Origin of the sequence: Nostoc linckia z4, from assembly GCF_002608075.1 — a bacterium.
Classification (GTDB): domain Bacteria; phylum Cyanobacteriota; class Cyanobacteriia; order Cyanobacteriales; family Nostocaceae; genus Nostoc; species Nostoc linckia.
Window position 1 is genome coordinate 1 of the sequence record NZ_LAHA01000001.1, and the last position, 57671, is coordinate 57671.

The 57671-nt window shown below is 41.3% G+C and carries 50 protein-coding genes and 1 pseudogene; 20 read left to right on the forward strand and 31 right to left on the reverse strand.

Features of this window, described 5'->3' with window-relative positions:
* Positions 1–75: 75 nt before the first annotated feature.
* Entirely contained in the window at positions 76–1302 is a 1227-nt protein-coding gene (gene ispG, locus VF06_RS00005) for a (E)-4-hydroxy-3-methylbut-2-enyl-diphosphate synthase (RefSeq protein WP_099072941.1), read from the reverse strand.
* Between the two features lie 228 nt (positions 1303–1530).
* Between ispG and VF06_RS00010 the strand changes: the two genes are divergently transcribed.
* The gene (locus VF06_RS00010; protein ID WP_099072940.1) at positions 1531–2568 is read left to right on the forward strand and encodes a cysteine hydrolase family protein; all 1038 of its coding nucleotides are present in this window, start codon (positions 1531–1533) and stop codon (positions 2566–2568) included.
* A gap of 73 nt (positions 2569–2641) precedes the next feature.
* On the opposite strand, the gene VF06_RS00015 is transcribed toward VF06_RS00010, so the two are convergent.
* Both VF06_RS00015 and VF06_RS40045 read right to left on the reverse strand, forming a co-directional pair.
* On the reverse strand, positions 2642–3538 hold the full coding sequence (locus VF06_RS00015) for a LysM peptidoglycan-binding domain-containing M23 family metallopeptidase (protein ID WP_099072939.1): 897 nt from the start codon (positions 3536–3538) through the stop codon (positions 2642–2644).
* A 185-nt stretch (positions 3539–3723) separates the two neighbouring features.
* Positions 3724–3864 (reverse strand): hypothetical protein, encoded by a 141-nt coding sequence (locus tag VF06_RS40045; protein ID WP_180267415.1) that lies wholly within the window; start codon positions 3862–3864, stop codon positions 3724–3726.
* A 23-nt stretch (positions 3865–3887) separates the two neighbouring features.
* Here VF06_RS40045 and VF06_RS00020 point away from each other — a divergent pair, with 23 nt between their 5' ends.
* On the forward strand, positions 3888–5093 hold the full coding sequence (locus VF06_RS00020; RefSeq protein ID WP_099070876.1) for an HhoA/HhoB/HtrA family serine endopeptidase: 1206 nt from the start codon (positions 3888–3890) through the stop codon (positions 5091–5093).
* Between the two features lie 144 nt (positions 5094–5237).
* On the opposite strand, the gene VF06_RS00025 is transcribed toward VF06_RS00020, so the two are convergent.
* From VF06_RS00025 to ispD, 3 genes are all read right to left on the reverse strand, one after another.
* Positions 5238–5576: a DUF760 domain-containing protein gene (locus tag VF06_RS00025; protein WP_099070875.1), complete on the reverse strand. Its 339-nt coding sequence runs from the start codon at positions 5574–5576 to the stop codon at positions 5238–5240.
* Positions 5577–6003: 427 nt separating this feature from the next.
* Complete coding sequence (gene scpB, locus VF06_RS00030; RefSeq protein ID WP_099070874.1) at positions 6004–6540, reverse strand: SMC-Scp complex subunit ScpB; 537 nt, start codon at positions 6538–6540, stop codon at positions 6004–6006.
* A gap of 286 nt (positions 6541–6826) precedes the next feature.
* Positions 6827–7510, reverse strand: a complete 684-nt coding sequence (ispD, locus tag VF06_RS00035) for a 2-C-methyl-D-erythritol 4-phosphate cytidylyltransferase (protein ID WP_099070873.1) — start codon at positions 7508–7510, stop codon at positions 6827–6829.
* A gap of 69 nt (positions 7511–7579) precedes the next feature.
* On the opposite strand from ispD, the gene VF06_RS00040 reads away from it, so the two are divergent.
* Positions 7580–8521 (forward strand): glycosyltransferase family 9 protein, encoded by a 942-nt coding sequence (locus VF06_RS00040; protein ID WP_099070872.1) that lies wholly within the window; start codon positions 7580–7582, stop codon positions 8519–8521.
* A gap of 145 nt (positions 8522–8666) precedes the next feature.
* Here the strand turns inward: VF06_RS00040 and VF06_RS00045 are convergent, their stop codons facing one another.
* The 4 genes from VF06_RS00045 to VF06_RS00060 all read right to left on the reverse strand — a co-directional run bounded on the left by VF06_RS00045 (position 8667) and on the right by VF06_RS00060 (position 12254).
* The gene (locus tag VF06_RS00045; protein ID WP_099070871.1) at positions 8667–9041 is read right to left on the reverse strand and encodes a NirD/YgiW/YdeI family stress tolerance protein; all 375 of its coding nucleotides are present in this window, start codon (positions 9039–9041) and stop codon (positions 8667–8669) included.
* Between the two features lie 229 nt (positions 9042–9270).
* Positions 9271–10743, reverse strand: coding sequence for a sensor histidine kinase (locus VF06_RS42265; RefSeq protein WP_099070870.1), 1473 nt, complete (start codon positions 10741–10743; stop codon positions 9271–9273).
* 193 nt (positions 10744–10936) lie between these two features.
* Positions 10937–11614 carry a two-component system response regulator RppA gene (rppA, locus tag VF06_RS00055; protein WP_099070869.1) on the reverse strand — a complete coding sequence of 226 codons (678 nt, stop codon included), beginning with the start codon at positions 11612–11614 and terminating at the stop codon, positions 10937–10939.
* A 154-nt stretch (positions 11615–11768) separates the two neighbouring features.
* Positions 11769–12254 (reverse strand): CRR6 family NdhI maturation factor, encoded by a 486-nt coding sequence (locus tag VF06_RS00060; protein WP_180267416.1) that lies wholly within the window; start codon positions 12252–12254, stop codon positions 11769–11771.
* Positions 12255–12738: 484 nt separating this feature from the next.
* Here VF06_RS00060 and VF06_RS00065 point away from each other — a divergent pair, with 484 nt between their 5' ends.
* On the forward strand, positions 12739–13185 hold the full coding sequence (locus VF06_RS00065; RefSeq protein ID WP_099070868.1) for a Fur family transcriptional regulator: 447 nt from the start codon (positions 12739–12741) through the stop codon (positions 13183–13185).
* A gap of 109 nt (positions 13186–13294) precedes the next feature.
* On the opposite strand, the gene VF06_RS00070 is transcribed toward VF06_RS00065, so the two are convergent.
* Positions 13295–16270: a pentapeptide repeat-containing protein gene (locus VF06_RS00070; RefSeq protein ID WP_099070867.1), complete on the reverse strand. Its 2976-nt coding sequence runs from the start codon at positions 16268–16270 to the stop codon at positions 13295–13297.
* Between the two features lie 144 nt (positions 16271–16414).
* Between VF06_RS00070 and VF06_RS00075 the strand changes: the two genes are divergently transcribed.
* Positions 16415–18160 carry a DUF3685 domain-containing protein gene (locus tag VF06_RS00075; protein WP_099070866.1) on the forward strand — a complete coding sequence of 582 codons (1746 nt, stop codon included), beginning with the start codon at positions 16415–16417 and terminating at the stop codon, positions 18158–18160.
* Between the two features lie 97 nt (positions 18161–18257).
* Complete coding sequence (locus VF06_RS00080) at positions 18258–18974, forward strand: diacylglycerol/polyprenol kinase family protein (RefSeq protein ID WP_099070865.1); 717 nt, start codon at positions 18258–18260, stop codon at positions 18972–18974.
* Positions 18975–19290: 316 nt separating this feature from the next.
* Here the strand turns inward: VF06_RS00080 and VF06_RS00085 are convergent, their stop codons facing one another.
* From VF06_RS00085 to hbs, 3 genes are all read right to left on the reverse strand, one after another.
* Positions 19291–20745 (reverse strand): dihydrolipoyl dehydrogenase family protein, encoded by a 1455-nt coding sequence (locus tag VF06_RS00085; protein ID WP_099070864.1) that lies wholly within the window; start codon positions 20743–20745, stop codon positions 19291–19293.
* Positions 20746–20910: 165 nt separating this feature from the next.
* Positions 20911–22008 carry a threonine-phosphate decarboxylase CobD gene (gene cobD, locus VF06_RS00090; protein ID WP_099070863.1) on the reverse strand — a complete coding sequence of 366 codons (1098 nt, stop codon included), beginning with the start codon at positions 22006–22008 and terminating at the stop codon, positions 20911–20913.
* Positions 22009–22034: 26 nt separating this feature from the next.
* Positions 22035–22319 (reverse strand): non-specific DNA-binding protein Hbs, encoded by a 285-nt coding sequence (gene hbs, locus VF06_RS00095; RefSeq protein ID WP_015111786.1) that lies wholly within the window; start codon positions 22317–22319, stop codon positions 22035–22037.
* A gap of 295 nt (positions 22320–22614) precedes the next feature.
* Between hbs and VF06_RS42270 the strand changes: the two genes are divergently transcribed.
* Positions 22615–22740 (forward strand): hypothetical protein, encoded by a 126-nt coding sequence (locus tag VF06_RS42270; protein WP_257208105.1) that lies wholly within the window; start codon positions 22615–22617, stop codon positions 22738–22740.
* A 54-nt stretch (positions 22741–22794) separates the two neighbouring features.
* On the opposite strand, the gene VF06_RS40050 is transcribed toward VF06_RS42270, so the two are convergent.
* Positions 22795–22944, reverse strand: coding sequence for a hypothetical protein (locus VF06_RS40050; RefSeq protein WP_180267414.1), 150 nt, complete (start codon positions 22942–22944; stop codon positions 22795–22797).
* A gap of 27 nt (positions 22945–22971) precedes the next feature.
* Entirely contained in the window at positions 22972–23976 is a 1005-nt protein-coding gene (bioU, locus tag VF06_RS00100) for a (S)-8-amino-7-oxononanoate synthase BioU (RefSeq protein ID WP_099070862.1), read from the reverse strand.
* An 883-nt stretch (positions 23977–24859) separates the two neighbouring features.
* On the opposite strand from bioU, the gene VF06_RS00105 reads away from it, so the two are divergent.
* On the forward strand, positions 24860–25063 hold the full coding sequence (locus VF06_RS00105; protein ID WP_099070861.1) for a type II toxin-antitoxin system HicB family antitoxin: 204 nt from the start codon (positions 24860–24862) through the stop codon (positions 25061–25063).
* A 79-nt stretch (positions 25064–25142) separates the two neighbouring features.
* Here VF06_RS00105 and tnpA read toward each other — a convergent pair whose 3' ends face one another.
* Positions 25143–25550 (reverse strand): IS200/IS605 family transposase, encoded by a 408-nt coding sequence (gene tnpA / locus VF06_RS00110; RefSeq protein WP_099070878.1) that lies wholly within the window; start codon positions 25548–25550, stop codon positions 25143–25145.
* A 152-nt stretch (positions 25551–25702) separates the two neighbouring features.
* On the opposite strand from tnpA, the gene VF06_RS00115 reads away from it, so the two are divergent.
* Both VF06_RS00115 and VF06_RS00120 read left to right on the forward strand, forming a co-directional pair.
* Positions 25703–26914: an RNA-guided endonuclease InsQ/TnpB family protein gene (locus VF06_RS00115; RefSeq protein WP_099076541.1), complete on the forward strand. Its 1212-nt coding sequence runs from the start codon at positions 25703–25705 to the stop codon at positions 26912–26914.
* Positions 26915–26956: 42 nt separating this feature from the next.
* Positions 26957–27130 (forward strand): annotated as a pseudogene (locus VF06_RS00120) (type II toxin-antitoxin system HicA family toxin); the annotation flags it as partial.
* Between the two features lie 99 nt (positions 27131–27229).
* On the opposite strand, the gene VF06_RS00125 reads toward VF06_RS00120, so the two are convergent.
* Positions 27230–29278, reverse strand: a complete 2049-nt coding sequence (locus VF06_RS00125) for an elongation factor G (RefSeq protein ID WP_099071428.1) — start codon at positions 29276–29278, stop codon at positions 27230–27232.
* A gap of 478 nt (positions 29279–29756) precedes the next feature.
* Here VF06_RS00125 and VF06_RS00135 point away from each other — a divergent pair, with 478 nt between their 5' ends.
* Complete coding sequence (locus VF06_RS00135) at positions 29757–30764, forward strand: tetratricopeptide repeat protein (RefSeq protein ID WP_244917983.1); 1008 nt, start codon at positions 29757–29759, stop codon at positions 30762–30764.
* A 278-nt stretch (positions 30765–31042) separates the two neighbouring features.
* Positions 31043–31591 (forward strand): phosphate-starvation-inducible PsiE family protein, encoded by a 549-nt coding sequence (locus VF06_RS00140; RefSeq protein WP_099071413.1) that lies wholly within the window; start codon positions 31043–31045, stop codon positions 31589–31591.
* 149 nt (positions 31592–31740) lie between these two features.
* Here the strand turns inward: VF06_RS00140 and VF06_RS00145 are convergent, their stop codons facing one another.
* Entirely contained in the window at positions 31741–32286 is a 546-nt protein-coding gene (locus VF06_RS00145) for a cysteine hydrolase family protein (protein ID WP_099071414.1), read from the reverse strand.
* A gap of 171 nt (positions 32287–32457) precedes the next feature.
* Between VF06_RS00145 and VF06_RS00150 the strand changes: the two genes are divergently transcribed.
* Entirely contained in the window at positions 32458–32703 is a 246-nt protein-coding gene (locus VF06_RS00150) for a hypothetical protein (RefSeq protein ID WP_099071429.1), read from the forward strand.
* 329 nt (positions 32704–33032) lie between these two features.
* Here the strand turns inward: VF06_RS00150 and VF06_RS00155 are convergent, their stop codons facing one another.
* The 3 genes from VF06_RS00155 to trpS all read right to left on the reverse strand — a co-directional run bounded on the left by VF06_RS00155 (position 33033) and on the right by trpS (position 36146).
* Positions 33033–33845: an Rpn family recombination-promoting nuclease/putative transposase gene (locus VF06_RS00155; RefSeq protein WP_099071415.1), complete on the reverse strand. Its 813-nt coding sequence runs from the start codon at positions 33843–33845 to the stop codon at positions 33033–33035.
* A 255-nt stretch (positions 33846–34100) separates the two neighbouring features.
* Positions 34101–35021, reverse strand: coding sequence for a methylenetetrahydrofolate reductase (locus tag VF06_RS00160; protein ID WP_099071416.1), 921 nt, complete (start codon positions 35019–35021; stop codon positions 34101–34103).
* Between the two features lie 114 nt (positions 35022–35135).
* Entirely contained in the window at positions 35136–36146 is a 1011-nt protein-coding gene (gene trpS / locus VF06_RS00165) for a tryptophan--tRNA ligase (RefSeq protein WP_099071417.1), read from the reverse strand.
* 50 nt (positions 36147–36196) lie between these two features.
* Between trpS and VF06_RS40055 the strand changes: the two genes are divergently transcribed.
* Entirely contained in the window at positions 36197–36334 is a 138-nt protein-coding gene (locus VF06_RS40055; RefSeq protein ID WP_180267413.1) for a hypothetical protein, read from the forward strand.
* A gap of 75 nt (positions 36335–36409) precedes the next feature.
* Here VF06_RS40055 and VF06_RS00170 read toward each other — a convergent pair whose 3' ends face one another.
* The 3 genes from VF06_RS00170 to VF06_RS00180 form a co-directional block, all read right to left on the reverse strand.
* Entirely contained in the window at positions 36410–37267 is an 858-nt protein-coding gene (locus tag VF06_RS00170) for an Rpn family recombination-promoting nuclease/putative transposase (protein ID WP_099071418.1), read from the reverse strand.
* 66 nt (positions 37268–37333) lie between these two features.
* A complete protein-coding gene (locus VF06_RS00175) occupies positions 37334–38200 on the reverse strand; it encodes a hypothetical protein (protein WP_099071419.1) in 867 nt (288 codons plus the stop codon).
* A 120-nt stretch (positions 38201–38320) separates the two neighbouring features.
* Positions 38321–39586 (reverse strand): glycosyltransferase family 4 protein, encoded by a 1266-nt coding sequence (locus VF06_RS00180; protein WP_099071420.1) that lies wholly within the window; start codon positions 39584–39586, stop codon positions 38321–38323.
* A gap of 678 nt (positions 39587–40264) precedes the next feature.
* Here VF06_RS00180 and VF06_RS00185 point away from each other — a divergent pair.
* Positions 40265–40996, forward strand: coding sequence for a DUF429 domain-containing protein (locus VF06_RS00185; RefSeq protein ID WP_099071430.1), 732 nt, complete (start codon positions 40265–40267; stop codon positions 40994–40996).
* Positions 40997–41078: 82 nt separating this feature from the next.
* Here the strand turns inward: VF06_RS00185 and glgP are convergent, their stop codons facing one another.
* On the reverse strand, positions 41079–43643 hold the full coding sequence (gene glgP, locus VF06_RS00190) for an alpha-glucan family phosphorylase (RefSeq protein ID WP_099071421.1): 2565 nt from the start codon (positions 43641–43643) through the stop codon (positions 41079–41081).
* 562 nt (positions 43644–44205) lie between these two features.
* The gene (locus VF06_RS00195) at positions 44206–44529 is read right to left on the reverse strand and encodes a hypothetical protein (protein ID WP_099071422.1); all 324 of its coding nucleotides are present in this window, start codon (positions 44527–44529) and stop codon (positions 44206–44208) included.
* A 566-nt stretch (positions 44530–45095) separates the two neighbouring features.
* Here VF06_RS00195 and VF06_RS41915 point away from each other — a divergent pair.
* From VF06_RS41915 to VF06_RS00210, 4 genes are all read left to right on the forward strand, one after another.
* Positions 45096–45266, forward strand: coding sequence for a hypothetical protein (locus tag VF06_RS41915; RefSeq protein WP_180267411.1), 171 nt, complete (start codon positions 45096–45098; stop codon positions 45264–45266).
* A gap of 625 nt (positions 45267–45891) precedes the next feature.
* Positions 45892–46599 (forward strand): acyltransferase, encoded by a 708-nt coding sequence (locus VF06_RS43325; RefSeq protein WP_099071423.1) that lies wholly within the window; start codon positions 45892–45894, stop codon positions 46597–46599.
* Between the two features lie 370 nt (positions 46600–46969).
* Complete coding sequence (locus tag VF06_RS00205) at positions 46970–47086, forward strand: photosystem II reaction center protein I (protein WP_099071431.1); 117 nt, start codon at positions 46970–46972, stop codon at positions 47084–47086.
* 181 nt (positions 47087–47267) lie between these two features.
* Positions 47268–49877 carry a DUF3769 domain-containing protein gene (locus VF06_RS00210; protein ID WP_099071424.1) on the forward strand — a complete coding sequence of 870 codons (2610 nt, stop codon included), beginning with the start codon at positions 47268–47270 and terminating at the stop codon, positions 49875–49877.
* 143 nt (positions 49878–50020) lie between these two features.
* On the opposite strand, the gene VF06_RS00215 is transcribed toward VF06_RS00210, so the two are convergent.
* The 4 genes from VF06_RS00215 to VF06_RS40065 all read right to left on the reverse strand — a co-directional run bounded on the left by VF06_RS00215 (position 50021) and on the right by VF06_RS40065 (position 56533).
* The gene (locus VF06_RS00215) at positions 50021–51520 is read right to left on the reverse strand and encodes a hybrid sensor histidine kinase/response regulator (protein WP_099071425.1); all 1500 of its coding nucleotides are present in this window, start codon (positions 51518–51520) and stop codon (positions 50021–50023) included.
* 10 nt (positions 51521–51530) lie between these two features.
* A complete protein-coding gene (locus VF06_RS00220) occupies positions 51531–54326 on the reverse strand; it encodes a PAS domain S-box protein (RefSeq protein WP_099071426.1) in 2796 nt (931 codons plus the stop codon).
* 461 nt (positions 54327–54787) lie between these two features.
* Complete coding sequence (locus VF06_RS00225; protein ID WP_099067574.1) at positions 54788–56320, reverse strand: SagB/ThcOx family dehydrogenase; 1533 nt, start codon at positions 56318–56320, stop codon at positions 54788–54790.
* Positions 56321–56389: 69 nt separating this feature from the next.
* On the reverse strand, positions 56390–56533 hold the full coding sequence (locus tag VF06_RS40065) for a hypothetical protein (protein ID WP_180267412.1): 144 nt from the start codon (positions 56531–56533) through the stop codon (positions 56390–56392).
* Positions 56534–56601: 68 nt separating this feature from the next.
* On the opposite strand from VF06_RS40065, the gene VF06_RS00230 reads away from it, so the two are divergent.
* Positions 56602–57450: an alpha/beta fold hydrolase gene (locus tag VF06_RS00230; protein ID WP_099067575.1), complete on the forward strand. Its 849-nt coding sequence runs from the start codon at positions 56602–56604 to the stop codon at positions 57448–57450.
* The last annotated feature ends 221 nt before the right edge of the window (positions 57451–57671 follow it).

Here is a 57671-nt window from a genome sequence, read left to right on the forward strand (position 1 = left end):
CCCTTTTCCCTTTCCCCTTTCCCCTTTCCCCTTTTCCCTTTCCCCTTTCCCCTTTCCCCAAGGCGTTGCCACCTCCTACGGCTCTACCCAGCGTCCATCTGCTTTAATCAGATTGATTAATTCTTCTACGCCTTTGTCTTCTGGGACTTTTTTAATTTCTTCTCTGCCACGATATAAAGAAATATAACCGGGTGTTTTGCCGACATAACCATAGTCGGCATCTGCCATTTCTCCGGGGCCATTGACAATGCAGCCCATAACTGCTATGTCGAGACCAGTTAAGTGTTTGGTGGCTTCTCGGACTTTGTGTAACACTTCTTCTAAGTTAAACAAAGTTCTTCCACAAGAAGGACAAGCGACGTATTCCACCATTGTTTTCCGCAATCCCAAGGCTTGGAGAATGCTGTAACAAACGGGGATTTCTTTTTCTGGTGGTTCTGTCAGGGACACACGAATTGTATCGCCGATGCCATCAGCGAGTAATGTCGCAATCCCAGCGGTGGATTTGATTCGTCCGTATTCGCCATCACCGGCTTCGGTAACACCTAAATGTAGGGGATAATCCATACCTAATTCATCCATACGCTTGGCGATGAGGCGATAGGCGGCTACCATCACTGGTACTCGCGAAGCTTTCATGGAAATTACCAAATTCCGGAAATCTAAAGATTCACAAATGCGAATAAATTCTATGGCTGATTCCACCATTCCTTCGGGGGTGTCACCGTAGGTAAATAGCATTCTTTCGGCGAGGGAACCATGATTAACGCCAATTCGCATAGCTTTACCTTGGTCGCGCAAAGAGACCACCAGAGGTTCTAGAGTTTCGCGGATTTTTTCGCCAATTTCGTCAAATTCGACTTTACTGTATTCGGTTCTGTTAAAGTTTGGCTTTTCAAATACGTACAACCCTGGATTAATCCGCACCTTCTCTATGTGTTTGGAGACTTCCAGAGCGATTTTCATGCCGTTGTGATGGACATCAGCCACAATTGGCACGTCTTGGTAAGTTTTAATTAATTTTTGTTTAATTTCTGCTAACGCTTTAGCATGAGCCATACTTGGCACTGTGACGCGGACAATTTCGCAGCCAATTTCGTGCAAACGACGAATAGCAGCCACGGAACCATCAATATCAAGGGTGTCTTCGTTAATCATTGACTGCACCACAACGGGGTAGCCACCCCCAATGGTGACATTACCTACCTTTACGGGACGGGTTTGACGCCGCTTGATGGTTGTATCAAAGGTAGGTTGGGTTGATGTAGTCTTTGCAGTATCCGGTGTGGGCAGAGTTTGCATAACCTGTAAGGGCAAATTTGCTGTAGTTAAAATATCAGATTTGATAAATCCCTGTTTCCCAGATTGCCACAGTAGGGGTATTTTTGGGTAATGGGATGGCAAAAAAGAAAATAAAGAAAATTCAAGCGATCGCCAGCTAAATTAGAGGTTGTTTGAAAAGTGTTTTGCTGTGACTTCTAGGTACGAGAGTGTCAATGATGTTATTACAGAATAAATCAAACTGTAATTATGAATACACACACAATAACCCAACTACCAATTCCCTCGCACTTTAACGCCGATAAAGTCGGCGAAGTTTGGCGCGTACCTTACCAAGAGATTGCAGCCGCAGCCGAAACATGGGCAAAACAACACAAAATTCAACCTGCATCTTTAGACACAACTCGTATTGCCCTATTATTAATTGATGTCCAAAACACCTTTTGTATTCCGGGATTTGAATTATTTGTAGGGGGAAGAAGTGGTACTGCGGCAGTGGATGATAATCGGCGCTTGACTGAATTTATTTATCGCAATTTGGGAATAATTACAAAAATTATCCCCACCTTAGATACTCACACAGCAACCCAAATTTTCCATCCTATCTTTTGGGTGAACCCCGCGGGAGAACATCCCATACCAGCCGCTACTAGCATCACTCCTAGAGATATCGAACAAGGTATTTGGAAAGTAAACCCAGCAGTTGCTAATAGTGTGACTAATGGGAATTACGAATTATTAGAAAAACACGCTTACCATTACGTTAAGCAACTTAGTCAAGACGGTAAATATCCCCTCACTGTTTGGCCTTATCATTCCATGTTGGGCGGCATTGGTCATGCTTTAGTTTCATCAGTAGAAGAAGCAATCTTTTTTCACGGCATCGCTCGTCAAAATCAAACACAATTTGAAATTAAAGGGGAAAATCCTTTAACAGAAAATTATTCTATTTTACGTCCAGAAGTATTGGAAGATTTTGAAAAACGTCCACTTGGTCAAAAAAACACGCGCCTAATTAAGCAACTTTTAGAATTTGATATTGTAATTATTGGTGGTCAAGCTAAAAGCCATTGTGTCGCCTGGACAATTGATGATTTATTAACAGAAATTAAACAGGTAGATGCCACCCTAGCCCAAAAAATCTATTTGCTAGAAGATTGTACTTCTCCTGTGGTTGTTCCTGGTGTTGTGGACTACACAGAACAAGCAGATGCGATATTTACAAGATTTGCAGAAGCAGGAATGCACATCATAAAATCTAGCGAAAATATAGCATCATTTTTTTAACGCAAAGGAACGCAAAGGTTTCGCAGAGAAACACAGAGGTTTCCTTTGGTTCCTCTGTGTTTCCAAACAAACCTCATTTCCTCAAATAACCCTTGGGATCTTGGGCTACCCAACCCAGAGATGAGCTAGAACGAACTTCAAAATGGAGATGGGGCTGACTGGCGCTTGGTGTACCACTGGTGCCTACAGTTCCTAATAAGTCGCCTTTGTTCACTTTTTGACCAACAGAGACATTGATACTGTCAAGTTGAGCGTAGCGGCTTTGTAGTCCACCACTGTGGTTGATGATAACCAACTTGCCATAACTACCTTGGTCATCGGCAAAGGCTACGGTTCCAGGGGCAATAGCTAGCACTTCTGTACCAACTGGTGCTAACAAATCAACGCCGCTATGGAAGAAAACTTGACCTGTACTAGGATTTATCTGCCAGCCGTAAGCTAATGCCACATTTGTCATTTCTGCCAACGGGTATCCCGACAGAGATACCCGATTTTGCGTTCCTGTATCAGTGGGTACAGGAGCCTTGGTGACAACACCATCAGGCGACCAATTTACCCCTGGAACAAAAACGATTCTGGGGTTTTGTTGGCAACCATTCACCTCAAAAAGGCTATCAGGACGAACTTTGTATTTTGCTGCCACTTGCCGCCAAGTTTGACCCCTGGGCACTTCCACTACAATCCCATTGTACGGAGGAATTTGCAGGACAGTACCAACGGTAGCGATCGCCCCATTGTTCTGTAAAGCTGGATTCATACCAATAATAGTTGTGGGAATCAAATTGTAGCGCTGCGCTATAGTCTCCAAAGTTTCGCCACGAACTACTTTATGACGTTGGAAGCGAGATAGGGCTGGAGTTGGGCAACCATCCACAGCAGCATTGGCACTGTTCAAGTTTGGCAGTATGGATACTAGACCCAAGACGCTAACTAAGCTACAGAGAAATAGTTGACGAACAGGTAAAGTCATGTATACAAGTCAAGAGCGCATTATTAGATTTTAGATGGAGATTTGGGGATTGGGGCATGGGGCATGGGGCATTGGGTATGGGGTATGGGGCATGGGGCATGGGGAAGGGGAAAGGGAAAGGGGTAAGGGGAAAAGGGGAAAGATTTAATTTATTCCTTTTCCCTTTTCCCTTTTCCCTTTAACCTTTAACCTTTTCCCCCATCTCCCCATCTCCCCATCTCCCCATCTCCCCATCTCCCCATGCCCCATCCTCCATGCCCAATTCTCCTAAATAGATCTGTCCACTTGCCGTTGGCTTGACTACACTTAGAAATTAGCAACTGCATTGCTGTCCTTGAGCAGAATGATTATGAAGTTATCCTTAAAGCAACTGGCCGTTTATCTGTTTTTACTGGTGATCGGCGGTGGTGCAGGTTTGTTTGGCAGTCGTTTTCTACTGCCACAAAATTCCTCGTTTCAACAGTTAAAAAATGTCACAATAGCTTTGCCCCCAGAACCAGTAGTTCCTAGTTCTCCCAACGGAACCATCGGTGGTACTGGAGGCGATAATGTAAATTTTATTGCAACGGCAGTGCAAAAAGTTGGGCCGGCTGTGGTGCGAATTAATGCCACTCGCAAAGTAGCCAATCCCATTTCTGATGCTTTGAAGAATCCCCTCTTACGGCGATTCTTTGGAGAGGACGAACAACCAATTCCCCAGGAACGCATTGAACGCGGTACGGGTTCGGGATTTATTTTGAGCGAAGATGGACAACTACTTACCAACGCTCATGTGGTAGCCGATACAGATACAGTATTAGTTACCCTCAAGGATGGTCGGACTTTTGAGGGTAAGGTGGTGGGAGTCGATTCCATGACTGATGTGGCGGTAGTGAAAATCAAAGCAAATCATCTACCGACGGTGAAGTTGGGAAATTCACAAAATTTGATACCAGGACAATGGGCGATCGCTATTGGCAATCCTCTGGGTTTAGATAACACTGTCACCATTGGCATCATCAGCGCTACAGACCGCACTAGCACTCAGGTTGGCGTCCCAGATAAGCGGGTTAGTTTTATCCAAACTGATGCAGCAATTAATCCTGGTAATTCTGGCGGGCCGTTGTTGAATGCCCAAGGGGAAGTGATTGGTGTGAACACCGCCATCCGCGCTGATGCCCAAGGACTAGGCTTTGCCATCCCCATTGAAACCGCCGCCCGCATCGCTAATGAGCTATTTACCAAAGGGCGTGTAGAACATCCCTTCTTGGGCATTGAAATGGCAGATCTATCTCCAAGCAGAAAACAGCAGATTAATCAAGAAAATCAGCTGAATATTCAGCAGGAAGTAGGGGTTGTCATTAAAGGAATAACAGAGGACTCTCCAGCCAAGCAGGGGGGACTTCTTGCTGGGGACGTGATTCAAAAAGTCAACGGCCAGCCAGTTAAAACTTCAGCCCAAGTACAAAAGCTAGTAGAGTCCAGTAAAGTTGGAGATATTTTAGCGATGGAAGTCAATCGTAGCGGTAAAGTTCAAACCTTCAAAGTGCAATCAGGAACTTACCCCAAAAAATAGCTGGGAGTTAGAAGTTATGAGTGAGGAGTGAGAAGTTAAGAGTTAGAAATTATGAGTCAGGAGTGAGGAGTTAGGAGTTAGAAGTTAAAAACTTTCCACAATTCTTAACTCATAACTCAGAACTCCTAACTTTCACCTCATCACTCATAACTTTTGTTCTAAATGCATCCTCTGTTCCATCTGACGCAGAAAATAACCCGTCATCATCGCAGATGCTAGAAGCCCAGCTAGGTTCTCCCGATCTGTTGTAATTTGTACATTGAAATTTTCTGCCGGGAGCATTCCTACTAACCCTTGGACATTTTGCGAAATGATTTGTTTAATTTCAGGGCTAACAGACTGGGCTACCCTGGCTAAAACATCAGGAGACTGATGTTGTAAGTATTTGAGTAATTGATTGGGGTATTCTTCAGAGTGATCCGAAAGAAGTTGATTAGGGTGTTCCTCAGGGTTGTCGTTCAAAAAGTCAGGATTAAACACCATTGGCAGTTTTATTTAGCTTAATTGCTAACTCTACTCTAAACCATAGTACAAGGGTAGCGCATTCACCACGGGTATAAGTCATTAAGAGGACGGGGTAAACTCGGCATGGGGAAAGGGGTATGGTTCGATAAGCTCACCAACCGGGGAAAAGGGGAAAGATGAAATTTATTCCTTTTCCCGTGCCCAAGGACAAGGGGAAAGGGAAAGGGGTATGGTTCGACAAGCTCACCAACCGGGGAAAAGGGGAAAGATGAAATTTATTCCTTTTCCCTTTAACCTTTAACCTTTTGGCCTGCCCAAGGACAAGGGGAAAGGGTAAGGGGTATGGTTCGACAAGCTCACCAACCGGGGTAAGGGGGAAAGATTGAATTTATTCCTTTTCCCTTTAACCTTTAACCTTTTCCCCATGCCGAGTTTGCCCCATTCCCTAATCCCCACTCCCCACTCCCTTGAGTTCTAGTTCTAGTTGTTGTTCTTTTTGGTTATTGGAAATTATTTGCGGAAGTTCTTCGATTTGGAAATATTGATGAAATTTTGGGGTGACTTGCAGTGAGTAAGAGCGAGAATCGCTGTCTCGCCGCTTGCGGACGAAACCAAGTTCAACTAATTCTGGAACGTGCTGATATACGCCTGAACCTCGTAAATTAATTAAGTCGCTCTGGAGTATGGGATTATTGAGAGCGATCGCCGCCAATGTTCGCAATGCACCTACACCCAATTCTACTGGTATCATTGTTTGCACTAAATCGTGAAAATCAGACCTGAGTTGCAAACTGTAACCATCTGGGGTTTCTACTACCTCTAAGGCACTATCTCGGTGGGCATAATTATCCATTAATTCAATGATGCCTTCCTTAACAGTGGCGCGATCGCAAGCGGCATACTCGGCGATTTCGCCGAGCGACAAGGGTTTACCCTTTAAATAGAGAATCGCTTCTATCTTAGTCGCTGTGGCTGTAATCATTTAGTCAATAGTCATTGGTCATTGGTTATTAGTCATCAGTCATTGGTCATTGGTCATTAGTTGTTTACAAAAGACGAATGACAAATCACAACTAACAATCAACAAGTCTCTGGGATTTTATACTAAAATGTCAAAAATATTTTAACAATTTCAAAATTAGGGAGTAGGGGAGTAGAGGAGACAAGGGGAAAGGGAAAGGGGTAAGGGGAAGGATTAAATTTATTCCTTTTCCCTTTTCCCTTTAACCTTTTCCCTGCCCAATGCCCAATGCCCAATGCCCAGTCCTTTAAAAACCCCTACTTGTGAGGATAAATTCGGCGATCGCTAAATCTTGCGGGGTGGTCACTTTTAAATTTGTCTCTTCGCCTTCCACAATTCTGACTTCAATGCCACATTTTTCAAATAAAGCTGCATCGTCTGTTACTTGCCAACCTTGGCGCAGGCCTTCGGTATGACACTGTTTCAACAATTTGACATCAAATCCTTGGGGAGTTTGTGCTGCCCACAGTTTTTGTCTGTCTGGCGTGCTTTCAATTATTCCTTGTCCATTGACAATTTTGATGGTGTCTTTGACGGGTACGGCAGCAATTAAACCGCGACATTCGCCAATGGCTTGGGCACAGGAATTAAATAAATCTGGTGTAATCAGACATCTGGCTCCGTCATGAATTAAAACTTGTTGTGCATTGGCTGGAAGCGCCTGTAAGCCATTGTAAACAGACTCTTGGCGGGTGGAGCCACCGAGAATGAATTCCACTGGTTTGGTGAGCTTGAGGTCGGCGACAATTGCTTTCAAATCAGGCCAGTCAGTTGGTTGAGAAATTATTCCGATCCAATTGATTTTACTGGCGGCTTGGGCAGCTAACAAAGTCCAAGCAATAATTGGTTGCGATCGCACTTTCAGCAGGAGCTTATTGCGGTTACTCCCCATTCTTTTTCCGATCCCCGCAGCTGGAATTAGTAAATACACAGAATTCCTCAATCTTTAAGCTATATATTTTCCCCTAAAATAAGGAGCGAGTAAGCGTCAATAAATATTATGCGAGTAGTAGCCCTTGTACCTGGCGGGATTGGCGACCAAATTCTCTTCTTTCCGACTCTAGATGACCTGAAGCGCTATTACCCAAACGCTCAGATAGATGTCGTTGTTGAACCCCAAGCAAAGGCCGCCTACCAGGTCAGCAAGTCAGTTCATGAGGTGCTGGCTTTTGATTTCAAAGACCGTAATAGTTTGGCAGATTGGGGCAACTTGGTGGGCAACATTCGCGATCGCGAGTACGATGTTGCCATTGCTGTTGGGCAAAGTTGGTCGATTGGTCTTTTACTTTGGTTGACCGGAATTCCCATACGCATTGGCTACCAAGGCAAGGGTTCGATTTATCTAACCCAGACTGTGCCTTTCAAACCATCTCAGTATGGCGCGGCGGCATATCACGAGCTGCTGCAACCATTGGGTATCAATACTCCTGTACCAGAGTTAGCAGTAAATGTGCCAAAACCAGATATTGAGTGGGCACAAAAAGAACAAAAACGCTTAGGGGTACATGAAACAGGCTATGTCTTAATTCATGGTCAAGCTCAAGAACAGGATCGAATTTATCCTGTGGAGAGTTGGCGGCAAATTATCCAAGATTTCCAATATAAGCAGCCGGATCTGCCTGTGGTGGTAATTAAGGGGGCTGAGGATGACCAGTTTGTGCGATCGCTTCTGGAGTCTTCTCCAGGTATCAAGGTGACTGCCCCAAGCGATATTGGCAAGTTAACTGCCATGATTGCTGGGGCAAATTTGATGTTGTCTACTGATAGTGCCGCACTACAACTGAGTGTTGCAGTACAAACTTATACGATTGCTCTATTGGGCCCCACGGAACCAGCTAAGTTGTTGCCGAAAAACGATAAATTCCTTGCCATTAAATCCCCTACGGGCAAAACGGCAGATATTTCACCAAATGCTGTTTTGGAGAAAGTTTGGGGTGGCTAAATGGGCAGTTTTTCCTCAGTCGCGATCTCACGTTGTCTCGATCTGCGATGGGTAATTGACAGATGAAGTTAGCCAATGGGTAATGGGCAATAATCAAAAGCTATTGCCCATTACCCATTGTCTTTGTTTAAATAATTTTGCTTGGTTATTTGCGATTGTGGCGTGCCCGTCCGCCTGCCCAGGGGGGTGGCCCTCCAGCATTACGAATGCGAATCACTTCGCCGTTACTGCGAGTGATGCTGAAGGCATCAAAATCATAGTCGTCGTATTCTCCCACAACGGTGACTTTTTCACCTTGGCGCAAATTTAGCTGATGATACCACCGGGGGCCAGCATCTACAATGATTTGTCCAGTGCTGTCCTCTAAGATAAATTCATTGCCAACAACGCTGCGAATTTCACCAGAAACGCTGACTCCCGGATCGCGCTGCAAATCACGAATTGGGGTTTGTGCCTGGGCGGTGGGAATAACTACCGCTAACAGTGCTGATGTAAAGGTCATAGCGACAGTGGATTTCATAGGAATTTATTGCTTTGAACTACACTGCGTAAACTATAAAAAGGAAGTATGACCAGAAAATGACCAGAAATTGGGCTGTTAATTGTTGACGGTTAAGAGTCAACCAATTTTGGATTTTAGATTTGTGATTTTAGATTTGTTCCGCCCACAAGGGGGGGCTTGTACCAAAGAAATAATCCAAAATCCAAAATTTAAAATCTAAAATTGGCACGATCAACCTAATTCGTAATTACAATTTGTTCGGGTGAATGGTTCGGCTAAGGGGCAGGGCTATTTGAAAGGTTGAGCCTTGACCAACGGTACTAGTAAGATTAATTTGTCCCCTGTGAACTTGGACAATTTGTTGAGCGATCGCCAATCCTAGTCCAAATCCACCTGATGCTCTAGAACGTTTGGCATCGACTCGGTAAAATCGTTCAAATACATGAGGTAATGCATGGCTGGGAATGCCAATGCCGGTATCTGTAACTTCAATTAAGGCTTGTTCTGTCTGTCTAATCAGGCACAATTCGATGCTTCCACCAGCGGTTGTGTAGCGACAGGCATTGCTGAGGAGATTGGCGATCGCCTGTTGTAACAAATTTGCATCACCATGAACTACAACTGCGCCATCGGGTAATCGATTTGTGAGTTCTAAGGAATGAATTTTGGCCTGTGGTAACCATTCTGCGGACAGATTGCGTAAAAGCTCTGTTAAATCGACAGATTTCATTGATTCGGGAGCCAATAAGCCTTCGTGTCGCGCCAAAAATAACAAATCACCCACCAATGTACTCATCTGTTTGGTAAGAGTGATAATCTTCTCAATGCGCTTTCGCAGTGGTATTGGTGAGGAATCTAGCTCATCTATATCCATTAGCCCAACTTGGGCGTTACTCATGATTGCTGCTAAAGGTGCCCTGAGTTCGTGAGAAGCATTAGCAGTAAATCGCTGGAGTTGTTCGCATACTTTTTCTAAACGCTGATTGGTTTCTCGCAAATTGATTTCTCGGTTGGCTAATTCTCGCTCTAGTTGATAGAAAAGATGAACTGCAAACAAAGCTGCCATCGTCCCGAACACCACAGAAATACACAATACAATCCAAGTAATTTGCCGATAAAAATCTTGATGTTGTCTGCGCTGTATTAACAATTCTTCTTCAGTTTGAGCAAAGCGATCGATTTGTTCTCGCACCCGATCCATTGTTAACTTCCCTTCCTCCAACCACTCGTAAAGGGAAGCCACGGGAACCAAGGTATCGGTTTGACCGCGAATTCGTTTTAGTTCTCGCTGTAAAGTTAATTTTTGCTGAAATATTTCTAAATTATCATCAACCAGTGTGCGAATTTTTTGCATTTGCTGGGTTTGCTGAGCATTGTCTTGTACCAGCTGTTCTAATCGATTCAAGGATGGAGGAATAATTGTCTGAGCTTGCTTATAAGGAGCTAAAAATTCCTCGCGTTGAGTTAGCCCATAACCTCGAACTCCGGTTTCGGCATCAATCAAGGCGTTGAGAAGCTGTTTTGTTTCTAGGCGTACTGTTTGAGTATGCTGTACCCAGGTTTCATCTTCTACCAGACTTGCTTTTAACCACGCAAAGGCTGATAAAGCCATAAACAAGCAGGTGATGGGAATGGCAACGATCGCTGTTCCCCGTACTCGAATTGGTAGAGTTTGCCAGCTTTGATACAGCCGTTGAACCCAATAATACCAAGTTGGCATAGTAATATCAGTTCTCCAAAAGACGGCTAGAGATGGGGACGGGGGGACGCGGGGACGCGGGGATTGATTTGTTGCGAAATTTTAGAGAATTGGTGTAAGTATTGTTTGAAATTCTTGGAACAGCTTTGCACTAAAGACTTCTAATCCAAAATCCAAAATCCAAAATCCAAAATCCAAAATCCAAAATTGATAATCACCCAGAAGTCGGTTCTAAACGATAGCCGGTGCCATAAACGGTTTCAATCCAGGTTTCTAGATTGATTTCGCGGAGTCGTTGGCGTAAGCGTTTGACGCGAGCAACTACGGCATTGCTTTCAGGTTCTTGTCCCCATTCCCAGAGTGCCTGTTCAATCCGATCGTGGGTGAGTATTTGGTGAGGATGCCGCATCATGTATTCTAGTAGTTGAAAGTCGCGGCTTTTGAGTTTCAAGCTGGCGCTTCCCCATTCCAAGCGCATGGTGTCCAGATGCAGGCATAGCCCGTTGACTTGTAATGTATCACCACACCACAATGGCGATCGCCGCCGCAATGCTCGCACCCGTGCCAGTAATTCTTCTATATCTACAGGTTTAACAAGGTAATCGTCGGCTCCAGCATCTAGCCCCATGACTTTATCGGCAGTGGTATCTTTTGCCGTCAACATCAAAATAGGAGCCGCTTTCTTTGCTTGACGATACTGTTTACACAGAAAAATACCGTCTTCATCGGGCAACATCCAGTCAAAAATCAGCAGATCGTAATCTTTTTCACCCATCAACCATTGGGCTGTTGCTCCATCTTCCACGGCGTCTACAATATGCCCTGAGCGAGCCAAGGCTTCATGAAGGGGTTCAATTTGCTCCGGATCGTCTTCTACTAGCAAAATTCGCATTGTTAGCTGGGGAGTGGGTAGAGACGCGATTAATCGCGTCTGGGGAGTGGGTAGAGACGCGATTAATCACGTCTGTACAAGAGTGGGGAGTGGAGGAAGAGATTCTGACGTGATTTTGTATAATTTACTACCTTAATGTTCGCTGTTGAGAAATTTAAAATATCTCGAAAAAAGCATCGTCTAATTCGTAACCGAGCATTTGTGCCATAGATTTCAGCCGCGATAAGCTGGGAATGTTTTGCTGTTTGAGCCAATCACCCAAGACAAAAATTTTGTGCATCAAAAATATCTCTAAAGCTTCGGGATTATACTGAATTCCTTCTTGGGAACTGAACTGATGTGGTACTAGCATGGCGGCGTAACGAGCAAATTCTCCAGATTTCCAATCTAGTAAAAATGGTAACCAAGGGTATTTGGCATCTAGACGCACAAACCACAGCCGAATCTCTGGAATTTCTGAAAGTTCCCTTGGATCGCCTGGTTCTTGTTCGTAATTAATATCAAATCTTAGCTGCTGTTCGTGGGAAGCGACCCCATCTTGCAGCAATTGTTCAATTACCACGAGAGCAGGCGACAGATCTAAATTGTTAATCAATTCATTATTAAGTGCGATCGCAATTGGTTTTGACTCAGCAGCCACTTTGTTTATGCTCAACTCTAGGATCGAGAATACACAGTAGCAGTTTTGAGCCATCGATGCTACATTCTGCCAAAAACTCCTCAGTCATAAAACTTGTAATGTCTAGCGATCGCAGCTCACATCATAATGTTGCTCAATTGAAATATTACTTTTACACCTGCTATAATTACACACCTTTAACTCAAAAATTACTACATCATTAATATGGCATCCCACCAGAATAAGTGTCTTTTGTCAAGGCAATGCCTACTTTCAGGTAGACATTTACCTCATTTTTAAGCTAAAGTTGTAATGAGTTTGTTTTAGATTAAGGTCGGCAAATTAGGCATCAAAAGCAAAAAATCATTATTGCAACCTGTGACTTACGCAGCATTGAAAGGCAAAACACAAGTACAGGTACAAAAATTTTGTGTAATAGCCTTGCATATTTGAATAATAAATAAACATTGAGATGGGAAAATTCCCCGAACAGTTAATAAGCTGTATGCAAAAACAAACAATTTCTACAAGACCAATTCGTTCCTTAGAAGATGCGCTAGAACGGTGTCAAGTACTGGGTATGCGCGTCAGCCGTCAGCGTCGCTTTATTCTAGAACTGCTTTGGCAAGCTAACGAACATCTTTCTGCTAGAGAAATTTACGATCGCTTGAACCAACAAGGTAAAGAAATCGGTCATACTTCGGTGTATCAAAATTTAGAAGCATTATCAAGTCAAGGAATCATCGAGTGTATCGAACGTTGCGACGGGCGTTTGTACGGCAATATTAGTGATTCTCATAGTCACGTCAATTGTATAGATACAAATCAAATTCTAGATGTTCACGTCCAACTACCAGAAGATTTTCTACGCCAAATTGAAGAACAAACAGGAGTGCGAATTACGGACTATAGTATTAACTTTTATGGTTACCGTAATTCAGAAGAAAGTTAGGGATTGGTGACTGATGACTGCGGAGTTACTATTCTCCCATGCCCACTTGCCCTGAGCGAAGCCGTTCGCGTAGCGTCTCGCAGAGAAGGGATGCCCAATGCCCAATGCCCTATTCCCCAATAGAATTATTGCCAAAAACAGTTTCATCAACTGCCTCATTTTCATATAAATCTACTGGTAAAATTGTGCCTTCGCAGCTTTCAATTAGTCCGATTGTTGCGGGATGATGCCAATTAATATCTGTGTTGGATGTGATTTTTTTGGGGTTCAATGAGGGTTGCTGCCATCGCAAATTTTTTAATTTTTGAAATGCTTCTTTAGCAAACAAAGCACCATTGTCAGCAGCTATTTTTTTGTTGCTTTCACTCAGAATTGCCTGAAATAAGCAAGCATTGGTGAGATTGGCAAAATTCAGATTTACACCCGTTAAATTAGCCTGTTGAAGATTTGCACCCGTTAAATTAGCCTGTTGAAGATTTGCACCTGTTAAATTAGCCTGTTGAAGATGTGCGCCTGTTAAATTAGCCTGTTGAAGATTGGCATTTGTGAGATTCGCTCCCATTAATTCGGCATTGGATAAGTTTGTTTGTTCAAGATTTATTTGAGTCAACGTCACTTGCAATAAAGAAGCACCTGATAGATTGATTCCAGCTAGAGATTTGATTCTGGTTATGAAAGCAGTTTTGTGTAAAACAGTTGTCCTAGCAATTAACATACTCAAGGCCTCTGGATTGAATTCTGTGAAATTTACTGGATTTCCACAAGGCCAAAAAGGAATTTTTGTTTCTCGATAACAAGCACAAAGCAATAAAAACACATTTAGTCCCACCGCAGCGTTTACCTGTTCGACATTCACAGGATTTTGTAATGCGTGAAAATCAATCAAAGCTTTGTGTGCTATTCCTTCATCTAACCAACGTCCTTCACAGTAACCACGCCAGAAAGATAATAGACGTTGAAATAAAACTTCAAAAGAAAATCGATTTTTTTGCTCCTTGCGTAATCCCTCAATAGTTAGTTCTTCAATTTCCTGACTCAGAATGCCATAACCCAGTAAATTATAAATATGCTGGGCTACACTATCGGGAGAATCAAGCACAAAACTCAGCGCCCCGTAATCCTCATTTCGGTATTGAGTCAACAGTTTTAATTCATCAGCAACAGCTTTCGCACAAAGATATTCTCCCAACTTCACATGGGAAAATTCCACTAAATTACTTTGCGCCTTTGCGCCTACCCTGCGGGAACGCCAGAGGCGAAGGCGTGAGCTTTCCAAATCGCTAATCTTAAAATAAAATCCCGCTAAATTATGACATTCCTGATTAATTTGGTAACGCTGCGAGTGTAGAATTTTTAGAGAAACCGCTTGCATCTGTTGAAGTAAATCTTCCCCATGAACATCGCCCAATAAATTCGCGATGGCTTCTGGAGTCCGGTGAATATGAGCAAATCCCCATCGCAAAAGCATAGTTTTCATACCACCACTTAGCGGATAGCCCAACAACCAACAATTCAAGCGATGATGAATTTCCCATAACAAAGTAGCTTTGCTAGTTAATTGCAATACCTCATCATCTAACAGCCCTTCACGGTGCAAAATAGCTAATAAATGTAACATTAAAGGTTGACGCACAAAAACAGACAACTCTAGAAATTTTGATTTTCCAAATAATCCCGCCTGTTTTAAAAACGTAAATAAATTTTGGGCAATGGGCAAGGATTGTAATTTTGTCCACTGCTGAAACCATTGTTTGAGTTCTTCGACATCAAAGGGCTGGATATGAATTCGCTTCAAAAAAAATAATACTTCTGGGTCGATTTCCTGCAATGCATTTGACTGAGTTGTTAACACAACTTTGTGGCGATTTTGAGCTTGAAAATTGAGCAATTGCTGGATAAAAATTGCTTTTGATTTAATAAAGCCAACAGAAGGTGGTAGCTCGTCCAGACCATCTAGCAACAACAAACAGCGAAGATTTTCTTGTTCTAACCAAGTTGAAAGATTAACAGAAAAAGCGGAATTCAAAGTTTCAATTAAAGTTTTGCCGTATGTTATATCTCGCAATCTAATTACTATCGGCATCCAATCAGGATAAAGTTTTTCTGCCACTTCTGCTGCCCAAAGTTGGCAAAAACTAGTTTTTCCATAACCTGGTTCTGATTCAATAACAGCGATGGTTTCTAAATCAGTTAGCTGTTGTTGTATCCATGTTTTTAAATCAACTGGCGTCAGAGTTTTTTTATCTTGTTCGGCAATACTTTCTTCTATTATTAAGCCTTTTTGGGCTACATAAATATCTTTAAGAGTAAAGCATTCTGCGAGCAATGGTGTACTGAGATTTTTAATCAAACTTGCTCGGTAAATTTCTCGCTGCCAGTCAATTTTATCGCTGGCTGTAGAATTAACAGATGAAATTCCCAATCGGACAAATTTTTGCAGTTGGGCTAAAGCAGCAGCATTTTCAGTAACCACTACTAGCAAATGACCGGGAAATGAGTTGAGCAAACGCTGTGTTATCAGTTTAGCTTCAGCTTCCTCTGCACCATTGACCATGAACCAAGCTATGGCAGCATTATTTATTTGTTGTACCAGTAATGAGTCAGCAAGCAAAAATAGTGCTTGTTCAGCTTGGGTGTCAGTTAATTTACCAGGAGTGAGAGTTTTCAGGAGTCCTTGCAGTTGAGGATCTTCAAGGAGGTTTGCTTGGCTAAGTATTTTTGCTCGGTTTAGCCAGGGTCTTTGCAAGCTTGATTCTTGCTTTAAAATTGTTTGCAAAGCTTGGAGATAGGCAATTTGAAAGGCTAGCCATGTACCTTCGTTGCGTTTTAAAGGTTTTTTTTGGCTGAGGCTACGCAACAAGCTTGCTGTCAACTCAGAAATAACGCTGATTTCTTGGTAAACAACAGTTAAAGGTAGTTCTAAAATTTCTACTAAAGTACAGATATCAAAAGGTATCAGACTTTTGACTTCCATATCCCGAACAATACGGTAGGCCATTCCCGCCAATTGTCCCGCAGAAAATCCACTGATGCCATTGATTGCGATGTTATGTTCTGCCAACCAGTGCCTAAGACTCAGGTTCATTTAATTACAAACTGAAGGCTGCTATGGCAATTATGATCGATTTATTCAGTTTGCGAAAACAAGTCACAATGGGTAAGGCAAAGTTTTGTATCAAAACTGTTTTTTAATTTAGTAAAAAACAGTACTTGTATAAATGAGCAGATTATGAGCGATCGCCCTTTAAAATTACTGCTAATAGACCAAGACCCGATTTTTCGTTTGGGATTACGGGTAGCTCTAGAAGCAATTCCTGACCTGCAAATTACAGCAGTGGTAGAAAGTTATACGGCTGCTTTGCAGATTTTGACAGAAATTGCCGAACAAGACCCCAACCAAGTGAATTTGGTAGTTTTGGAATTAGGCAACGGTCGCTCTAACACCAGTCAACAGCTAGGATTGCAATTCTGTAGGCAATTGAGAGCCTTGTACCCCAACTTGCCTATTTTCCTCCTCAGTTCTATTCCAGAGCCAGGATTACTATTAGCTGCCAAATCTATCGGTGTAAATGGCTACTCTCCCAAGGGTACGCCTGTTTCAGAACTAGTCATTACCATGCAACAAGTTGCAGCTGGTGGCTTTTACTGGTTTGACCAAACCCAAACTCCGAATTCTTCTACAGACGCGATTAATCGCGTCTCTACACATTCACCACTTCCTCTTTTCAAACTACGAAATAATTTACGTTTGTCAGGAATTGATTACATTAACGCCACCTTAGCGAGAGTAACAGCACAATTACAAGTACCTGGAATACCAGTATTAGATCGGGCAATTCTGGCTGGACAGCGACGAGAACTACTAGCTGCTCGTTGGTTGCTCAATCGATTGCTGGTTTCCGCACAAGAAAGGCAACAAGACAAAATTATTCCGATCGCCGATCGGCCCCCTGTCACTCCTCCATTGAGCGGTGGTATTCAACAAACTCAAATACCACCACCTCTGCTCACCACAGCAGCGTTACAATCTGCTTTATTTGCATCATGTATTACTAAACTTCAATTTCCTTTAGAAAATGTTACAGATACTACTTTAGAAATTGACATTCTGCGGGAACAAAAAAAGCGGGAATTACTTTATTTAATTCTGCAAAAACTGGCTCAACAATTAGATGAATTGCGGACTTCTGAAATTGAGATAAATCAATTATCAGCAGTCAAAAGTACCTTAATTCGCGATTTATGGCAAGCAGCAGTAACAGATTTTTTTGGTAAATTTTCTTTAATTAAATTAGGCAATAACAATATAGAAATTGTCAGTTTTCTACTGCAAAATACTCAAGTTGTGGAAAGAGAAATTCTGAATAAAATTCCCTTGGTTTTTGAATTGTATAGCTATCTGCTATTTCAGACAGAAATATATATTAATAACGCAGCCTATCCAGCAGTCAGCCAGGAAGCAAAAACCCAAGCATCAATGATTTTGGAAAATTTTTTGATTCAGCTAGCAAATGGAGTTTTGCAACCATTACTCAATACTTTAGCAGACGTAGAAATGATTAAGCAAAACTTTTATAGTAGTCGATTAATTTCCACAAGGGAAATTGAAAGATTTAGGAATGAATTGTCATGGAAATATCGTTATAATAATTATGTTAATGAAGCCCAAGCAATTTTTGAAAGTCGCTACGAAATGTTTGTAATTGCTCCTCGTGGTATTGCCAAAACTTCAATTTATGCTCCTCGCAACGATGAATTAGCAAAACTTTCCAATATTCCTTTATTCGTCACACTGATTTTAGAATTTAGTGACGCGATCGCACCGCGTTTAAAATCACTATTAGCCTTTTTAGGTAGCGGAATAGTCTTCATTTTGACCCAAATCATAGGCCGTGGTTTAGGTTTAATCGGTCGTGGTATTCTCCAAGGTATTGGTAGCGTTTCGTTAATAGAAAAGAACTTTAAACGTAAATAGCGATGGGTGAGTGGGGAGACAAGGGAGATGGGGAGGTGGGGAGAATATAATTCCCCAGTCAACAGTCAACACTCTAATGACCAATGACTAATGACCAATGACAAACAACGATATTATCGGGTTAGTAATTTCTTACGTATACGCCACTAGTTTACTCGTGATTGGCGAGGGACTACGTAGGGTGTTTGGTGTTAAACCGGATTTGACTCGTAAGGTAATTCATGTTGGTGCGGGAATGTGGGTTTTCGGTGTCCTGCTGCTGTTTAATCGCTGGGAAATCGGAATTATTCCTTTTGCTACGTTTATCGCGCTGAATTACCTGTTTTACCGCTACCGGGTTATTGGCGCAATGGATACCGAAGATAGTTCGCCTGGTACAGTTTATTTTGCTATTTCCGTGACATTACTTTTTAGCTTACTGTGGCGACCAAGTGGCCCTGTAGATAACGTTCCAATTGCTGTAGCTGGTATTATGGCTATGACTTGGGGTGATGCACTAGCGGCATTAATTGGGAGGCGCTTCGGGGAGCATAAGTACCAAGTAGGTAATTCTGTGCGTTCTTGGGAAGGTTCCGCAGTGATGTTTGTAGCGAGTACAGTGGCAATTTTTTTGGTGCTGTTGCTGCTTCCTGGTTCTTTTCTTAGCCCCCTAGCAATTCCTTTGACTTTGGGATGGGCTTTATTGACAGCTATAGTAACTGCTACTTTTGCAACTTTGGCTGAAGCAGTTTCACCCCACGGTACAGATAACCTCAGCGTACCATTGGTAGCGGCAGCAGTAGTTTGGGTAATAATGCAGGTGTTATGGCGATGAAGGAGATGTAGCTTTAGCTTCTCTTTGGGAGACGCTAGCACGAACCCGCAGGGTAGGAGACAAGGCAATACGGTTCGGTTAAAGGGAAAAGGGGAAAGGGGAAAGGTTTCAAATACATCCTTTATCCCTTACCCCTCAACCTTTTCCCAGACCACAAGAAAAGTTCATACTGCTTATCACAACCGTATTGGTAGACAAGGTAGCAGGGGAGCAGGGGATATGAGTTTTTCTCCTCTGCCCCATACCCAATGCCCACTTGCCCTGAGCGAAGCCGTTCGCGTAGCGTCTCGCAGAGAAGGGATACCCCATGCCCAATTCACAAATTCCAATTGCGGCGAAAATGGAAGAAGCCTTCGAGAAACTCTTGCAAAGGGATGTTAGTATTTAACTTTTGTTTACTCCACTCTGTAACAATTTGTTCCACAATCTCAGAGAAACTGAGATAGAGGGGAGAGAAATTAACTAAATTTTTGATTTTAATTTTTTCAGACATTGCCAAAGCAATCAAATTAATTAATTCTCCGGCTTCTGCACCTAATATTGAAGCACCTAAAATTTCGCCATTGCGTAGGACAATTAATTTACATATACCTGTGGTTTCATCTCGGAGTTGAGCTGCTGCCACTTTTTTAAAATATTGTCGTAAAACTAAAAATTCATCTCTACGAAATTGACGTTGTGCCTGTGCTTCAGTTAAACCCACTTGCGCCATCACGGGCACTGAAAATATTGCCCAAGGAATGCAGCGATAATTGACTTTTAATCTAGGAAAAAATAGCGCATTTTTGAGAGCAATTTTCGCTTCATAATTAGCGATATTTGCAAAGTCATAACCACCAATGACATCACCACAAGCGTAAATGCGGTGGTTAGTGGTTTGTAGTTTCTCATTCACCACTAAACGGCGTCCATGCCATTTCACTCCTACCGTAGCCAAATTTAGAGATTCAAGATTTGGCTGTTGTCCAGTCGCCACTAAAATTTCATCAGTTTCAATGGCTTTATCTCCTGCCTGAAGCCATTTTTTATCATCAATACGCCTAACTTGAGTCACTGGTTTTTTGGTGAGGACGCGCACACCTCCAACTTCCAACTGTGCTTGCAACAGTATGGCGATTTCTGGGTCGATATCAGGTAAAACAAAGGAATGCTTAACTACCAGCGTCACATCACAGCCAAACCACGCTAAAGTTTGGGCAATTTCAATACTTTGGGGAACCCCGCCAATAATTACCCAATTTTTAGGTAAAGGCGCTTTATTTAAAGATTGCCAAATATTAGCTAGCGTCAGGTAACCTGTAGGTTCTAATCCTTCAATTTCCGGAACTTCTGGGCGGGAACCATTAGCCAGTAAATATGTGCGTGCGCGTAACAAGCGATTGTTAACAACAAAAGCCAACTCAGCTGAGGAATGAAATTGCCCAGCACCAACGATGATATCGACTCCCTGCGCCGCCAGGATGGCGGGAGAATATTGTTCTTCAAGATTTGAGGTAACGGCTTGAGCATAAAGCATCGCTTCGTGCCATGCCAGAGATATGTGGCACTCTTGTGAGGTGTCAGTGTGTGTGGCATGAATACCAAAGCCAACAGCATTACGCAATTTTTGTGTTAGTTTCGCAATTTCCCTCAAAGCATAATGATGAATAAACCCATAGTCTACTTCGGGTTGCACCAAGGCAACGGTGGCACGTAGTTGGCTAGCAGCAAGGGCAGCCTGGTATCCAGCAAGACTGCCACCAATAATTACGACATCGTAATCAATAGTCATTTTTTATTTGGGCATGGGGCATGGGGTATGGGGCATAGGGCATGGGGTATGGGGAAAGGGAAAGGGGTAAGGGGAAAGGGGGAAAAGGGGAAAGATTAAATTTATTCCTTTTCCCTTTAACCGGTTGGTGAGCTTGTCGAACCATTAACCTTTTCCCCTGCGTCCCTAGTCCCCAGTCCCCACTCCCCACTCACTCAGCGCTGTGAGTAGGCGTTGGTTATCAAAATCTTCGCGTACAGCAACCCGGAAAAAGCGATCGCCTAGTTCTTTAAAGCTAAGGCAATCGCGGATTAAAATCTGATGGTGCTTGAGTAATTCTTGCTGTAACTGCAAAGTGGATTTTTGAGACTCAACCAGTAAAAAGTTAACAGCACTTGCTTGGGGTTGCAATCCAGAAATTTTAGCTAAACCCTGAAAAAGTTGTTTTCGTGCGGGTGGTAGCCATGTCCAGGTTTGCTGTTGAAACTCTCGATCCTGGAGTGCCGCAATTGCCGCCGCTACTGCTAGCGTGTTTACAGGCCAGGGGTCGCGCCATTGTTGCCACTTGGACAGGCTGTCGGGGTGAGCAATGGCATATCCCAATCGCAGTCCTGGGAGACTGTAAAATTTTGTCAGCGATCGCAATATTACTAAATTCGCATATTCTTGCACCACTGGAATTAAGCTTTGTTCTTCATTGGGCGGCACAAAATCCATAAATGCTTCATCCACCACTACCAAGGCAAATTGCTCTAGGTAGGGCAAAATTGAGTCCCGCGAAAATAACTTGCCTGTTGGGTTATGGGGGTTGTTCAGCAACAGTCCTTTGTCTTTGGTCTTTTGTCCATTGTCAAGAAATAATGACTCTTGACTGATGACCGATGACTCTTGACCGATGACTAATGACAAAGGACACTCCAGCACTTTAGCTTTGTACGCTGCTAAGGTTCGATAGTAGTCGCCAAAGGCTGGAGTTATTAAAAGTGTTGCCGCCAATTGAGCTAATTCTCTACCTATTAAAGTAAGTAATTCTGCTGAGCCATTACCCGGCAGAATCCACTCATACGGCAATTGATGGAAGTGACTGAGAGCTAGTCTCAGTTCACTATAGTTTGGGTCTGGATAGTGCTTAATATCACCAAATGCAGACGCGATCGCAGCGATCGCGCTGTTTGGTGGCCCCAAAGGGCTGATGCTAGCAGAAAAATCCAGAATAGCATCAGGGGGACAGCCAGCCAGTGCTGCTGCCCAGGCTAAATTTCCCCCGTGTGCTGGTTGCCGCATCAAAAAAAGGTTTCCTGAAACAAACCCTATGATTTTGGGGGTGCTACCCTTTCTCTAAATAGCTTCCCTGCTGAGAAGGCAGGCACCTTCGTCGCCGGAATTTCCATTTTTTCATTTGTTTTCGGGTTGCGACCTTCACGAGCTTTACGTTCCCGTGATTCAAAAGAACCGAATCCCACCAGCGTTACTTTATCGCCAGAGGAAACCGCCTCAATAATCGTTTCCAGTGCGGCTGTTAAAACGGCATCGGCTTGTTTCTTGGTAACACTAGCCTTTTCAGCTACGGCATCAACTAATTCACCTTTGTTCATGTCAAACTCCTAAGTTTACTTGAGATTTTTATACTGATGTACATTGATACATCTATACAGAAATCTCTGTTGTCAGAAATACAAAAATCATCCTTTGGGAGTATTTTTACTCAAAACGGCTGTACATCCCATCGGCTCGACTTTTCAATGAATCATTCTAAGGTGTTGTAGCCTGATGTGGATAGATGAAACCATTAATTTATATAGATTTCAGGATTTTTTGTAGTTTTAGGGTACTTGTTACACTAAAAACTAGCCCAAAAGTAGGAAAAAATACCTAGTGAAAACCCTAGTTATGGCAGGAACAAGAGGTAGGGAGATGGCGGGGTGGGGAAGTGGAAAGATGGGGAGAGAAGTTAAAGGGGAAGCTTACAACCTAGACGTTGAGCGGCTTGCTGTAGGCATCTCAACTTCTCTTTAAGGAGACCGTGGTACAACTTGCTTTGAGTATTGCTTCACTTTCTCGTAGGCTTTGTTAAGCATCTGGAAATGTGGCTGTGACAATCTGCCGGAGATTACGATTTATAAACTTCAGCAAATTAAAATTCACAAACAATTCTTCAGTGACTTCCAAGTAAAAAAATATTCCATAGAAGACTGTTAACTGTTGACGGTTTGCAGTCAACAGTCAACCGTCAACAATCAACATTTATTACTTGACAAATTGGGGCATAATTTCCGCAGCGGTAAATATTCCATAAATGCCGCGTTGTTGCAATTGTCTACCAGCTTTGAGATAGCCGAAAGCAGGGCCGCAGACATTGGCTGCCATGCTGGTTTCATCTCCCAAAGTAAAGGTATGGGTGGAGATTTTACCTTCAAAGGTGCGTCCTGTTACCTTAACGTTGGTGCTGAGGGGCTTTTTAGGATTGCGAGTATCGACTACACCACCAACAGTAACGCGATCGCGTCCCACGATTCCCGCTACTTCTAACATCACATCATCGGCGTGTTCCATGTTCTCCAAGGTCAGCACGCCATTAGTTTTATCTAACAGTGCTTCCACCTCTGCATCAGTCATTGCCCTAGCAGTTTCCACTGTATAACCAGGCATGTGTCCGATGTCTTCGCGGACAGTGGCGCGGTAAGCTTCCCAGTTGGCAATTCCCACACCAAAGGTAATTTCTACTTTATGAATTTCGGCATAGCTTTGGGCGGCTAGGGCGGCGGCGGCGGTTAACAGTCCAGGAGTAGCACCGCATCCTGTCATGTAAGTAATTCCCGCAGCTTGGAGTTCATCTTTCATCGCCAGTAATTGTTCTACTGCACTAGTGCGCTTAATAGCATCCACTAGTACACCCCGCCAACCAGATTCGATAAACTGCTTGGCAACAGAGGGAATAAAATCATTTGGCAGATTAGGTAAAGCCAAAAAATACCCATCTACAGGCTGACTACTAGCGATTAAATCTTGAATGCTGTTATTGCTTAATGTGCCAACAGGCTCTAGATAACCTAACGAACCTTGAGATTGATACGTAGCGATACATTCTTGAGTATTTAAACCTTCTGCGGCGTAAGCATAACCTTTTTGATCTGCTGCTGCGACTAAAATCATTTCGCGTTTGCCAGCAAGTACCTTGGCGGCGGCTTGTCCAAGTCCACCGAAACCTAGAACTCCTGTGCGGATTGTTTTGTTTGCTTGTTCTGTATTCATAGTCAATTTGTTGAGTTGAGTTAACAGCTTTCAGTATTTACCGTGTTGGCTGATGGCTACTGGTTCTTTTTCAACCGGGAACCAGTACTCAGTAATGTTACCTCCCCAAGCAACGCATCCTCTGTAAATGCAAGGCTTTTCAACCTCATACCCCTATTTCCTTGCACTTTTTTCTCTGATGATACCCTGAAAAGTTTGAAACATAAGGATTTTATCGTTATTCAACAAGCCCTAATTATTTTCAACAGGACTTACGCAATAACTACGATTTTACGTTATCACAAGCGTACTCCTACGGAGATTTAATTTCGTCTCTTAACCACTGCCTAAATGCTCGATCTGTATAGGCAGGCAAGAGGTAATAGGCAATAGGCAACAGGGTTATAAAAAAGTAAAGTGTACGGAATTTTATTCAAAAATCAAATAGTATTGCTATATATGAATCCTATTTGATTTGTGAAAAATTTCAGTATTGGTCGTTGACTGTTGACCGTTGACTGTCAACAGCAGCAAGATTTTACAAATGATTTAGAACTACTATATTTAGTATTTCTGTTATATACAGGACTTACGCAAAGGTCACGGAAGAACGAACCACAAAGAACACATTCGCGCAGCGTCTCGTCAGAGAAGGACACGAAGAAAGAGGGTTTGAGAGAGTTTTTGCGTAAGTCCTAATATAGAAGGGCATTATTAAGTTACATTGAGTTGGAAAAATAAATTGAATAAATAAAATTACAAATTAATCAATTAAGATTAAATAATAATTAATAATTTTAGCTTGAGTTGCTCAACTTGGAAATTCCGAAAAATATGCAATGCAGCTTGGCTTGTAAATCTAGTTACGCTAAGATTTACAACACGAGAATGCAACAGATTTATTATGAAAATTAAGGCGGTTATCTGGCAAGAAGATGGTGTTTGGTGTGCATCTGTACCAGCTTTACCAGGATGTCACACTTGGGGAGAAAGCTACGAACATCTATTAGAAATGCTTAAAGATGCAATCCAGGGTTGGCTTGAAGTTGCTAGCCAGCAGGAAGAACTTGAACCGGATAAACAGCTGATTGAACTATCTCTATCTTAATGGAGCTTTCTTGACTCCCGTTACAGCAAAGCTTAACGGGATGATGAATTGCGACCAATATAAAATTGAGCGCAGCGAATCATTGTTTTGGTTGTTGTTGGTTCTCGACGTAATTCTTTAATTGCTCAACTGTGACACCACCACAACTAGCCACAAAGTACGCACCAGTCCAAAAATAAGGCTTGTTGTAAAAGTATTTTTTAGCCAACCAGGGGAACTCTTTGCGGATTAATCTACTGCTCACTGTCTTGATATTTCCAATCAGTGTTGAGAGTGGTTTGTCTGGTTTGTAATCAATTAATAAGTGTACATGGTCTGGTTCGCCATTAAATTCCAGTAATTCACAGTCCCACTTTTTGAGGGTATCTGTGATTATTTCTTTTAACCTGTTTAGTATTTCTGCATTAATAGCCTTTCTGCGGTACTTCACAACTAGAAGGATATGAGCGTTAAGCCTGTAAACAGACCTGAAACCATGATTGTACATGTATTGACAAGACATAGCGGTAAGTAGTAGATTAACACGGCAGTTGTTCATGGGGAGCCACTGCGTTGCGGGGGTTCCCCCCGTTGTAGCAAGTGGCGTGGAAACCCCCTGTTCTGCACACTGCCTCACGATAGTTTCTCAAAATCTTATTGATGTTAGATGTATTGAAGGTCAGAATTTACCCCAACAAAGAACAGGAGATGTCCTTGGCTAAAAGCTTTGGATGTTCCCGCTTTGTTTGGAATTTCTACCTCAATAAAACTAATGCTCAATACGAAGAAACGGGTAAAGGCATGACTTACTGCCAAATGGCTAAAGACCTTACCCAGCTGAAGAAACTGGCTGATTATGAATGGTTACAAGAACCAACTGCTGCTGTTCTACAACAATCACTCAAGAATCTAGAAACTGCGTTTAAAAACTTCTTTGTAAAACGTAGTGGATTCCCTAAGTTCAAGAGTAAACATTCCAAGCAATCAATTCGATTCCCTGAGAGTTGTTCAATTAAAGATGATGGACTAAAGCTACCTAAGCTTGGTATTGTTAAAGCGAGTCTTTCAAAGAATGTTAATGGTAAGATTAAATCTGTAAGTGTTTCTAAAACAAGTACAGATAAATATTTTGCTGCAATCTTATTTGAAACCGGAGATTTAACAAACAACAAGCAAGGGAAGATATCAGGAATTGATTTAGGGTTAACCAGTTTAATAACTGTCTTTGATGGTGAAACCTGTTATAAAGTTGACCCAATTAAGCCTACTAGGGAATATGCTAAACGGTTGAGAATTAGGCAAAAAGCTTTATCTCGTAAAGCTAAAGGGTCTAACAATAGACGTTCATCTGTTAAAGTAGTCGCCAAAGTTCACGAAAAAATATCACATACTCGACAAGATTTTCTCCATAAACTCTCACGAAAGTTAGTTGATGATAACCAAGTCATAGTAACTGARAACCTTTGTATTCAAGGATTAGCACGTACTAAGCTTGCCTTATCAATACATGACGCTGGATTTGGTATGTTGCTTAATTTCATCAGCTACAAACTAGAGAGAGAGGGAGGTAAATTTGTTCAAGTTGACAGATTCTTTCCTAGTTCAAAGCTTTGTTCATGTTGTKGTCATAAAAATGATTTACTGAATTTGAGTATCCGTGAGTGGATCTGTTCAAGTTGCCAAACAACCCACGACAGAGATGAAAATGCCTCGCGGAACTTAAGAGCAGAAGGGATAAGAATACTGTCAACAAATACTGTGGGACACACAGAAATTCAAGCTTGTGGAGAAGCAGTAAGACTCGTTGGTACTTGTACCAAAAAGCGTGTTTCTGAGAAGCAAGAATCTCCCGCTACACCGCTTTGCGGTTAGCGGGGGAGTGTCAAGAAATCAGTTTCTGGTAAAGGCTTATGTAAAATTGTTGAACGGTATGGCTGGAATCTGAAACGGATTACTGGCAGTCACCATATTTATGCAAAGGAAGGTGTTATTCTCTCTATTCCTGTTCATGGTAATCGTGATTTACCGATTGGAACACTTAAAGGACTGCTTAAAGATGCAGGTCTTAGCGAAGAAGACATAGACTAACAACGATTGATTGAAAATTACTTAATTAGCCCGAAATTTTTAGTTTCGGGCTATGGTTGATTTTAGATGAATTAAAAATCCAAAATCTAAAATCTAAAATTACTTGCCGTTGCCGTTATTACCATTGCCATTGGTAGCTAGGACGCGTTCGGCGAGTTTATCGGGAACTTCTTGCAAATGGTCATAGACCCAGTGGAAGGAACCAACGCCTAAGGTGAGCGATCGCAACTCTACAATAAAATTCTGCATCTCTGCTTGTGGCAAGTATGCAACTACTTTATCCCAGCCTTGCCAATCGCTTCTGCCTTCGTAGCCTAAGATTTGTCCCCGTCTCCCACTGAGTAGTTGCAACACTTTGGAGGTGAATTCGCTTGGTGTTGTCACTTCTACATGCAAAATTGGTTCTAATAGCGTGGGTTGTGCTTGGGGTATGCCTGTTTGCATAGCTAAGCGGGCGGCTTGTTTAAAGGCTTGTTCGGAACTATCCACGGTGTGGTAGGAACCGTTGGTTAAAGTTACCGCTACATCCACTACAGGGAAGCCCAGAGGCCCGTGTGCCAGAAATTCCCGCACGCCCATTTCTACGCCAGGGATGTACTGTCTCGGAACGACACCACCGACGATGGTTTCATTAAAGTTAAATCCTTCGCCCCGTGGTAGGGGTTTGATTTCTAGGAAAACATCACCAAATTGACCGTGACCGCCACTTTGATGTTTGTACCGTCCGTGAACTGAAGCCACCGTTTTGCGGATGGTTTCTTTGTAAGGAACTTGCGGTAAGTGGGTTGTCATGGGCAAGTTATATTTGCGGCGCAGTCTATCCAAGGCGACTTGCAAATGAATTTCGCCTTGACCCCAAAGGATTACTTCGTGGGTGTCGCCGTGTTGTTCCCAAGCCAGGGAACAGTCTTCTTCTAAGAGTTTAGTAATGGCTGCACTGAGTTTAACTTCATCGTTGCGCTTTTCGGGTGTAATGGCGAGGGCATACACAGGTTCCAACTGTTCAGCTTTGGGTAATTGCATTGCTGAAGGTTGTTCTGTGGAAATTGTATCCCCGGTCTTGATTCCTTCTAAGCGACTCAAGGCAACAATTTCACCAGCAGCAACTTCGTTCACTAATTGCTGTTGTTGTCCCATGAGGCGATAAATTCCACCGGTGCGAACGCCATTGAGGACAACACCATCGGTTAATTTACCCCGCCAAACGCGCACCAGAGAAAGTTTGCCACCTTGGGGAGTGTAGAAAGTTTTGAGTACCTGCGCGATGGGAGTATCGCCTTTGATATTTTTTAAGCGGCGTTCTGCTGCGGTTTCTGGTTCGGGGGCTTCCCGTAACAAAGCTTCTATTAAAGGTCTAACACCATAATCTTGTTCTGCCACACCAAAGAAAACCGGGACTACTAAATCTGCCCCTAATTCCATTTTTAAATCTTTGAGGATTTCTTCTTGGGGTGGTTCGATATCTTCTAACAGTTCTTCGAGTAAGTGGTCGTCAAAGTTTGCTAGGGCTTCGAGCATTTGGGCCCGTGCGATATGTTCTTCTTCTTTTAAATTTTCGGGGAAGGGGATGGGGTCAGCGGGTGCGCCGGGATGATATTGATATGCTTGTTCGCTCACCATGTCGATGAAGCCGGTGAGTTGTTCCCCTTGCATGATGGGATATTGATGCGCTACTAGGGGACGGCTGGATACTGCTTTCAGGGCGTTTAATGTTTCTAAAACATGGATATTTGCCCGATCCATTTTGTTGACGAAAACTATGTGGGGAATTTCCCAATCGTCAAGGAATTTAAATAAAGGGGCGAGGGTGAGGACTCGATCGCGTATCGGTTCGCAAACTACAATTGCGGCATCAACTCCGATTAAAGCATTGTATGTTTCTTGGGCAAATTCTACACTTCCGGGACAATCAACAAAAGTGAAGCGAGTACCGTTATACTCAGTGCTAGCAGCGCTGACTTCTACACTCATGTGGCGATCGCGGGACTCGGCAGCACTATCTCCTACTGTGTTGCTGTCTTTAACATTTCCTTTGCGAGAAATCGCCCCTGTAACAAATAACAAACTTTCTAGTAAAGTTGTTTTTCCACTTAAATAAGGCCCAACAATTGCAACATTCCGCGAACCCGATTTTACTTTTTCGTTCATAAAACCTCCCTTGCGGTAATTCATTACCAACCGCATTACGCTATCTTTATCAGGGATAAAAAATGGTTTTCTGGAGTCAATCGATTTTGGATTTTAAATTTTAGACTTCGACTCCGCTCAGTCGAACGATTTTGCATTTACCCGACCACTCTGGGTAGGGGCTTGAGGATTTTTAATTTGGAATTTGTTCCGCCCATGTTAGCGAAGTGCGACGCAGCCTGGGGGAGACATGAACCGAAATCATCTAAAATCTCAAATCTTAAATTGGCGCAGTCAAAATTACCCCTTCTTTAATTTGTTATTATCCTACCTTTAATCGATATTTAAAAAAATTGTAGCCTGTCGTAAGATTTAGCTTAAGAAAAGTTAAGCTAAACAAAGTTCAATAGGTAATCAAAAAGTTTTGTAAAAAACTTTAGCATTCCCCAAACTTTTTGTTAAGTAAACTAACTGAAAATTGTTGCGATTTAGAAAATCTATGAAATTATCACTTGATAAATATGGCATAACAACTTTAGTCAGTTTGATATTAGTAGGTAGCGTCCCCTCTCCCTCATTTCCCTCATCCCTCTTATCTTTGCCTCCCCACGTCCCCGCATCCCCGCGTCCCCGCATCCCCACGTCCCCGCGTCCCCACGTCCCCGCGTCCCCGCGTCCCCGCATCCCCTCATTTCCCTCAAACCTGGCACAATCTAACACTCAAAGTGCTATGGACTGGTTAAACCAAGGCTTACAAGCAATTCAGGCGGGAAGAGTGCAAGATGCCATCGCCGCCTTTAAACAAGCAAGTCAATTAGATCCCACATTAGCCGCCGCACATTACAACTTAGGGCTAGCATTACGACAAATAGGACAATTACAACCCTCTGCGGACGCATTTTATCGAGCGACGCAAGCCGATCCGAAATTTGCTCCGGCTTTCGCTAATTTAGGCGGTGCGTTGTTAGAAGGGAATAATTTAGAGTTAGCTAACGATTACTTGCTACGCGCCTTAGAACTCGATCCCAAACTAGGATTTGCTCACTATAACTTGGGCTTACTACGAGAACAGCGACGAGATTGCGATCGGGCGATCGCATCTTTTAAAAAAGCCATAGAATATAGCAAAAATGCCCCAGAACCTTATTATCATATTGGCATGTGTTATCTACAGCAAAATCAGAGCGATCGAGCTAAAGAAGCCTTTAATCAAGCAATAAAAATTAATCCTAAATATCCAGAAGCTCATTATAATATTGGTTCAATTTTATTTAATCAACGTAAATTACAAGAAGCTTTAGAAGCTTTTAGAAAATCAGCCGAAGCTAACTCTAACTATCCCAATGCTTATTATGGTGCTGGGTTAGTTTTTATGCAGTTACAACAATATAATGATGCCGTACAAGTCTTACAATTTGCCAGAGATTTATACAATGCTCAGGGAAATTATCAATGGGCAAAAAACACCGAACAATTGTTACAACAAGCACAAAATTTAATTCGATAAATAGTAAATAGTGAACAGAAGAATTCAGAATTCAGAATTCAGAATAAAAAAACCTTGATGTTAGGGTTTGAGACTTTCCTCAAAATTCGGTATAAGAGTTTAAGGGTCAGAATATGTGATAAGTCAATATACTAATCCTACTAGATTCCTGATGAATTCTGAGTTCTGAATTCTGACTCCTGAATTCTGAATTCTGAGTTCTGAATTCTGCTGTAACATAAAATTATGGGTTGACTCGCTGGTGTTGTCTGAAGTTGTCCTAACTGGAATGAAACGTAATGCAAAAGCGCCTGAAGAGTCGATTTTTATTTTGCGATCGCTGGCTAGATCGCCATTCAATTGTTCGCAACATGGAAGCCTTTCAAGACTTAATTGTGATTGTCTTGTGTTTGGGTTTATTCGCCGTTATGCTCATTCAATTGTGGGGGATAGGTGTTGCCCTCACGCAGCCACTAGACTATAAACATGTGACTGCAAAAATACTATTTGTGTTAATTTTAGTCGAGTTATTTCGACTATTAATGGTCTATTTGCAAGAACATAGTATTTCTGTAGGAGTCGCAGTTGAGGTAACAATTGTTTCTGTTCTCCGAGAAATTGTAGTTCACGGGGTCTTAGAGATTTCTTCTTTTCAAACGGCTGCAATTTGTGGCTTATTGTTTATTCTGGGTGGCCTATTAATAGTCTGTGCTAAAACGCCACACATGGATTGTATAAGCGCTAACACTAAATTGTGTCCTATTGTTTATAAAGGAGGTAGGGAACGCCCAAAGGATCTGCAATTTCAGTATTCACGTCAATGTGAAGAAAACCAACCTCTCGCATAAATTCCTATCAAAAACAGGAGTGGGAGAAAAGTAAATTTAAAGATAAAAGATAAAAGTAATAAAGGTATCTTTTTACTTTTTAATCTCCCCGCTCCTTTGCTTGAGGCTACGGCTGATACCATTTTTTTATGAGGCTGCGCCAAATCAGATTATTCAAAATTGAATTGGTTTAAATATTTATTTAAATTTTCTTTATCTAAAGATTCAGTTATAATTTTGTTGATTCCAATTAATTGACTCAAAATTAAAATTGCTGCTTTGTGGTAATCATCACCTCCATTTGATGCTGAATAATACGTCAAAACATAAGAAATAATATTATTTTCAAAAAAATCAATAGCAGTTTTTAATACACAACCCTCGGTATCAATTCCACAAATAAATACTGTCTGAATATTTCTTGTTTGAAGAAATCTTAAAGTTTCTTCATTGCAAGCAGTATAAACAGTTTTGTCAAAAACTATCTTAGCAAATGGTTCAATATCGTCAACAATTTTTTGTTCTGTTTCAGAAAAAAGTTGATGCCAATTTAAATATTTTACATAAGGACTATCGGTGGTATTTATAAATCTACTGAATATAACATTGTCGAATATATTTTGTTTTAGTAAAAACTTAATTTTCTGTACAACATCACTGGTATTTTGAGTTATAAATCCATTTTGAATATCAACGATAAATAGGCAACAATTCATGATGTTTCTCAAATAATAACAATTACAAAATCAAGAACTGACTAGTTATTTGGTACATTACCGACCCTTGCAAGGTACTTCCGACGTATTGAACTATACCCTTTTTGGAAGATGAATTACTCTCTAAGGCTCAGTATAAGTGAATTAGAAATCTTAGAAGAGGTTCAAATAATGACTACTAATAGAGGTAACGGACAGTCTCAAGAACCAATTAGCAACTTGGAGTATGATTTTGTCACCGTGTTGCACAACAAGGCTGAAGCTGTTAAAGCTTATGAAACTTACATTAAAGATGCACAAGAAGTGGGTTCCCAGCCATGTGTAGAGTTGTTCCAGAAATTGCGGCAATCTGATATTGAGCAAGCCAAAGAAATTCGTCACCATCTACAAGAAGTGCTGCAACACGGTAAGATGTAACCTATTTTGATGCAACGGACAAGTCTCAAGCGGCTGAGTACTCTATGTCATTAGTGATATGCCGCTAGAGACTAATATTTAATACCAAAACAAAAACCATTCTCGCCATTAGACCTCTTGCAATCAATTGCTTTTTGGACTCTTGTGGTCAAAGGGAATCATGTTAAAGAAGAAAGGGAAAATACCAAACCTTTCCCCCTTTTCCCTTCCCCTTTTCCCGACTTCTCTTAGAAGTCTATTATGACGAGGATGGTTACAGGCAATTGGTTAAGCGATGTACAGAAAAGTGTTGCCAAAGGTAAAGCACCAAATTCAACAACAATGCACAATCAGCCAGACTGATTTTCAGCTACTTGCTGTACTTGCTCAACTGTTAAATCAAGAGCCGTTGCTATTTGTTCCACACTTAAACCTAATAACAACAACCTTGGAACAGCTTCTAATTTAGCTTCCTGGCGGCCTTCTTGACGGCCTTCTTCCAAGCCGTCTTGTTTGATTGATTGATACATTCTTGTTTTCTTGAATTCCTCATCTATGCCCAACATTTTTTCTAACTCCTCTCGGCTTAATCGGGTAAATTTGTACAACAAGATGGTTTCTATCAATTCTACAATTTGCTTTTTGGTTGCTTCATCTGCCAGTTGCTGTCTTGCCTGCAAAATCAATTCTTTACCTTTGTCAATGGCTGTCTCTTCTTTCTCGATAATTAATTTGACGATCGCTATTTGCAATGAGTTGTCTGTTGTCCCTAATTCATCTAGATAAATACATTGCACTTGTGGACTGTTTAGTAGCAACTCATAGGGCAAGCGATCGCTTGGATCTAAACTCCTTTGAGGATAGATAACTACAGCACGCCAATGATTTACTGATTGGTTTTGGCGTAAATAAACAAAGATTTCTGCAAAGAAGCGTCTGTAAAAAACCGAGTCTAGTTGAAACTGAACTTCAACAAAGTATAGTGGTTGATCTATACTTTCATTTGTAGGAACAAACACCCCATCAATGCGAAAGGCAGTTTCTTTTACTTCCACAGAAACAAATTCATAGGCATTGACGTTAACAGTTGTATCTCCAATTATAGCAAAAAATATGCTGGGAAAACTTTGAAATAAGCTATAAAATATTTTATCAGTTTGCACTGGTATTTAGTTAACGTAAAAGTCTGTATTTAAAGTTTATCAACAAAAGCGATCGCCTTCTATTTCCACATAGAAAAAGCAGGTGGAATAACCAACTGCTTTCATTAAAAATAGACCTTTTGCACAAGAGTGCTTTTTGTACTCTTGTGGGAAAAGGTATACATCTTTATTGGGAAAAGGGAAAATATCAAACCTTTCCCCCTTTCCCCTTTCCCTTTTCCCTACTTCTCTTAGAAGTCTAATTTATTGCTGCCTTTACCTTGCTACCAACTGATTAACTGTTGCAACTCCAGCTAAATCTAAAATTGGTGAAATTAAATCTTCACGTTTCACTGCCATCATGTGGACACCTTGACACAATTGCCGCGCTATTTGCACTTGTTCGGCAGCAATTTTCATGCCTTCTTCAAGGGGATCTTTGGCTTTGGCCAATCTATCAATAATATGTTGGGGAATATTTACTCCCGGAACACACTTATTAATAAAATGAGCATTTTTAGCTGATTTCAACAGAAAAATTCCTGCCAAAATTGGTTTTTTATAACCAGTGGCAATTGTGTCCATAAATTTTTCTAGACGTTCAAAATCGGTAATTAACTGACTTTGAAAAAATTGCGCTCCGGCTTCGATTTTGCGTTCAAATCGACTTTGCAAACCCGACCAACTCTTACATTGTGGATCTACTGCTGCACCAGGAAATAAATCTAGTGCCCCATCAGTTAGGGGTTTATCGTTGCAATCAACGCCTTGATTCATTTTGCGAATTATTTGTAGCAGTCGCACAGCTTCCAAGTCAAAAACAGCTTTGGCTTCTGAATGATCGCCTGCTTTTACTGGGTCGCCAGTGAGGGCTAAGATATTGTGTATGCCTAAAGCATGAGCGCCCATCAAATCGGCTTGTAAACCAATGCGGTTGCGATCGCGGCAAGCAATTTGACAAATCGGCTCGACACCGTTTTGTAATAAAATTAGTGATGCCACTAATGAAGACATCCGCAGCACAGCGCGGCTACCATCGGTAATATTGACGGCATGAACCCTCCCCTTAAGGGTCGCCGCCATTTTAATCATGTGGGTTGGATCTCCTCCCTTTGGAGGTGCTACCTCAGCCGTAACCAGAAATTCACCTGCTTGCACGGCTCTACGGAAGGCAGTGGGGCTATGGGTGTGATGCATATCATTAGAAATCTTTATTTATTAAAGAATAAGTCAGAAATCAGAATTCAGAAATCTGAATTCTGGATTCTTTCTTGTTAAATGGTATAACAAATCACACCCAAAAGGTAAAACTCATAGAGGCAGAGAGTAGCCTAAAGCGACTTTGACTTGTGATAGAGTTTGATTGGCGATCGCTCTCGCTTTTTCGGCTCCATCCCGCAACACAGACTCTAAATAGCTTTTGTCTTCAGTTATCGCCTGATATTTTTCTTGGATTGGTTTGAGAGCCTCAATCATTGTATCTGCTAACAATGGCTTGAATTGTCCCCAGCCCATATCCTGACACTCAACTGCTACATCTTCTTTTGTCTTTCCAGAAAGCAAAGTATACAGAGTTAATAAATTATTGCATTCTGGACGCTCTGGGTCGTCAAAAATCAAACCACGAATCGGATCGGTTTTACAACGCTTAATTTTGTATTGAATTTGCTCTGGGGAATCTAGCAAATTGATGCGGCTTAAATCTGAAGGATCGGACTTAGACATTTTGCGCGTACCATCTGCCAAACTCATCACCCTTGCGCCTTGTTTGGGAATTAAAGGATCTGGTAACTTCAAAACTGGACGATCTGGTTTACCAAATTGGTGATTTAACCGAGCTGCAATATCCCGTGTTAATTCCAAGTGTTGCTTTTGGTCTTCACCCACTGGGACTTTATCCGCTTGGTAAAGCAAAATATCAGATGCCATCAGTACTGGGTAATCCAGTAAACCTGCACTCACATTTTCTCCCTGTTTGACGGCCTTTTCCTTAAACTGGATCATATCTTGCAGCCAGTTTAGGGGTGTAATACAGTTGAGCAACCAGGTGAGTTCGCTGTGGGCTGAAACGTGGGATTGCACAAAAATGGTGGAGTGATTTAAATCAAGACCACAAGCTAGATACAAAGCAACAAGGGTATAAGTATCAGCTGCCAACTGTGTTGGGTCGTGTGGCACTGTAATTGCGTGTAAATCAGCCACGAACAGGTAATTTTCGTATTCGCTCTGACCTTCTACCCAGTTGCGAATGGCTCCCAAGTAGTTGCCTAGATGGTAATTGCCGGTTGGTTGAACTCCAGAAAGAACACGTTGCTTGCCCATAAATTTTCAACTTAGTTATCTCAAATCTGCGCTAATGAAATTGCAGTCTGGTGGTAATCCGCTTCTTTTCTCTACAAGAAGCTGCATCAACCCAAACGCGTCTACGCAAAACTCATTTAATTTTGACATTTTCCGTGTCAACTCGCCGTTGGGGAATTACAAATTTAGTGGTGAGAGCAGATTTGTGATGAATTTCGGGAGATTGCAAAGTTTCTATCTGCAAATTTGAAAAGATTAAGGCTGTTCTTGAGCCTACTCGATCGTTATGCTTCTAACCAAGCCTGCAAATCGGCCATACTGGTAAAATCTAACAGTGCTTCGCCAAGATTTTCTAGTTGTTCTAGGTTGAGAGTTTGAATGCGATCGCGCACATCTAGAGGTAATTCTCCCACTCTTCGAGTTAGTTGACGAAAAATCAGCGACCTTTCTCCTTCTTCTCGTCCTTCTTCTCGCCCTTCTTCTCGTCCTTCTTCCTTGATTTCTCGGTAAACTCTTGTTTCCTTGAGGGTAATTCCTAACATTTCTTCAACCTCCTTACGGCTTAGTTGTTCAAACTTGTACATTATTATCGTTGTCACTAAGTCAATTATGGCGCGATTTATAGTTTCAGGCTGTTCAACAGAAGAACGCTCAAGCAAATATCTGGCTTCAGAAGGTGCTTGTTGTTCCTCCACTGTAGTTAAGACCATTAACGCAACCCATAAAGGTAACTGACGAATATCCCCCAATTCATCTAAATAGACACGATGGACTTGGTTTCCATTCAGCTGATTTCGATGGGGATAAATATCCCTTTGTTCCACACTCCTTGATGGATAAATGATTACTGCTTGCCAATCGGAAAATCTGGCACGATTGCGATAGAAATATAACGAAGATTCTGCAAATAATCTTTCGTACAACTGTTCATCTTTTTGAAATTGTACTTCACAGAAATATACAGCACCGGGGCTTTCATGTTCTGGTGGCAAAAATACTCCATCAATTTCAAACTTTGCTTCTTTGAGAGCCACTGAATCAAATCGATAAGCATCTGCATTTGGTGGAGGATTTGTCAATAGTTCAAATAGTAAACTAGGTGATTGTTGGAATATTTTGTAAAATATTGAATCTCGGCGCATGGAATTTTGCTAGTGAAAAACCTATATAATATATCTTGCTTGCCAAATTAAAAATCCAAACTTTTATTAATTTTGTGCCAAACCTACTTGTCCTCCAATTAAACCTAAAAAACCTGTACCAAAGTGTTGAATTTCCAAAAAGCTGGCTTGTTCAGGTGAGGTTTTATAAACTCGGAATGTTTTCATAATGCCCAAAGTTGCAGCACTTTCTAAAGGGCCAATAAAGCTTGTATCTCTGTTAAAAAAATAAGATTGATTAGCCCAATAAACCATCTGATTTGCATTTAGAAAATAACAACCTGAATGAGGATTGAGGGCACGATTAAATGTAATAGATGTATTCATAATTGTACCCTTGAGTTCTTGTTGTTCCTGCACGTTTTGAAAAGGAGCAGTAACTCGTAAAGCCAAATCTCCATCAATGTAAGCTTTATGAACTAAACCATTCAGTGAAATTTCATAACGATTTGGCTGGAGCAAATTTGCGTCATTTGTTTGTTGGGTAAACCAATCTAATTTAACAAAAAACCAAGGGTCATGAACGATTAAATCATCTTCCATAAAGCAATAGTAATCGTATTTTCCAAGATAACTTTGCAGCACAGCTTGGCACTCAAATCCTAAAAGCATCGGTTCTACATTACTAGAATGATGCTTATATAAATGAGATGGTATAGGAAGCTGATTCAAAAGATGATTATTTTGAGTTGTACAAATAACAATATCTAATTCGTGAGATAAGGGTTGATTGGCAGGAAAAGCTAATCGTTGAGCAATATTAATGATACTTTGAGATTTACCAAATAATTGGTGCAAGCTAGCAAGGCTTTGGCTCAAAGCTTGCAAACGAGGTTTGGGGTCTTTGCGTTGGGAAGCATGACGGCCCTCATCGCTAGGTTTAAAAAAATGGGCAATAGTAATCAGAATTCGCATTTTTAGTATTATTAGTCATTAGTTATTAGTCATTAATCATTAGTCATTTCTTCCTCTGCTCCTCTTCTCCCTTGTCCCCTTGTCTCCCTCATCCACTCTCTGTCAGTATTGATAACTGATTTAATTTCCGGCAAATCCTTTAGAAACTTTAGGAGTTTGGCGCTTTTTACTCTCAGCCTTCTTAGTAGCTAACATCCATTGCAAATGCTCTGGTAATAGTTTTGCTACATCATAATGTTGGAGAATTGTCGCTCGTGCGTTGGCACGAATCGCTTTCATTTCTTGAGGATTATCTAGGGCTTCTTCAACTCGATCTGCAATATTTTGGGGAGAAAAGAAATCTACAAGTAGTCCATTAACGCCATCTTGTATTACCTCTAAAACTGGTGAAGTTCTGGAAGCTACTAACAAACATCCCACTGACATTGACTCTAACATCGACCAAGATAAAACAAAAGGACGGGTTAAATAAATATGAGCAGAAGACGCTTGTAATACTTGGAGATATTCATGGTAAGGTAGACTATCTGTAAAGTGCAGCCTTGATAAATCTAAAGATAATTTTTCTAGCATTAATTGTTTATAAGTCTTACCATCGGGGAGATTTTTACCATAAGCAACTCTGTCTTCTCCCACAACTACTACATGGCATTGGGGTCGGCGTTGTTGAAGTAGGGCTACAGCTTCCATAAACTGGGGAAAACCTCTATAAGGTTCCATTCCTCTTCCCACGTAAGTTACCAATTCTTGTACATGGGAAAGGTCGAGATTTATTCTTGGTAAAACTAACTTAGCATCTGGTTGAGGAGCAAAAAATTTGGTATCAATTCCGTCATGACAGACTGTGATTTTATCTTGAAATTCTTTAGGAAACTGTTGCCGCTGCCAATTAGTAGGAGAAAGTCCGCGATCGCAACTGTATAAATCAGTTAAAATCGGTGCATTTTTTACGCGAATTCGGCATACATCATCAGCATTTAATGGCTCATTGGGATCGAAATCTGCATCGGAACCATAAGCATGATAAAACCACTCAAAATAACACAATAATTCTGCCTTGGGAAACACATCTTTCATAAACAAAGTCGGCCCCCAACCAGAATGACCATAAATTATATCTGGAACGAAACCCTCAGCTTTTAATTTTTCCGCCATCCGGTAAACAGCTTGACCAGTAAGTACAGCATTTTCCAGGTTACGAACGTAGTGGTGGGTTTGGGGAGCAGCTTCACGAGAAGGAGTATAAATAGCTTTATGAACGCCAAATAATTCTCCTTCGCGACGATTTGTGCCATAGACTATTCTGAAATTTTTATCCCTGCCCAAAAACATCGCGAGGTTACGAAATTGCGCGGGAAAGTTGGGATGTAAAAATAAAATCTGCATCGCAATTAATTTAATTAGATTATTGTGAGATAAAAGAAAACAGGAATCAGGAGTCAGAATTCAGAATTCAGGAGTCAGAATTCAGGAGTCAGAATTCAGGAGTCAGGAGTCAGAATTCAGGAGTCAGGAGTCAGAATTCAGAATTTAGAAGTAGTTTAGAATAGTTAGGACATAACCAAACTATTTTAGTTGTAAAAATTTCAAATAATCCTATTGTGGATTTTGAAATAACTGTGAAAAATTTTCTTTCAATGAAGAATTAAGGAATATCTCAAACGTCATATTTTTTGCTAACTTTCAATAATTCTGGCTCCTTAATTCTGACAATGTTTTTAAGATTATAAGATTAATTGCAAGATTTTTTTCGTAATTCAATATTAGTTAACTTAAGTTGTTTTTGAACACTCACACTCATTTGCGTTCACAAGTAATATAGCAGCCCCAAATACTGCCCAGAGACTTATTTGACTACAGTCAACAGTCAACCGTCAACAACCACCACTAATATTTTTCACAACTCAAACTAGCGTTAGTAAGGGCGAACGGCTGTTGTCTCCTACTAAGGATTTCGGGTAACGGCGCATTAATTATTGGAGATGTCTATTGAATGGAACTAGCTGCTGTTTTGGTGAGCCGTTGCCGGGAAATGCGAAAATAATGAAAATGCGTGTAATCACCATGAAATTTATTGGCATTGATTTAGGCTGGAAATCTCAACCAAGCGGACTATGCTGTTTAGGATGGATAGATGGACAATTGCAACTGCTAGATTTAGACCGCAAAGAAGCCATTGCAGATATCCTGGCATGGATTGATGACAGCGTACAACCAAAGGAACCAGCCATCATTGCTGTAGATGCACCTACCTTGATACCCAACGACACTGGAAGTCGCCTTCCTGATAAACTCACTCACAAGTATTTTGGTAAATATCACGCTGGATGCTATCCAGCTAACAAAAATTTACCCTTTGCCCATCGCACCATCAACTTTGGTTTAGAGTTAGAATCTCGTGGTTATCTACATGCACCCACCATCGAACCACAAAAACTTGGCAGATATCAAATAGAAGTCTTTCCTCACCCAGCAATTGTTCATCTGTTCAACTTAGAACGCATTCTTAAATACAAAAAAGGACGCCTTAGCGAACGGCGCTTAGAATTAATTAAACTGCAAAATTATCTTCTTCATATCCTCCCTTCCCTTTCTCCTCCTCTGCGTGTGTGCGATTCATTTGTGAAGGAAATTCCTACCACAGGTGCAGCCTTGAAAGCAACTGAAGATCAACTAGATGGGCTAGTTTGCGCTTATGTTGGTGCATACTGGTGGTATTGGGGAGAACAACGTAATTTAGTACTTGGCGATCGCACCACTGGCTACATTGTGATTCCTCAAAGAATTTTATCTTAAAATCTGAAATTATATAGAATAATAGGCGTTGCTGATTTTTAGCAACGCCTATTATTTAGTATTCAAAAACTATTTGGTAGTATTATTCTGCCCAAGCAATCAATCTTGGCTCATAAGGACTAGAAAGATGTTGATGTTTTGGTAATACCCGCAAAGACAAACCTTGTAAACCAGAGTTTGTATAGGTAATGTTAGCGGTGTAAGTACTCAATCCTTGGGAATCTTCTCCTTGGTAATCCATCACCACTGGTATAGCGTTGACAATATCACCATTGGCATCGATGGCACCTTGATATAACTCTACCTGTACATCATCATTGTTCAAAGTTGCCAAGTCAACTTTAGCTTTCACAGCCACAGTTTGGTTAACTTCAATATCTGCGGGTGTGGATACATCAATATCTTTGATTTTGATGTTGAACCAATGTTCGCTTAATTGTGCTTTCCAGGCGGCTAGTTCTTGGGCTGGGGCATAGTTATCAGCGGTGAGGATATGATAGCGATCGCTAGCTGGAAAATAAGCTCTTTGTGCATATTCTCCCACCATTCGCGCTGTGTTAAAGAATGGACAATTCAAGCGAATTGCATCTTTCATTTTGGCAACCCACGGCCGCGGTAAACCATCACTATCCCGATGCTCGTAAAATAAGGGTACAACTTCCTTCTCTAATAAATCGTAGAGGGCGTTGGCTTCTACTTCATCCTGATAGGTGGGATCGTCGTAATTTTCTCCATGTCCAATTGCCCAACCGGTGCGGACGTAATCAGCTTCATCCCACCAACCGTCCAGTACGCTTAAATTCGGCAAGCCATTCATTGAGGCTTTCATCCCACTGGTACCAGAAGCTTCCCGCGGACGACGCGGTGTGTTTAACCAGATATCACAACCGGCTACCATCAACCGGGAAATGTGAATGTCGTAGTTGGGAACAAACACTATCTGCTTTTCTAAATGCTGTTCGCGGATAAAGTGATTGATGTCGCGGATGAGTTCTTTTCCCGGAATATCTTTTGGATGGGCTTTACCTGCAATCACAAATTGCACTTTTCGATCTTTGTTGGCTAACAAAATCCGCTTGATGCGTTCTATATCGCGCATCCACAGGGTAGCACGTTTATAGGTGGCAAAGCGACGAGCAAAGCCAATGGTGAGAGCGTAGGGATCTAAAACTTCTTGGGCTTGGACAATTTCCGAGGGTGAAGCGCCGCGATCGCGTAAATGCTTGACCAAATGTTCCCGCACGTACAATATCATGTCTAAGCGGCAGCGTTCGTGATTCCGCCATAATTCTTCATCAGGTATGGCGTCCATCCTCTCCCACAATGGACTGTCTACTGGTGCTGATGACCAATTTGGCCCCAGGTAGCGATCGTATAACTCTTGAGTTGATTTGGCAACACAACTCCGAGCATGAACCCCGTTGGTAATGGCGGCGATGGGCACTTCTTCCACTGGCACTTTTTTCCACAAGCCTTGGAACATTTGCCGCGATACCACGCCGTGCAGTTGTGCTACGCCGTTGGAGAATGTTGCCATTTTCAACGCCAACACTGCCATACTGAAAGGCGCGGATAAATCACCTGTATTTTCGCGTCCCAGTCCTAAAAATTGTTCTTTGGGCAAGTCAAAGATTTCTGCATAGTACCCCAGATAGTACAAAACTTTATCGGGAGCAAACAAGTCAATACCTGCTGGTACTGGCGTGTGAGTGGTAAAGATGTTGCTGGAAGCCACTACTTGTTTAGCTTCGGCATAATCCAATCCTGCTTCCTGAATCAGCAGCCGGATGCGTTCTAGGGCAGAGAAGGCAGCGTGACCTTCGTTCATGTGGTAGGCTGTTACCTTCAACCCCAAGGCTTTGAGCATTTGCACGCCACCGATACCCAACATGATTTCCTGGTGGATACGCATGTCGATGTCGCCACCATAGAGTTGGTCTGTGATGTCGTGGTCGTAGGGGTTGTTGGGTTCAATGTTGGTGTCTAGCAGATATAAAGGCACTGCTCCCACCTGTACGCGCCAAACTCTGGCGTACACCTTGCGCCCTGGATAGTCTACTGCAATTCGTAGTTCTGAACCATCTGGATTGCGCTCTAGGTGCAGCGGCATATTGTAGAAATCGTTGATGGGGTAGCGTTCTTGCTGCCAACCATCAGCATTGAGGTACTGGGCAAAGTAGCCTTGCTGGTAAAGTAAACCTACACCTACAAGGGGTAGCCCCAAGTCACTGGCAGATTTCAGGTGATCCCCGGCCAGAACCCCCAAACCTCCAGAATAGACGGGCAAACAATCAACAAGTCCAAATTCCGCCGAAAAATAGGCGTAGCATTCTTTAGGTTTATTTTCTCGTTGTTTCTGGTACCAGGTGCGCTCTTGCAAATAATCTTCTAACTGGCGGTTAGCTCTGTCCATTTGGGCGAGGAAGCCTTCATCTTCCACAACTTCCAAAAGTCGCGCCTGGGAAATAGTACCCAGCATCAATACCGGGTTATGACGGCTAGACTCCCACAAGTCAGGATCTAAGCGGCGAAATAAATCTTTAGTCTCAACGTTCCAATCCCAGTGCAAGTTATATGCCAGCCGCCGCAGCGGTTCGAGTCGCGGCGGTAGTGAGGGGGAAACATTGAATGTGCGAATTGGCTGCATAGGTTGGCAAGACTCCAAGTTTAGCTATGGTTATTGTTTACTTTCTTTACCAATGTTGCCAATTCTCTATAGCCTAGTTTGTGAAAAAACCATGACTTTGTTAAGCATTGAGAAATTTTCTTAACCTGGTTGCTAGAGTTTGCACCAAGGTATTTTTTATTCTATGCCTTACTTTTAGCCATATACTTGGCATATCAAAATTTAACCATTTACTGGCATGTATCGTTTAATATAGTTTGGTTTTCCAGAAATTATTTATATTTATTTTAGTATTCGTTTTGGGGATCAATTATTGATGCCTTAATAAAGATGGAAATATTATCATCTTGATTTCAATCATCAGAAAAAATTAATTATTTTTTAATAAAATTTTCCAGATATAAATGTATTGGTGAGGTTAATCTATATCTATAAATTATGCGATCGCATGAAATTATTTGATTGCGTTGCAAGTTGTTGCTAAGAAGAACTCTAGCAAGGAGTCAAGCAGAAAAAATGACGGGCAGCCACTTAGTATCAAGCTTTGATACTACAATAGGAAAACAATTTAATCAATGTTATCTTATGCACCTAGTGAAGGTTGATCTTTAGTATTTTTTGACAAGGTAAGAGCTATAGCTGCTGCATAAGCAATCTCGGCTGCAACTTGATAAGCATGTTTAATACTCGATGAAGCGTCCTTGGTTTTGGGAACAGGAGAAGCTTTTTTGCGTCGTGATTCTTGCTTGACATCACCTGCAACAACAGATCGCTGGAGTAAGATCCAAGCATCGAGATCTTCGGAATCATAATCACTTTGAATTAGCGATCGGATTTCATCTTCAGCTACAATACTCAGATGACCAGTAGCTAGAGCTTCTTCTACAATTTGTTTAATTAAAGCCATAATTTAGACCAAGTGTGTGAGTTAAAAGCGATACCTCAATTTCTGCAAATGCATCTTGCCTTGTCAGCTTTTCCCTGAAAATGGGATGTTTTTTAGCTTTCCATAAAATTTATAACAACCAAACCCAAGCACGCATCACCCACTAGGCTCACCCACTTGGGTGATTTACAAATTTTGAGATCTAAGTAACAGGGAAGAAGCTAATTTTTGGCTTTTTGTCTTTTCCAAAAAGAGAGTGTAATTTAGTATAGTAGATATCATTTTCAACTTAACGAAAACTAAAAATTTTTTTATAGTTGAGTAACGGTATAAATATTATTAGTCATTAGTCATTGGGCATTTGTCATTAGTCATTAGGCATTTGTCTTTTGTCCTGACTCTACGTGCCCCGCATCACCACTGCTGAATTAGTTCGTAAAAAACTTAGCTGATTTTGATAATTTTTATCAGTAAAACGCCTGAAAATCAACTTATTTCAGAAAGATTGCTCCACTAAAAATAAAATGTGTTATCGTTAAAAACAATTGTAATTAAAAGCCATTTATCTAATTGATTAGAATTAATTGATGAAGATAAATTGGTTAGTCTGTAAATCATCCGTGTGCAACATGATTGGAGCAGCATACTCTAGAAATACGTTGCAAGAAAGCCGTCATAGCAGTCGGGGAAGCGCTTACTTGTTTGCACCGATGGTTAACTTCAATGTGATGGCTGATGTGGGAGACAATCCACCTTAAGTTGGCTTGAATTTGGGCAGAATAACCCATCAAAATCCAACATTAATTACATATTCTGCTAGACAAAAATTGTCAAATGTATTTTTGTTGCCAAATAGCTTGTAGAACTGAGTTGTTTGAAGACACTAAAACAGCCTGAGAATAAATAACTTCCAGGTAAACAACTCGATGTGTAATTGTGTAACAAGCTTTGAAAATTTTTTGCCCAAGAACTAAACAAGTATTCTCATCTCAATTAATAAATATTCCCATCAGACAATTTATATAGTCTGAGCTTTGACTCTGCAATGCTTTGAGTTGTTTTGTGAATATTAGTCTCTTGAAAAATCAGCACAACTTTTGCATCAGTTGACTGCTGCAAAAGCCTCAAGGGACAAAAGCGATGGTGTATATCAGTTGGGCAATCATACCGCATTAAAATTAAAAAATTGCTTGCATAGTTAAAGCCAGACTTTGGTGATTCCCAAATGGAAAATCATCTAAAAATGCTGGGGAATATAGTAATACCATTAATTTAAATCAGGTATTCAGACATACCAGTATCAATGATATTGGTACGAGATTAGGATACAGCCCAAAAAAGCTTGAAAACCTCAACAACCATTGATTGAAGAGATATGTAACCATGTACAAAGACCAGTATTTTTCCAAACTTCAGCGCGCCCAAGAACTATTAGTAACTACAATCTTCGGAGATTTGCCGACACTCCTTTTCGGGTCAAAGTTGCGAAATTTAGTGTATCGTAGTATTTTCGCCAAAATAGGCAGCCCAGTTTATATTCAAAATGGTGTTGAATTGAACAGCGCTTATTGTATTGAAATTGGTAATGGAGTATATATTTTCAAAGGCGTGCGCTTGGACGCCAGCGGACACAAAAACAATAGAATTTATCTAGCAAACAGAGTGGCCATTGAACGTTACGTTGATATTGGGTGTTTAGAAAATACGTATATACATATTGATGAAGATACGTTTATTGGCCCCAACGTCTGTATTGAAGGGCCAGGAGACATTAAAATTGGCAAACACTGTATGATTGCTGCCCACTCAGGAATATATGCTAATAATCATAACTTTGCCGATCCAATGCGACCAATAAAATCCCAAGGTGTAACTCGCAAAGGAATTGTGATTGAGGATGACTGTTGGTTAGGGCATAAAGTTACAGTATTAGATGGCGTTACCATCGGTCAAGGCAGTGTAATTGGTGCAGGAGCAGTGGTAAATAAAGATATTCCTCCTTTCTCCGTTGCTGTAGGTATACCTGCACGAGTAATTAAAAATCGAATTGGTAAGGAACTGGCAATAGTTCAGGATAAGTCAGGGTGTTGAGTGATGAGTGTTGACTGTTGAGTGATGACTGATATCAACTCTACTTTTTTGGGAAACTTATATTGTTAGTCAACGTCTTGAAAATAGCCAATCTCTGAGTTATTTTTTAGAGACAACTAGCAAGTCAGACACGCACCATTTTCAATAAACTTGGACATTGGGAGTGTTGAGTGAGGAATTAGGAGTTAATATTATGGTCTCTGTCCCTCGTCTTCCCAGTCTCTAGTCTCCAGTCCCAGTCCCAATAACCAATCCCCAGAATCTCGTCTCAAAAAGGGACGAGATGTGGGTAATATAAAGTAGCTACTTTTTCTGCATGGCAGATACCGAAAGAAAAGCTCTCTTTGTCATACCCGTTGGAGATGTTTGTATGGTGACTTTAAAAATCGTTGTTTATATTGTTGTTGCCTTCTTTATAGGTATTTTCGTCTTCGGATTTTTGTCGAACGACCCAGCTCGTAACCCCGGCCGTCGGGACTTGGAGTAAAAGAGCGATAAATTATCCACAACTTTGGAAGGCGGAAAATACTCAACGCCAGGGAAACTTACTAGGTTAAAGTTAGTAAGTTTCCTGCTCCAAGTAGCAGAAGGCGACAGTCGAAAGGCAAAATGTATATTCATGCTTTTGTTCGCCATTTGGCTGTTTGTTAGCTCGGTTTTGCTCAAATATGCTTCATCCTGTTCTGCCGCCCGATCCGCCTCCTATTATTGAACCTTTACAAATTGCCGATCCTGTCTTATCTGCTAATGATACTAAGTCTGCTTCAGGTCTCAAGACTCGAACACACTTAAATACAGATAAATCCAAGCATGACAACGATTTGGCTCAGTTGCCGATCGCCGATGACACCAAAAGTTATCAGCGATCGCCAACTCCCCTTGATTCAACTGCTGATGAACAGCTATTTGCCGAAACTCCATCTCCACCCAATCCACCAGAAACTTTCCCTCCAGAATTTTCTTCTGGTAACGCTTCCCAAAGTGCGGCACTTCTGGGGCAATCTTTAGAAGTTGGTTATCCCACGCAGCCAGTTTCAATTTTTGATGTTGGTGAAAAAAAGGTAGAGAGACGTGGGGAAGGGGAGACGGGGGGACAAGGAGAAAAAAAGCTTGAAGGATCTGAAGAACTCCAAGAGCGATCGCCAAATCCCGACTTGAGTAATCAAGAAAAACAAACCTCATTAGATTCTCCCCCCCCTGTTTTTGCGTCTGAGGCTCTCTCACTCCCCGCGTCTCCCACTCCCCGCGTCCTAGCGTCTCCTCCTCCTGTTTCTCCATCAAATTCTCAATCAGTACAAAATTTAATACAGTTTAAGTCTCGCAACCCAACAAATAAACTTTCTGCCCCCTTCACTGTAGAATTTTATTCTCAAACCCAAACACCAACACCTACGCCACAAACGCCAGCTACTACCGTACCAACTGCCGCACCGAGAATTGTAGAAGTAACTTCAGATCGGCAGGAGTATGACGAACAACGGCGGATTATTACGGCTGTTGGTAATGTGGTTGTGCGATTTGATGGAGCGGTGGTAGATGCCGATCGCCTGCAAGTCAATTTGGATAACTTAATTGCTGCGGGGGAAGGTAATGTAACTCTCACACGGGGCGATCAAGTACTGCGGGGACAACGTTTTACCTATAATTTTGTTCAAGATAGCGGGGAAATGCTCAATGGCAGGGGGGAAATTTACATACCCTCAGCCAATACAGACTTTGTTTTCTCATCCACAGACATCACCGCAGGTGGAGTACCACAACGTCCGCCGAGCGATCGCATAATAGCCAATCAGCCGCTTTCAGGTGTCAGCAGCCCTGGAGGAATCGATATCACAGTTGGTGCTGGTCAGACAGAAGCTAGCAATCTCCCTCCTCCAAAAGCTGGGGGTGCAGTTAAACGGCTGAGATTTGAAGCTCAACAAATTGACTTCTATCCCCAAGGCTGGCAAGCAAGCGATGTTCGGATCACCAACGACCCTTTTTCTCCCCCAGAACTAGAGTTGCGTGCAGATAAAGTCACTTCGACGCGGGAATCACCCTTGGTAGACCGCATCCGCACGCAGGGACAGCGTTTAGTATTAGATCAAACAATTTCTTTACCAATTCCCGTAAATGAGCGGACAATTGACCGTCGAGAGCGGGATGTTACACCCTTTATAGTCTCTCCTGGCTACGATAAAGAAGACCGGGGTGGTTTCTATATTGAGCGTGGCTTTCGAGTCATTGATACAGACCAGACACGCTGGACAATTACGCCTCAGTTATTTTTACAAAGGGCTATAGAAGGAAACGAGAACTTAAGCGCAATATTTGGTGTCAGAACCAGGATAAATTCTGTTTTGAGTCCGCGAACAGTAATTCAAGGTACTGGAGAATTAACTAGTTTTGATTTTGACAATATAGAAAACAGTTTCCGGGCAAATTTGGGATTGCGCCAAATAGTGGGCGATCGCCTTCCTCATCTATTGAATGTGCAATATAATTACCGCGATCGTCTCTACAATGGCACCCTTGGTTTTCAAGACGTTCAAAGTAGTTTTGGTGGTTTAATTAGCTCTCCTGTAATTCCTTTAGGGAAAAGTGGCATCAACCTCAGCTATCAAGCAAGTGCCCAATATATCGATGCCAATACCGATCGCCTAGATTTACTAGAGCCAGTGCGAGAAAACAATCGCATTTCACTAGGCCGCCTACAAGCCAGTGCTGACCTCAGTACTGGGTTTCTACTGTGGCGGGGAAAACCATTACCACCGACATCCAGTGAAGGATTACGATACACAGCTACCCCCGTAGTTCCTTACTTGCAAGCGATCGCTGGCGTCACGGGCACCACCAGTTATTACAGCAATGGAGATAACCAAAGCACCCTAACTGGTAGAATTGGCTTACTAGGGCAAATTGGTAATTTTTCTCGACCCTTTTTCGACTATACTGCCTTTAATATTAGTTATTCTCAAGGTTTAAATAACGGATTATCGCCTTTTTTATTCGATCGCTCCGTTGATAATAAAATATTGACTGCTGGCATTACCCAACAAATTTATGGGCCTCTACGCTTAGGTTTTCAAACATCAATTAACTTAGATACAGGTAAAGAATCTAGCACCGACTACATTGTGGAATATAGCCGCCGCACCTATGGCATTACCTTGCGTTACAACCCGGTACTGGAACTAGGTGCTATTAACTTCCGAATTAGTGATTTTAACTGGAATGGTGGCACCGATCCATTTTCGGAAATTAAGCCGGTAGTCGGTGGAGTCCAACAGAATTATTAATCAAATTGGGCATGGGGCATAGGGAAGGGGAAAGGGGAAAGGGGAAAGGGGAAAGATTAAATTTATTCCTTTTCCCTTTAACCTTTTCCCCTATCTCCCCATCTCCCCATCTCCCCATCTCCCCACCTCCCATTCCCCCATTCCTACAATTCCGGGGTTAAAGGCAAAATAACTGTAAATGTAGTACCGACATTTACTTCACTTGTAAAGCTGATTTGACCTCCGTGAGCATCAACGCATCTTTTAACAATCACTAACCCCAACCCTGTGCCTTGAATTGATTGGACATTCGAGGCTCGGTAGAATGATTCAAAAAGTCGGGCTTGGTCTGCTTGCGGAATACCAATGCCTTGATCTTGAATATAAAAAATTGCGACTTTATCCGTAGGATCGCATATTAAATCGAATTGAATATTACCTCCTCTGGGAGAATATTTGACTGCGTTTGACAGTAGATTTCCGAACATGTAATGTAAGAGTCGCTCATCCATCACAGCGTTCGTATTCTCACTATGACAAGTAAAAATAATTTGACTAGTACTATTGATAACAGTAGAAAAATCTTCAATTAGTTCTCTACATAATTGTTCTAAGTTAATGGGAGCAGGATTACATACCAGTCTTCCTGCCTCCGCATGACCCATAAATAGTACTTCTTCCATGAGTTGGTTCATGGATTGCACAGCACCTTGAATGCGTTTTAAATAGGTGCGCCTTTTAACATCTGTCAAATGCGAACCTTGGAGTTCTATAAGTTCTACTGCTGTTTGAATAACTGTTAGGGGATTACGGAATTCATGAGATACAGTGGAGATAAATAAAGATTTTAGACGGTTGAGTTCTTGTTCTTTTTGTAATGCTTGTTCTAGCAATTGTGCTTGACGGCGTTCGCTAAGATCCCAAAAAACAATTACTACGCCATTTATCTGGTCGGGACGCCGCCTCAGTGGTGAAGCACTATCCCCAATGGGAACTCTTTTTCCGTTCCTAGTAATTAGCGATGTAAATTCTCCCAAATAAACAACCTGTTGTTCTCGCAGTACTCTTGTAACTGGATTTTCTAAACTAGCTTCTGTAACTTCATCGACAATATGAAAAATATTTGAGGCATCATGGCCTAAAGCATCTTCTTGCTGCCATCCAGTTAGTGTTTCAGCCGCCGGATTCATGAATGTCACCATTCCTTGCTCGTTGGTGGCAATTACAGCATCACTCATGGAGTTTAAAACAGTTGCTAACTGGTCTCGATTCTCCCGTAGTTCGCGTTCTAACTGGTGTTTTAATAAACCGATTTCAATAGCTATTCTTAAATCTTTTGTTGTAAATGGTTTAACAATATATCCGAAAGGTTGAGTAACTTTTGCTCTTTCTAGAGTATTTTCATCGCCATAGGCAGTGAGAAAAATCACGGGAACATCTAGCTGTTGGCGAATATGAGCAGCAGTAGTAATACCGTCCATTTCTCCTTTGAGGATAATATCCATTAGTACTAATTCCGGTTGAGTTTCCCAGGCCTTAGCAATGGCAACTTTTCCGGAGGAAGCTGTACCTGTGACGGTATATCCTAGTTGGGTAAGTTGGCTGGCAATAGTTCTAGCCACAATCACTTCATCTTCAACGACTAAAATCCTAGCTTGAGGCATTTTATATTTACTAATCCAAAGTTAACTGTGTGAATTGGATTTTAAATACTGTTCCACCATCGCGTTCTAAAGTAATCTCACCTTCGAGTTGTTCTGTAACTAAGTCGTAAACTAAAGAGAGACCCAAAGAACCAGTATTTCTCCAATCTAAATTATCTGGTAAACCAATACCATTGTCTTGGATAGTCATCTCGATAATATTATTAAGATTTCGTAAAGTAATCTGAATTCTGCCTGCTTGTTGGTTAGGAAAAGCGTGCTTGAGGGCATTGGAGATTAATTCGTTAATTACTAGTCCACAGGCAATGGCTTGGTCGATATTCAAACAAACTGAATCTATATCAGTTTCTAAAGTAATTCTACTGGGAACTATCTGATAGGATATTAACAGGCTAGTTGCTAAATTATTGATATATTCACCAATATCAATTTTTCCAATGTTAGTGGAAGTATATAAATTTTTGTGAATGAGAGAGATTGACTCAATGCGGTTTTGGCTTTCTCTGAGAACTTTAATAACTTCTGGATCTTTAATGGTGTGAGACTGGAGTTGCAATAGGCTAGAGACAATCTGTAAATTGTTTTTAACTCGATGATGTACTTCTTTTAAGAGAACTTCTTTTTCAGCCAAGGCACTTCTGAGCTTGACTTCAATTTTTTGTCTTTGAATAAGTTCTGTTTGAGCTTGCTCATAGATGCTAGATTGTTGAATGGCGATCGCCAACTGTACTGTCACTCCATCTAGCAAATCTAATTGATTTTCTTCCCACTCTCGAAATCGAGAACATTGATGAGCGATGAGTAAACCCCAAAGGTGAGAACCGGGGTTTTGAGAGTTTACTTCTAGTAAAATAGGCACAACTAAATTTGCTTTGACATCAAAGCGTTCTAATAGTTGAATATGACACTCACTTAGTCCAGCATTGTAAATATTAGCGTTGGCTCGTTTGCGTCCTTGGTAATACTCTATTCCTGCACCTTGTTGAAAACAAGTATCATGAATTTCTACGCCTAAAGAAACCGTCCATCCAGGCTCTACAGATTCTGCCATAATTGTGCCGATCATTTCTCGATCGAACTGATAAACTACCACTCGTTCAACCTTGAGCAAATCTCGCACTTCTTCAACTGTTGCATTGAGAATATCTTGCAGATTCAAAGATTGACGAATTCTTTGAGCAACAGTCCTCATCAATTGCTCCCGTTCCGCTTGAGCAATAATCGCCAGTTCACTTCGCTTACGTTCTGTGATGTCTTGTCCAATACCAATAATTTGACCATTTGGCAGGTTAACATTAGTCCAAGATGTATCTAGTAAATTACCGTCCCGCATTTGAATTCTAAAGTCACCCCACTTGCGTCGGGCAGATTGAATAAAATTAACAACATACTGACGATATTCAGGATTAGGATATAAAACTTCTAGAACATCAGAATTTTGAAAATCTTGCAATTTCCAACCTAAAACACTTTCCCATTCTTGATTCACCCACTGGAGTTCGCCATTAGGATTAATCAGTGCAATCATCAAGGGCATATTTTCAAAAATTAACCGCAAAAATTCATTTTTTTCCTGTAGTTTAGTTTCGATATTTTTGCGGTCATTGATATCATTAAATACTGTTAAAATTGCTGCTTCATTATTGAAATTGACATATTGTAGTGAAGCGATCGCCCAAAAATAACTACCATCTGCTCTTTTTAATTGAAGTTCATAATTGCGAATAGAACCATATTGATTTAAAGCTTGTAAAAGTGCTGTTAAATCTTCTAAATCATGGTATAAATCTAATAAATATTTTTGATTAATTAAATTCGTTTGAGAAAATTGAAATGTTTTAATTAACTCTGCATTAGCATACAAAATTAATCCGTCAGACACGCGGGAAATAATTAAGGGAACAGGAATAGCTTCAGAAATTGCTTGAAATCTAGCTTCACTATCTTGAAGATTTTTTTCTATTCGTTTGTGTTCGCTAATATCTTTGATATTAACTAATTGAGCTTGATGATTAGCATAGTCTATTTTATGTGAAACAATTTCCACATCAAGCATCTGTCCATTTTTGCGACGATGTTGCCATTGTCCACAAAAATTTAACATAGGTTTTTCAGCTAAATATTCCAGCACAATAGGCACATCTTCTGGAGGGCTAATATCTGTGATTCGCATTTGTAAAAACTCTTCTCGCGAATAGCCATAGTGGACAATAGCAGCCTCATTGACATCTAAAAATCTGAGACTATGTTCGTCAAATACCCACATGGAATTAGGATTTTTTGAGAAAAGTAGATTAAAACTTGTTTGGCTATCATCCATGATTTTTGACCGATGTAAATCTAAATGGATAATTATTTGTTGAGCCAAATTGTGTAAAGTAATTTGCTCCTTATTGTTCAAATTTCGGACAACAAAATCAAGTACACAAAGCGTGCCTAATGCAAAGCCATCAGAGGTAATTAGAGGAACTCCTGCATAAAAGCGAAAACCATTATTTGATGCGACTAAGGGATTTGTAGCAAATCGTTCATCCTCCAATGTATCGGGAATAATTAATATCTGATTTTCGCAGATAGTATAACTTCCAAAGGAAATGTTTCGCGGTACTTGTGATGTTGTAACTCCAATTTTTGATTTGAACCACTCGCGTTCTGCATCCACTAGAGTAATTAAAGCAATTGGTGTTTCACAAAAGTTAGCAGCTAATTGAGCTAGTCCATCAAAAACTACTTCTGGAGGTGTATCTAAAATTTGATATTGGTGAAGTACTTCTAATCGTTGGCTTTCATTTTCAGGAAATAGCATCAATCTTTAATTTTTATACTTAGTATCGATATACTGGGATTGTGAAAAATCCAGCTTGACTCCAGAATTATTGATTTTATTAAAAAATTATTTTATTGTCTCGAATTTACTAAAATCTGTTTTTTAATTAACTTAAGTTTTTTGCAAAACTCATAATTGATTTTTTTCAAATATTTATAAAATATTAATTTATTAATTTTACTTGATTTTAAATAAACATTTGCAAATAGTTAAACAACCTTTATAAAAAAACAAACAATCTTCATCAGTAGCCCTCATGTATTACAAAGTCGCATATATTACATTAAATGCATATTATAAAGGTATTAACCTTGCGACAAATTAAAAGTGAAATTTTATACAAAAATATTAGCTAACAAAAATTTAATATCCAAATCGAGCTGCTCCAGACGCAGACAAATCAGAAAACCTCTGTACCCTCTGCATTGGAGCAGTTCTTTTTATCTTGGGCGTCCAAATGTAGTGATATATAAAACAGCTTCATCAGCAGGAATACCCAAAACTTCATTTACTTGGTCATCAAAGAATCCACCAATGCCACTAACACCTATATTTAGATGCATTGCAGCTAAATTCAGGCGTTGTCCTAAATGACCGGCATCCATGTGTAAATAACGGTAAACGCGATCGCCATATTGAGCGATGGCAGCCTTCAAATCAGCTGTATGAAATAGCACAGCTGCCGCATCTCTTCCTAATTCTTGTCCCAAGCACAGAAAATGTAACTCTCGCCGGAAATTTTTAAACCGAATTTGGCGTAATTCTTGAGCTTTAGGCGCGTAATAATAACAACCAGCTTCTAGTCCTTTAACACCACAAACAGCGATAAACGTTTCTATTAAATTCAAATCAAAATAATCAGGAGAAATATCTAAATTTTGGTCAATGTAATTTCGCGGTTGATAGGTGAAATCAAGTAAATTTTTTAATTCATCAAAAGTTAAATCATCGCCATTATAAGCGCGGGTAGAACGCCGCTTGTACATAGTGATTTCCAGTTCTGAGAGTTTTTCTCCCCACTGTATAGGTGTAGTGCTAGTGGGAATTTTCAAACAGAAAGGAAAATTGTATTTATCCTCCAAAGATTTTTGTTGTTTGACAGCAGGTAGATTGAGCTTGCCGGTTACACCAGTTTGAATCTGGGTGTGTTTGTGGAAGTATGACAGCAGTTCGCCATCAGGGATTTGGGGATAACTAGTTTCCGTAGCAGAAGGTAGTGCAGTGCATCCCAAAGGCAGATTTTGATTAATATCTAACAAATCTGCCAGAGGTAGAATAGCGATCGCACCTTCTTGTTGTGAATCAATGTAAAGCAAATCATTGATTGAATCATCTACAAAACCGCCGATTAAATGGGGGCGATAATCAGTAATCGCAGCAGCTAACTCAATATTTCCCAAAAGATGACCTGTATCCAGAAAAATCCGACGATAAGCCCGGTCTTCATAGCGCCAAGCAGAACGATAAAAAACCGCCGTCACAATAATTGCCAATTGCGTAGTTTCTAGGGAAGGATGCCAGAAACAAGCAGCTTGTAGAGTTTGCCAAACATTGCTTTCCCAATAATGCATCAATGAATGAGTCCGGCACTGATAATTATACAAACCAGGAGGTAATAACGGCGTGCCACGGGAAACCAAATACACCTCCGCAGGGTACAACCCCCCAGCACTGGGAGCCGCACGTAAATAAACCGCACTTCCCATAGAAGGCATTTTCGCCGTTAATCCATAGCTGCGAAACAGCAACCGCGACAGTCTTTCCCACCATTGAGCATCTGGATTATTAGCAAACGTCTCTGGTTTTTCTTGGATATAAGGTTTGAGATCGTAAATAGAGCCAATTTTGTATTCCTTGAAAGGTACTGGCTGCTTAGCCCAGTCTAACCTTTGAGTTTTCAAAGCGAGAGTTTCAGGGTCGTATTTAGTCCGTTGGTGATAATGCTGAGCAATTGATTGGTGTAATTCTGGCATAGTACTTTCAATATCCTGAGGGCATCTTTATCTTTAAATCTTGGCATTCATCAGTCTCATTATTTCGTGTCAATTAGTACAATCCTCAGACTCACAAAGTGGTATTTGGTAACTGAATTGGGCAGTGTTGACTGATGACTGATGACTGATGACTAGTAAATCAGGATTTATTCTCCTTGTCTCCCCCATCTCCCCATCTCCCCATCTCCCCATCTCCCCACCACCCCTTTCGCAGTACGATATAAACGCAAAGATATCCCTCCACAGATGGATGTGCAATGATGCCTGTACGTCAGACTTTATCAAAACCTGATATCCACCTTTCTTATTTAGAGTGGAACCAGGGTCAAGAACCTTTACTGTTGTTACATGGTTTAGGTGACCATGCTCTTGTGTGGTGTAATTTGGCAGATTACTTGGCGGCAGATTACCACATAGTCGCACCAGATATGCGTGGACATGGCGAAAGTAGTAAACCAGATAAAGATTATAGCTTTGAGAGTGCGATCGCAGATCTGGAAGCACTCATGGACAGTCTCGGATGGACTTGTGCCCACATTGTTAGTCACTCTTGGACAGGCAAATTAGCCGCTATTTGGGCAAGACAAAACCCAAAGCGTCTACGAACCATAATTTTAATCGATCCAATTTTTATTTGGAAAATGCCCAGCTTCTTCAGGCTCACTTTTCCAATGTTGTATCGCTTCTTGCCTTTTCTTAAAAGTATGGGCCCCTTCACCACTCAGGAAGCAGCCGAACAGCAAGCAAGGCAATTAAAGCAATATCAAGGATGGAGTCCTCTACAACAGCAAGTCTTCCAAGCCGGAATTGAACAAAAGCCCGATGGTAGTTGGGGAAGCAAATTTACTGTGAACGCCCGCGATGAAATTTTTGAAGCAGTAATGCAAGTGCCTGGTTTTACCATTCCCCTTGATATCCCTGCCCTCTTCATCCAGCCAAAACAAGGGCTAAACCGCCAAAATTGGCAAATCCAACCCTACAAAACCTATCTGAAAAACTTACGTATTTCCCAAGTTCCCGGCAATCATTGGCCATTTTTGACACAACCAGAGCCATTTAACCAAACCGTAGCAGCATTCTTAGCAGAACACAAATCGAAAATCTCATGATTATTTAAACGGGATTATCCCGCAAGAACAGAAGAATTAAGATGAGCGATGTCTATGGGCATTGGCCAAACAGGGCATGGGGAAAGGGGTAAGGGGAAAAGGAGAAAGATTAAATTTATTCCTTTTCCCTTTAACCTTTAACCTTTTCCCCTACCCCCCTCTGCCCATCTGCCTTGTCCCCCTTGTCTGATGTCTATGGGCATTGGCCAAACAGGGCATGG

Excerpts from the sequence above, each read along its gene's own strand:
- VF06_RS00150 (WP_099071429.1), top strand. The coding sequence starts at position 32,458 with ATGACTACTAATAGAGGTAACGGACAGTCTCAAGAACCAATTAGCAAC.
- VF06_RS00210 (WP_099071424.1), top strand. The coding sequence starts at position 47,268 with ATGCTTCATCCTGTTCTGCCGCCCGATCCGCCTCCTATTATTGAACCT.
- VF06_RS40065 (WP_180267412.1), bottom strand. The coding sequence starts at position 56,533 with ATGGGGAGATGGGGAGATGGGGAGATGGGGGAGACAAGGAGAATAAAT.
- VF06_RS00085 (WP_099070864.1), bottom strand. The coding sequence starts at position 20,745 with ATGACTATTGATTACGATGTCGTAATTATTGGTGGCAGTCTTGCTGGA.
- hbs (WP_015111786.1), bottom strand. The coding sequence starts at position 22,319 with ATGAACAAAGGTGAATTAGTTGATGCCGTAGCTGAAAAGGCTAGTGTT.
- VF06_RS00175 (WP_099071419.1), bottom strand. The coding sequence starts at position 38,200 with ATGCGAATTCTGATTACTATTGCCCATTTTTTTAAACCTAGCGATGAG.
- VF06_RS00020 (WP_099070876.1), top strand. The coding sequence starts at position 3,888 with ATGAAGTTATCCTTAAAGCAACTGGCCGTTTATCTGTTTTTACTGGTG.
- VF06_RS00215 (WP_099071425.1), bottom strand. The coding sequence starts at position 51,520 with ATGCCTCAAGCTAGGATTTTAGTCGTTGAAGATGAAGTGATTGTGGCT.
- VF06_RS00205 (WP_099071431.1), top strand. The coding sequence starts at position 46,970 with ATGGTGACTTTAAAAATCGTTGTTTATATTGTTGTTGCCTTCTTTATA.
- VF06_RS00145 (WP_099071414.1), bottom strand. The coding sequence starts at position 32,286 with ATGAATTGTTGCCTATTTATCGTTGATATTCAAAATGGATTTATAACT.
- VF06_RS00125 (WP_099071428.1), bottom strand. The coding sequence starts at position 29,278 with ATGAACGAAAAAGTAAAATCGGGTTCGCGGAATGTTGCAATTGTTGGG.
- rppA (WP_099070869.1), bottom strand. The coding sequence starts at position 11,614 with ATGCGAATTTTGCTAGTAGAAGACGATCCGGAGCAAATTGAACCCCTT.
- trpS (WP_099071417.1), bottom strand. The coding sequence starts at position 36,146 with ATGGGCAAGCAACGTGTTCTTTCTGGAGTTCAACCAACCGGCAATTAC.
- VF06_RS40045 (WP_180267415.1), bottom strand. The coding sequence starts at position 3,864 with ATGCAGTTGCTAATTTCTAAGTGTAGTCAAGCCAACGGCAAGTGGACA.
- VF06_RS00180 (WP_099071420.1), bottom strand. The coding sequence starts at position 39,586 with ATGCAGATTTTATTTTTACATCCCAACTTTCCCGCGCAATTTCGTAAC.
- VF06_RS00135 (WP_244917983.1), top strand. The coding sequence starts at position 29,757 with ATGAAATTATCACTTGATAAATATGGCATAACAACTTTAGTCAGTTTG.
- VF06_RS00065 (WP_099070868.1), top strand. The coding sequence starts at position 12,739 with ATGCAAAAACAAACAATTTCTACAAGACCAATTCGTTCCTTAGAAGAT.
- VF06_RS00025 (WP_099070875.1), bottom strand. The coding sequence starts at position 5,576 with ATGGTGTTTAATCCTGACTTTTTGAACGACAACCCTGAGGAACACCCT.
- bioU (WP_099070862.1), bottom strand. The coding sequence starts at position 23,976 with ATGAATACAGAACAAGCAAACAAAACAATCCGCACAGGAGTTCTAGGT.
- VF06_RS00185 (WP_099071430.1), top strand. The coding sequence starts at position 40,265 with ATGAAATTTATTGGCATTGATTTAGGCTGGAAATCTCAACCAAGCGGA.
- ispG (WP_099072941.1), bottom strand. The coding sequence starts at position 1,302 with ATGCAAACTCTGCCCACACCGGATACTGCAAAGACTACATCAACCCAA.
- VF06_RS00105 (WP_099070861.1), top strand. The coding sequence starts at position 24,860 with ATGAAAATTAAGGCGGTTATCTGGCAAGAAGATGGTGTTTGGTGTGCA.
- VF06_RS42270 (WP_257208105.1), top strand. The coding sequence starts at position 22,615 with ATGGCAGGAACAAGAGGTAGGGAGATGGCGGGGTGGGGAAGTGGAAAG.
- VF06_RS00170 (WP_099071418.1), bottom strand. The coding sequence starts at position 37,267 with ATGCGCCGAGATTCAATATTTTACAAAATATTCCAACAATCACCTAGT.
- VF06_RS00070 (WP_099070867.1), bottom strand. The coding sequence starts at position 16,270 with ATGAACCTGAGTCTTAGGCACTGGTTGGCAGAACATAACATCGCAATC.
- scpB (WP_099070874.1), bottom strand. The coding sequence starts at position 6,540 with ATGATTACAGCCACAGCGACTAAGATAGAAGCGATTCTCTATTTAAAG.
- VF06_RS00220 (WP_099071426.1), bottom strand. The coding sequence starts at position 54,326 with ATGCTATTTCCTGAAAATGAAAGCCAACGATTAGAAGTACTTCACCAA.
- VF06_RS00075 (WP_099070866.1), top strand. The coding sequence starts at position 16,415 with ATGAGCGATCGCCCTTTAAAATTACTGCTAATAGACCAAGACCCGATT.
- VF06_RS00140 (WP_099071413.1), top strand. The coding sequence starts at position 31,043 with ATGCAAAAGCGCCTGAAGAGTCGATTTTTATTTTGCGATCGCTGGCTA.
- tnpA (WP_099070878.1), bottom strand. The coding sequence starts at position 25,550 with ATGTACAATCATGGTTTCAGGTCTGTTTACAGGCTTAACGCTCATATC.
- VF06_RS43325 (WP_099071423.1), top strand. The coding sequence starts at position 45,892 with ATGTACAAAGACCAGTATTTTTCCAAACTTCAGCGCGCCCAAGAACTA.
- VF06_RS00225 (WP_099067574.1), bottom strand. The coding sequence starts at position 56,320 with ATGCCAGAATTACACCAATCAATTGCTCAGCATTATCACCAACGGACT.
- cobD (WP_099070863.1), bottom strand. The coding sequence starts at position 22,008 with ATGCGGCAACCAGCACACGGGGGAAATTTAGCCTGGGCAGCAGCACTG.
- glgP (WP_099071421.1), bottom strand. The coding sequence starts at position 43,643 with ATGCAGCCAATTCGCACATTCAATGTTTCCCCCTCACTACCGCCGCGA.
- VF06_RS00040 (WP_099070872.1), top strand. The coding sequence starts at position 7,580 with ATGCGAGTAGTAGCCCTTGTACCTGGCGGGATTGGCGACCAAATTCTC.
- VF06_RS41915 (WP_180267411.1), top strand. The coding sequence starts at position 45,096 with ATGAAGATAAATTGGTTAGTCTGTAAATCATCCGTGTGCAACATGATT.
- VF06_RS00160 (WP_099071416.1), bottom strand. The coding sequence starts at position 35,021 with ATGCATCACACCCATAGCCCCACTGCCTTCCGTAGAGCCGTGCAAGCA.
- VF06_RS00015 (WP_099072939.1), bottom strand. The coding sequence starts at position 3,538 with ATGACTTTACCTGTTCGTCAACTATTTCTCTGTAGCTTAGTTAGCGTC.
- VF06_RS00010 (WP_099072940.1), top strand. The coding sequence starts at position 1,531 with ATGAATACACACACAATAACCCAACTACCAATTCCCTCGCACTTTAAC.
- VF06_RS42265 (WP_099070870.1), bottom strand. The coding sequence starts at position 10,743 with ATGCCAACTTGGTATTATTGGGTTCAACGGCTGTATCAAAGCTGGCAA.
- VF06_RS00195 (WP_099071422.1), bottom strand. The coding sequence starts at position 44,529 with ATGGCTTTAATTAAACAAATTGTAGAAGAAGCTCTAGCTACTGGTCAT.
- VF06_RS00045 (WP_099070871.1), bottom strand. The coding sequence starts at position 9,041 with ATGAAATCCACTGTCGCTATGACCTTTACATCAGCACTGTTAGCGGTA.
- VF06_RS00230 (WP_099067575.1), top strand. The coding sequence starts at position 56,602 with ATGCCTGTACGTCAGACTTTATCAAAACCTGATATCCACCTTTCTTAT.
- VF06_RS00080 (WP_099070865.1), top strand. The coding sequence starts at position 18,258 with ATGACAAACAACGATATTATCGGGTTAGTAATTTCTTACGTATACGCC.